This is a genomic window from Streptosporangium sp. NPDC049046 (assembly GCF_040649155.1).
GTDB lineage: Bacteria > Actinomycetota > Actinomycetes > Streptosporangiales > Streptosporangiaceae > Streptosporangium.
This window is the reverse complement of the sequence record NZ_JBEZEZ010000012.1, coordinates 113,189-170,859: the sequence shown is the minus strand read 5'-3', so window position 1 is coordinate 170,859 and position 57,671 is coordinate 113,189. Positions and strand designations below refer to the sequence as shown.

Genomic DNA, 57,671 nt, shown 5'->3' with positions numbered 1-57,671 from the left:
CCCTCGGGCACACGTACGACGGGAGCCGTCTGTCGGTCCGGTCGGGGTCGCTGCGGCGTTCCCAGGCGGTGGTGGAGCAGCGGGCCGTGGTCGGCTGGACCCTGAGGCAGACCTGGTTCCAGCGTCGCGCCGGTCTGCTGACCGTGATCGCGGGCGTGGGGGCGGGCACCGGTGGCTACCCGGCCGTCGACGTCGGCGAGGCGGAGGGACCGGCCTTCGCCGCCGAGGTCACCCCCGCCTGGCTCGCCCCGTTCCTCGTCCCGCACGCGCCCGCGACTCCGGGGACCTCCGGCAGCCCGGAGCCCTCCCCGTCCGGCGGGCGGCTCTCGCCCTGAGGGGGCCTTTCCGAGGCCTTCTCGTTCTTGCGGCGGGCCGGGGTCTCGCGGCGCCGAAACCCGGAAGGCCCGCCTCTCGGGGACCTCTCACCCCCTCGTGTCCACGACCGTCGCCGAGGTCGTGGGGGCGGCCGCACGCATCCGGCGTCCCGGGTCGTCGCCGAGGTGGACGGCCCCTCGGGTCCAGGGCCTGCGACGACGAGGCGGGGGTGACCGGGAACCCCGGTCACCCCCGCCTCGGTGCGGTGCGGTTCAGTCCTGGCGGCGGGCGCCGAACATGATCTCGTCCCAGGTGGGCACGGACGCGCGCCGCCCCCTGGACTTCTTGGCGGGCCGGGCCGGAGCCGGTGCGGGCTTCGGCGGCTCCGCGGGCTTCTCCGCGGCGGGCTTGTCGGCCTTGGTCTCCTGCATCGCCCCCGTGTCCCCCTGTGTCTCCTGCTTGCCAGGCGCGGTCTTGGCCCGCTTGTCCACGCTGACGCGCGCCGCGGGTACGGCTATCGAACCCTCCTGGGCCGTTCCGGTCTCGGGAACGGGTTCGGAGGCGGGGGTCTCCTTCTCCGCTTCCGAGGGGACCTGCTCGGTGGCCCTGCCGGTCGCGGGGGAACGCTGGTCGGCGGGGTCGGACAGGGCGGCGGCCGGAGCGGTCACGGCCGGTTCCGGCGCGGCGGAGGGCGAGGGGTTCGCGCTCTCGGTGCTCTCGGGGGCCTCCGGAGCCTTCGCGACCTCCTCGGGCTCTTCGGCCTTCGTGGCCTCCGGAGCCTTCGCCGCCTCGGGAGGCGGCGTGACCTGCGACTCCTTCGTCGTCTCGGGAGCACGCTCGGTCTCGGCGGCCCTCATCGCGGCGGGCTCGGCCGTACCGTCCTGCCCCGGGATCGCCTCCTCGGGCCCTTGGGGAAGGAGGTCTCCCCGCGCGGCGGCGGATCCGCGTGCGGCGGTCGCCTGCTCCGGCGTGGTCGCCGTGGACGGCTCGGACGCCGTCACGGAGGGCTGCGAGGTGACGGCGGGTGCCGAGGGCTCCGGAGCGGACAGCGGCTCGTACGAAGCCGGCGCGACCGGCTCGTACGGAGCCGGGTACGCGGCGGGAGGTTCGGGCAGCACGGGCTCGGGAGGCTTGACCCGCGTGACGGGACCGGAGTCCTGGGCCACGGGCTCCGGCGCCCTTTCCTGCTGGTATCCGGCGGGGTCGGGGGCGCGTAGCGGCGGCACCGTCACCCTTGGAGCCTCGTACCCGGCGGGGAGCGGGGGCATGGGCGGCTGCTGGTAGGCGGCCGGGGACGCCGGAGACGCAGAGGGCGCAGAGGGCAGGGCAGGGGCCGCGGGCGAGGGGGATGCCTGAGGCGGCTGAGGTGTCGGGGACGCCGGGGACGCCGAAGACGCCGGAGACACTGCGGGGTCGGCCTGCGCGTAGGCGGGCCGGGGCTGGGCCGGGGTCTCGTGCCGCAGAACCGAGGGGAAGGCCACCGGAGGCTGGTTCAGCGGCTCCGGCGCCAGCGACGGCACCGGAGCGAGCTTGGCCACGCGCGGGACGAACGGCGTGACCGTGGTGTCCTCGAACGGCTCGACGTCCTCGCCACTGGACAGCCGCAGCGCCTCGTCGTCGTGGGGCGTTATGTGACGCCGGCGCGGGTCGAAGAGCCACTCGGCGTTGCGCGTGTGACCGTTCCACACGAATCCGAGCTTGATGCGCCACATGTTGTCGTCCCGCTTGGCCGAATCCCATTCGATCTCGTCGGCGGGAACGCCTCGGCGGGTCAGCCGCTCGGCGACCAGGTCGCCGAGGGTGGGACCTGGAGCGGAGTCGCCCGGCAGGCGTACGGCGCAGCGCTGCGCCTGCTGTGCCATGTACTCACGTTCCTGGAGCACGGGGCCCTCGAACCACCGCACGCGCTCGACCGGGATGCCCGCCGTGTTGGCGATCTCCTCCGCGGTCTCGCCGGCACGGATCCGGGCCTGGATCTCCTTGGGGCGCAACGGACTCTCCACTTCGATCTCGTACTGGCCGAGACGGGAGAAGTTGCCGCGGACGGCAGCACGGAGCCGGTCGTCGACGGGCAGCGTGAACCGGGTACCCCGGCCGGCTGTCGCCAGCACGAGATAGGTCCCGTCCTCACTCACCGCGACGAGTCGGAGCTCCTGCATGCGAGTCCCTTCGTCGTCGTGCTCAATCTTCCCCCGGACCCTTGAGTCTCTCGCGTGTGCCGGTTGCCTGCCAGCACCGTACCCGGCATGTCCGAACATCGCCTTCCTGGATGGGGCTCGCAGCGATGTGACGCCGGTCACATTTGCTCCATTCATCTATTACAGGGCACCGGTCTGGAGCAGCGACTTCCGGGCCCTCAGGGGATTCTCACGGATAACTCCGGGAACCGCTGCGGACTTCCACCAAGAACCGGGAGATGGCGGTGAGGCCGGTCCGCCGGTTCGGGTGGGATATGCCGCGATCGCGGTGTTGTGCGGGAGCCGGTCGTCGCGCTCCGTGACGACGGGACGCGGCGGCGGCTGACATGGACGGCGGGAGAAGGTCATCTCCGGCGGACTCCCTCGGGGTCGAGCGGCGCGGGCGTCTGCGAATCTGCCCCTCGTACGCCTCGGGGGAACGACGGGACACGCGGACGCGTCACTCTTCGAGCGAGCCTTTGCGACATCCTTTACCGAAAGCCGGAGAGAAGCGGCCGATTGGGGGGAACGGTGCCCGGCCGACGGCCGTACGGTCACCAGAGGTCCGGGGAAGGTCACCCCAGCACGGTGTCGAGATGGTCGTTGGAAAAGACGCGCCCCGGGTCGAGGGCGTCCCGTACCGCGAGGAAGTCACCGAATCGGGGATAGACCCCGGCCAGGTAGGACGCGTCACGGGTGTGCAGCTTGCCCCAGTGCGGGCGGCCGCCGAGCCCGATCATGATCTCCTCGACGCCCTCGAAGTAGGCGGGGTTCGGCGTCGGCCGGTAGACGTGGCAGGCGATATAGGCCGAGTCCCTGCCGTAGGCGGTGGACAGCCAGGCGTCCGAGGCCGGGGTGACCCGCACCTCGACGGGAAAGCTGATCTTCCAGTCTCGCCGTTCCAGCAGGTCGCGAACCTCGTGGAGGGCCTGGCCGAGGTGCTCGCGCGCGACGGCGTACTCCATCTCCAGAAAGCGCACCTCCCGCACGCTCGTGAAGATCTTGTGTGAGGCGTCGACGCAGGACGAGGCCGAGAGCGTCGCGGCCGAGAGCGCGTTGAGCCGGGGGATGGCGCGCGGGTAGCGTCCGCCGACGCCGCACACCGCGCCGAACAGGGTGTTCTCCATGAGGTGGTTGTCGAGCCAGTACTTCAGCGCGCTCGGCGGCCTGGCCGGTCCGGGGCTGCGGTTGTTGCGCTTGGTCAGGCAGGTGTCGGTGTGCGGCAGCCAGAAGAAGTCGAGATGCTCGTTGCCGGTGACGAGCGTGTCCAGGGAGTCGAGGATCGAGGTCAGCGCCATCGGCTCCCGCACGCTGCGCAGCAGGAAGGCCGGCTCGACCCGGAAGGTCACCGCGGTCACCACGCCGAGCGCGCCCAGGCCCACCCTGGCGGCGTCGAACAGGTCCCGCTCGGCCACCCCCCGGATCCTCCCCTCGCCGTCGCCGCGAACCGTGACGATCTCGCCGTCGGCGAGCACCATCTCCAGCGCCAGCACCTGGTCGGCGAGTCCGCCGACGTCCCTGCCGGTGCCGTGGGTGCCGGTCTGGATCGCCCCGGCCACGGTCTGGGCGTCGATGTCGCCCATGTTGGCCAGGGCGAGGCCCATCCGGTGCAACTCCCGGTTGAGTGCGCCGATCGTCGTCCCGGCCTCGGCCGTCACCCAGCCGTCCCCGGTCTCGCGGATCCCGGTCAGCGCGCCGGGCCGCAGCAGGAGGCCGTCGGTGAGCGCCACCGCGGTGAACGAGTGGCCGCTGCCGGTCATGCGCACCCGGCGGCCCGCCGCGGCCGCCTCCCGCACGGCCCGCGAGACCTCCTCGGCGGAGGAGGGCGCCCGGACCTCCGCGGGGGTGGCGGCCTGGTTGCGGGCCCAGTTGCGGAAGGTCTCGCCCATGTTCACTCCTGCCCGGCGGGCGGCATCCCGCCTGCCGGGGGCGCCGACGCCCCGTTCGCGGGGGAGTCCCGCCCACGCTCAGGTGGGCCGCCGGTTCGTGTTCGCGTGCTTCTCCAGCGAATATGAACGATACTCACGATTGCTGCTGTGCGACAGGGGTTCGCAGCCAGGCGGAGCCGCCGACGCCGACCGCGACGGCGAGCAGGGCGCAGGCGAAGGAGAACCCGTAGGCGTTGGAGGCTCCGAACGTGTCGGTGAGCCTGCCCCCCGCCCAGGCGCCGATCGCCACGCCGAACCCGACCGACGTCGAGATCCACGCCATGCCCTCGGTGAGCAGGGCGGCCGGGACCAGTTGCTCGGTCAGGCTGTAGCCGGTGATGACGGTCGGGGAGATGGCCAGACCGGCCAGGAACAGCGCGCCCGCCATGACCCTGATGTCGCCGATGAGCATGACCGGGGTGATACCGGCCGCGAACGCCGCGAGCGAGCGAACGAACCTGCTGCTCAGCGGGATGCTCCACTGCCGCGCGCCGTACCAGAGGCCGGAGACGAGGCTCCCGCCGGCGAACGAGGCGAGCAGCAGTCCGGCCGCGGCCCGGGAACCCCGCTCCTCGGCGAACGCGACCGTGATCAGGTCGACCGAGCCGAACACCGCACCCATCGCCAGGAAGGCGCACGACATCAGGGCCACGCCGGGAATGGTGATCGGGGTGCCGGAGCGCGCCTCCCTGCGGCGAACGGGCGGCTCCGTGCCGCGCTGCAGGGCGAAGGCGATGGTGCCCACGACCGTGCAGGTCAGAGCCACGACCAGGCCCGCATACGGGTTGATCATGGTGGCCAGGGCGGTGACCAGCGCCGGGCCCGCGACGAAGATGATCTCGTCGGCGACCGACTCGAAGGAGAACGCCGTGTGCAGCCTCCCCGACCCGGCCAGCAGGTGCGACCAGCGGGCGCGCACGAGCGAGCCGAGTGACAGCGCGGTCGCGCCGACCATGACGCCGGTGGCGAAGAGCGTCCAGAGGGGAGCACCGTACTCGGCGCAGAGCATCATCGCGGTCAGCGTGGCGCCGTGCGCGAACGTGAACGGGATGACTATCCTGGCCTGGCCGAACCTGTCCACCAGGCGTCCCGACAGCGGGGCCGCGACGGCGAAGGAGACGCTGACGGTGGCCGCGACCGCGCCCGCCGTCGCGTAGGAGCCGGTGAGTTCTTTGATGAGCAGCACGATGCCGATGCCGAGCATCGACATGGGCATCCGCCCGAAGAACCCGGCGACGACGAACCCCTTGGCGCCGGGCATGCTGAACAACCCTCTGTACGGCCCGACCACCGATAATCCCCTTGCTGATCTTCACGCGTGGAACATGCCGACGATTTCGCACGGAACCGCCGGTCGGCAAGTGATTTTTTCCGTCAACGGCTCACGGAGCGGTCCGTTGGAGCTAACGTGAGCGCGGTGTCACGTCTTCCCGGGTTGCGGCTGTTTGTCCCAGTAGTGGTCGCGATCACCGCCCTCCTCGCCCTCGGCGGCGTCGCCCTCGCGATGATCAACGCCGGTCGCCCCGCCGCTCCCGCCACCTCCGCGGGAGGCGCCGTGGTGGAGTCCCGCGTTCGCGACCTGGCGGCGATCGCGCCGGTGGCGAGCCCTCCCGCGGTCCCGGTGAGCCCGGCGGAACCCGACCCGACGACCCCGGCCGTTCCCGTGGGGGACGGCCAGGCCCCGCGCGACCCCGTCTCCCAGGGGACAGGAGGCGGACAGGGCTCCGCCCCCGAGCCGGGCGCGACGGGCGCCTCCGATCTCACCCTCACCCCGCCCCGGCTGCTGGTCATCTCCCCCTCGACGCTGACCGAGCAGACCAAGGAGGACATCTCCCGGCTCAAGCACGTCCAGAAGATCGACTCCTTCGACGGCGGGGCGGTCAAGGTGTCCGGGGTCGGGCTCAACCTCATCGCCGTCGACCCCGCCCGCTTCCGCACCTGGGCACCCAAAAACATCGCCGACCAGCAGAGGATCTGGGACGCCCTCGCCAAGGGGGAGCTCGTCGCCGACAACTCGGCGGCGCGCCGCCTCGGCCTGGTCCTCGGCTCGGAGTACCAGGTGGACGGCGGTCCCCGGCTGCGGGCCGCGGCCTCCGCCTCGTTCGGCCTGCCCGGCGTGGACGGCATCGTCGGGGAGGAGACCGGCCGCAGGCTGGGGCTGCTGCCCGGCGTGGCGCTGCTCGTGCACGGCCCCGAGAAGGCCTCCACCGTCCTCAGGACACGGGTGGGCAGGCTGCTGAGCCCGGGTTCCCAGGTGGTCGCCGTCGGCGGTGCCAGGAAGAGCGCCCGCGAGCCCGCCGCGAAGACCGCCGGCGCCAAGACGGCGGGAACCGGCAAGGTGCGGCAGGTCACGGTCGGCAGGCCAGGTAGCTACCTGGAGCTCTACCGCAAGGCGGCCGAGGTCTGCCCGGGGCTCTCCTGGACGGTCCTGGCCGCGATCGGCCAGGTGGAGAGCTCACACGGGCGAAACAACGGCCCCTCCTCCGCGGGCGCGCTGGGACCGATGCAGTTCATGCCCGCCACCTGGAAGGCCTACGGCGTGGACGGAGACGGCGACGGCGTCGCCGACATCTGGAACCCGTACGACGCGGTCCCCGGCGCGGCCAACTACCTGTGCGCCAACGGGGCGGGCAAGGGCGGCAAGAAGCTGGAGAAGGCCATCTGGTTCTACAACCACTCCTGGTCGTACGTCGCCAAGGTCATGGGCATCTCCCGCGGCTACGCCGCCGCCTACCCCTGAGGCCCCGGCGAGGCACCCGGGACCGGCCGCGGCCCCGGGGACGTCCACGCCCGTGATCACCGGCCGTCCCGTGGACGCCCGCACCGGTGATCTTCGGGGTTTGGCGGCCGTTCCGTGATCGGCCCGCGCCCTCGTGGCTACCCGCGGCGGCGTGGCGGGGCCGGGCAGCAGGTGGCCGCGCACGCCACCGGCTCCGGCTCGGCGAGCAGCTCTCCGACCATCGAGACGAAGCGCGGGTGGGTCCCGGCCGTGGTGGCCCTGACCAGCGGCAGGCCGATCTTCTTCGCGGTCTCGGCGGCCTCGACGTCGAGGTCGTAGACGACCTCCATGTGGTCGGAGACGAAGCCGATCGGCACCAGCACGACCGCGAGGGCGTCGACCGCGAGCAGATGGTCGCAGACGTCGGGTTCCAGCCACGGGATGTGCGGGGCGCCGCTCCGGCTCTGCCAGACCAGGTCCCACTGCCTGCCGCCGCCCACCTCGGCGGTGACCAGCTCCGCGGCCCGGCGCAGCTGCGCCTCGTACGCGCCGCCGCCGGGACCGGCCGTCGCGGCCATCGAGGTCGGGATGCTGTGGGCGGTGAAGACCAGCCGCGCGCGATCCCTGAGCTCGGCGGGCAGCCGGTCCAGGGCCTCACGGGTGTGGTCGGCCATCGCCGCGACGAACCCGGGATGGTCGAAGTAGTGCCGGAGTTTGACGACCTCCGGGGCACCCTCGACCGCGGCCCTGGCGAGCGCGATGTCGTCGATGTACTGACGGCAGGCCGAGTACGAGCTGTAGGCGGCGGTGACGAAGGCCGCGGCCCTGCGCACCCCGTCCGAGGCCATCTGGCGAAGCGTGTCCTCCAGGTAGGGATGCCAGTTGCGGTTGCCCCAGTAGACCGGGAGGTCGATCGTCGGCTCCACGGCCGCGATCAGGTCACGGCACTGCTGGTTGATCGGGCTGGCGCCGCCGAAGCGCTGGTAGTGCGCCTCGACCTCCAGCAGCCGCTCGCGCGGGATCCCCCGGCCCCTGACCACGTTCTCCAGGAACGGCATGACGTCATCTGGTTTCTCCGGCCCCCCGAACGAGACGACGAGAAGCGCGTCGTAATTCCCCATGGCATTTATCAAACCGCATGCCGGGGTGTCCTCTTGCATGGTCACCTTGAGGACTTCGTTATCAACAAGGTTTGTGGATGCGTGTTCGGAGGCGTGTTCGGAGACGATCGCCGAGGTAAGTTCGAAACCGTGACCCCATTTAACGACATCCGCGATTATGTCGGCGTGCCGCGGGTGACATCCCTGCGGCTATCCCCCGATGGAGTACGCCTGGTCAGCGTGGTGCAGGCGCTTAATCCCGACGGAAGATCCTACGGGACCTCCCTGTGGGAGATCCCTCTCGACGGCCGCCGGCCGTACCGGCTGACCAGATCCGTCAAGGGCGAGACCGGGGCCGAGTTCACGCCGGAGGGCGACCTGCTCTTCGCCTCGCGCCGTCCCGACCCGACCGTGAAGGAGGCGGACGAGGAGGTTCCCGCCCTCTGGCTGCTGCCCGCGACGGGAGGAGAGGCCCGCCAGATCGCCTCCAGGCCAGGAGGCGTCGCCGGGTTCGCGATCGGCGGCGGGACCGTGGTCTTCTGCTCCGACGTGCTCCCCGGTGACGAGGCGGGCGAGGCCGAGCGGCGCAAGACACGTAAGGACGCGGGAATCAGCGCGATCCTGCACGAGAGCTACCCGGTGCGCTACTGGGATCACGACCTCGGCCCCGGAGAGCCTCGGCTGTTCGCCGGCACCCTGGGCGACGGCGAGCGGCTGACCGAGGTGAGGGACCTCACCCCGCAGCCGGGCAAGGCACTGTCGAGCCACAGCGCCTGCGACGTGGCGCCGGACGGCTCCACGGTCGTGACGACCTGGGGCGTGTCGATGCCGCAGGGCGAGCTCCGCTTCGAACTGGTCGCCATCGACACCGCCGACGGCGGCGCCCGGCGGGTCCTGGCCGCCGCCGACGACCACGACTTCGACGGGCCGGTGAGGATCTCTCCGGACGGGCGTCTGGTCGCGTGCGTACGGAACAACCACGCCGACACCGAGCGGATCCCCGAGAGCACCCTGTGGATCGTCGACCTGGCCACCGGGGAGGGCCACTCTGCGGGCGGCGGGCTCTGGCCGTCCGACATGGTCTGGGCGCCCGACTCCCGCTCGCTGTTCGTGGTCGCCGACGACCACGGCCGCCGTCCGATCTTCCGCGTCCCGGCCGACGGGAGCGCGCCGGAGCGGCTCACCCTCGACAACGCCGCCTACAGCTCGCTCAACGTCGCGCCCGACGGCGCCGTCTACGCGCTGCGCGGGGCCGTGGACGCGCCCGCGGCCCCGGTCAGGGTGGCGCGGGACGGGACCGTGGAGAAGCTGACCTCTCCCGTCCCCGACCTGGAGCTGCCGGGCACGCTCACCGAGGTCACCGCGACCGCCGACGACGGCGCGGAGATCAGGGCCTGGCTGGTGGTGCCCGAGGAGGCCTCCGCGAAGAACCCCGCACCGCTCCTGCTGTGGATCCACGGTGGCCCGCTGGGCAGCTGGAACGACTGGTCCTGGCGCTGGAACCCGTGGATCATGGCCCAGCACGGGTACGCCGTGCTGCTGCCCGATCCGTGCCTGTCCACCGGCTACGGGCCGGACATGATCCGGCGCGGCTGGGCCGACTGGGGGCCGCGCACCCACGCCGACCTGATGGCGATCACCGACGCCGCCCTGGAACTCCCCGAGCTCGATCCCACCAGGACCGCGGCGATGGGCGGCTCGTTCGGCGGCTACATGGCCAACTGGGTCGCCGGGCACACCGGCAGGTTCAGGGCGATCGTCACCCACGCCTCGCTGTGGAACCTCGACCAGTTCGCGGGGACCACCGACGCGTCCATGTACTGGCAGCGGGAGTTCGGCTCCCCGGGCACCGGCCTGTACGCGAAGCTCTCCCCGCACCGGTCACTGGAGAACATCTCCACCCCGATGCTGGTCATCCACGGCGACAAGGACTACCGGGTCCCCATCGGGGAGGCGCTTCGCCTGTGGTGGGACCTGCAGCGCTCGGAGGTGGAGTCGAAGTTCCTGTACTTCCCCGACGAGAACCACTGGGTGCTCAAACCGGGCAATGCGGTCGTCTGGTATGAAACGGTTCTGGCCTTTCTCGATCAGCATGTCCTCGGGCGCGAGTGGAAGCGCCCGGAGTCGCTGTCGTGAGCCCGTCTGAGCTCGTCGCGAACCCGTCGTGACCCCGGCACGGCGGGCGATCACCGCCCACCGTGCCGAAAACGACGAGGATGGACCCAGATTTCGGCGGGGCGGCGAGGACTGCCGTACGTCCGGCCGGGCATGTGGGAGGGCGGGTCCCGTCAAGGAGGACCCGCCCGAATGAGCGAGAGTGGTGAGGGGATCGTGGACAGCGCCGTGACCTTCGGGCGGCTGACGGAGGAGATCGCCAGAGAGGCCGGTGAGATGCTGCTGGCCAAGCGGCCGGCCCGGCCCGAGGTGCTGGTCACCAAGTCCAGCCCCACCGACGTGGTGACCGCCCTCGACCGGGCCTCGGAGGAGCTCATCCGCGACAGGATCAAGGCCGTCAGGCCCGACGACGCGATCCTCGGCGAGGAGGGCGGCGCGACCGGCGAGGGCAGGATCCGCTGGATCGTCGACCCGATCGACGGGACGGTCAACTTCCTGTACGGGGTGCCCGAGTGGGCGGTCAGCATCGCGGTCGAGGCGGACGGCGAGGTGATCGCGGGAGCGGTGAACGTCGTGCCCCGCGGCGAGGTGTTCACCGCCGTCAAGGGCGGGGGAGCCTGGCTGGCCGGAGAGCGGCTGAGCTGCAACACCGGGGTGCCGCTGGATCGGGCGCTGATCGCCACCGGGTTCGGCTACGAGAGCGGGCGGCGCGAGGTGCAGGCCGAGGTGCTCCGCCACGTGCTGCCGCGCGTGCGCGACATCCGCAGGGGCGGCTCGGCGGCCTCCGACCTGTGTTCGGTGGCGGCGGGGCGGGTGGACGGCTACTACGAGCGCGGTCCTCAGTACTGGGACTACGGGGCCGGCGGCCTCATCGCCGCGGAGGCCGGGGCGAGGGTCGGCGGGCTTGAGGGCAGGCCGGCCAATCCCGGTCTTCTGCTGTGCGCGGCCCCCGGCCTGTTCGAGGAGCTGCACGACCTGCTGCTCCCGCTCGACCCGGAACGCGACGCCTGACCTTCACGAGGGCCGGTCCCCTCGGATGAGGTGGGCCGGGTGAGGACGTGAAAGAGCCCCCCGGCGGTAGGCCGGAGGGCTCCTTCCCATCAGCGCTGGACGGGGACGCCGTTATCTGTGGCCAGACGGCGGAGATCCTCGATCTCGGCGGTGAAGGTGTCGGCGAGGTAGTCGTCGCCGGAGGACCTGGCCTCCTGCAAGTTCTTGTATGCCTGGTCGAGGCGGTGTTCGATTGTGGCGGTGAACTCGCCCATCTTCACCTTCTTTCTCACGGGCTCATGGGGAACGGAGGATACCGTTATGGAGACTGGAACCGGCTGTACCCAGGGTGAACCAGGCGCTAAACCTGCGTGTTTCCGACATCACATGGAGTGCCCCCTCCTGTGAAGGGCTTACCGTGTGCTTACGGGTGGTGAGGGGAGAATGGGGAGGCCGTCCCAGCGGCTGCTCTGGGAATGTGACGGGAGGTGCCATAGGCCATGCGAGTGCTTGTGGTCGAGGATGAGCGGGTGCTCGCCGACGCGATCGCGACCGGGCTCCGGCGCGAGGCGATGGCCGTGGACGTGGCCTACGACGGTGCGGGGGCGCTGGAGCGGACGGGTTACATCGACTACGACGTGATCGTCCTGGACAGGGATCTGCCCAAGGTCCACGGCGACGAGGTCTGCCGTCGCCTGGTGGCCTCGCGCACCGCCTCCAGGATCCTCATGCTGACCGCCTCCGGCGACGTCGACGACAAGGTGGAGGGGCTGGGGCTGGGGGCCGACGACTATCTGGCCAAGCCCTTCGTGTTCGTCGAGCTGGTGGCGCGGGTGCGGGCGCTCGGCCGTCGTTCCGCCCCGGCGCTGCCGCCGGTGCTCGAGCGCTCCGGGGTGCGTCTGGATCCGGGCAAGCGGCTGGTGACCAGGGACGGCGCGGAGGTCGCGCTCACCAAGAAGGAGTTCGCGGTCCTGGAGGAGCTGATGCGCGCCGAGGGCGCGGTCGTCAGCCAGGAGGACCTGCTGGACAAGGCGTGGGACGAGAACATCGACCCGTTCACCAACGTCGTGCGCGTCACCATGATGACGCTGAGGAAGAAACTGGGCGAGCCCCAGGTGATCGAGACGGTGCCAGGGGTCGGGTACAAGCTGTGAACGCTCCGGCAGGTGGGGGAGAGGAACGCCCGACGTTCGTCCCGGTGGGAGAGAACCGCGACACGGTGCCGACCCATCCGATGATCAGCCCTCACTCCGAGCGGGGCGCCTGGAAGAACGAGCGGCTGGAGTCCGGGCCCGCCGGAGAGCGGAGGCAGGACGAGCAGCCCCCGCCGCCGACCGGCCCGCCGGCCTGGGACGGGCCGCCCCCGGCGGGCGCCGCCCCGATGGAGAGGACGCCGCTGGAGCGGCTGAGGTCGATCATCGACCGGATCAGCATCCGGTGGCGGCTCACCATCACCTACGCCGTGCTGTTCTTCACGGCCGGCGCCCTGCTGCTGGCCGTGATCTACCTCCTGGTGGGCTGGGCGCTCTACGGGGCGTGGCCGCCCTTCCCGTCCGACCTGGACGGGCTTGTGGGGCCGCAGTTGGCGACAGAGATCAAGCGGCAGTGGTACTGGCAGCAGCACGTCGCGATCACCGGGGCGCAGCGGGAGCTGCTGGCCCGCTCGCTGCTCGCCCTGCTGGGGGTCGGCATCCTCGCCGTCATCATCGGCTACATCGTCGCCGACCGGGCGCTCAAGCCCATCCAGCAGATGACCGCCACGGCACGCAAGCTGTCGGGCTCCACGCTCGCCCACGAGCGGATCGACCTCAAGGGTCCCGACGACGAGCTGAAGGAGCTGGCCGACACCTTCGACGCGATGCTCACCAGGCTGAATGTGGCCTTCGACACACAACGAAGATTCGTGGCCAACGCCTCGCACGAGCTGCGCACCCCCCTGACGATCAACCGGACGGTCCTGGAGATCGCCCTGGGCGATCCGGAGGCGTCGGGTGACCTGAAGGCGCTGGGCCGCACGCTCCTGGAGGTGAACGCCCGCAACGAGCGCCTGATCGAGGGCCTGTTGCTGCTCGCCCGCAGCGAGCGCGAGCTGAGCGTGCGCAAGCCGGTGGACATGAAGGACGTGGCCGAGACCGTCGTCGACCAGCTCGCCGCGCGGGCCGACAAGGCCGGGGTCACGGTGATCCCCGACCTTCGGGGCGCCGAGACCGTCGGGGATCCGGTGCTGCTCGAGCGGTGCGTGGCCAACCTGGTGGAGAACGCGATAAAGCACAATCTCCCTGATTCCGGACGCCTGTGGGTGAGGACGGGAATGGTGGAGGGGGCGTTGGTTGTTCAGGTGGCCAACACGGGATCGCATGTGCCCGCGTACGAGGTGAACAGCCTTTTCGAGCCGTTCAGGCGGCTCAATGCCGACCGGGTCGACTCCGACAAGGGGGCGGGGCTCGGGCTCTCCATCGTGCGCGCGGTCGTGCGCGCCCACGGGGGCAACGTGACCGCCGTACCCAGGGACGGAGGGGGTCTCGTGGTCACCGTGCGACTTCAGTCACGTTGATCCGGCGGGGGGCGTCTCGTTCACGCCGTACATGTGGTTGGATGTGCCGTCGAACACGGTGGTGCATGCCGCCGATGCTGTGGTTTACGCCATATTTGGCTAACCGTGGCCATTGGCAGTACGTCCCTCACGTGTAGGGAGGTTCAGTGACCATTCCGGCGGGGTACCGAAGCAGGAATCTCTCTGGCGGATCGGGCACAAGTCGTGCCTCCCAAGCGTTACACACGCGCGAGTCAGCGCAGACAGATAGATGAGGGGGATGGATCAGACCGATGGCTACCGATTACGACAGCCCACGCAAGACCGACGACGACCTCAGTGAGGACAGTCTTCAGGAACTGCAGGCCCGCCGTACCGACAAGTCCTCGGGCAGTATCGACATCGACGAGACCGATCTGGCCGAGTCGCTCGAACTGCCGGGCGCGGACCTGTCGAACGAGGAACTCTCGCTCCGGGTGATTCCTCGTCAGGCCGACGAGTTCACCTGCGCGCGCTGCTTCCTGGTGCACCACCGCAGTCAACTCGCCGTTGAGAAGAACGGCCAGCAGATATGCCGGGAATGCGCGGCTTGAGATGATTCCGATGGCCTGTCCGAGGTGTGCTCTTCCAAGTACGGGTAGGGCCCCAGGACAGCCTTGAGGAGGTTCCGAGACATGACGTCAGAGAACAGGCAGAGCGGTGCCGCGCCGGACGACTCCACGGCCGAGGAGTCGGACGGCGCGCCTGATCACAGAGCGGCCCCCCGCGACGAGGCCGGGCGGGAGGCGACCCCGGAAGGCGGTCCCGATCGCAGGACGACCCCGGAAAGCCGTCCCGATCACGGAGCGGCCGCGGCCGACGGCACCGGCCGATCCGACCAAGAGGTGGCCGAGCTCGTTGGCAGGCTCGCCGAGCCGGGCGACATGGACGCGGCCGAGCGGCGAAAGTTGCTCGGCCGCCTCACGAGATCACTGGCGCGAGGGGCGAAGAGGGCCAAGGCGTCGGGAGAGAACCGGGGTCGCTGGCTGACCGACGTGTTCATGGCCGTGGCGCCCCGCATCCCCATCCGCGACCTGCAGACCCTTTCCGAGCATCACCGCGGCCTCACCTCCGAGGCGCTCGCCGACGACCTGGTACGCACCGCGACCAAGGGAACCATGACGGTCGGGGCGATCGGCGGGGCCGTCGCCGCCGCCGAGTTCGCAGCTCCCCCTCTCCTGCTCTCCGCCCCCGCCCAGCTCGTCGCCGAGACCCTTGTCGTGGCCGCGATCGAGGTCAAGCTCATCGCCGAACTCCACGAGGTGTACGGGATCCAGGTGCCGGGCACCGGCTCCCAGCGCGCCATGGCCTTCGCGATGGCCTGGTCCAAGCAGCGCGGCGTCGACCCCATGGCGCCGGGGACGATGACCGTCGCCCTGGGCACCGCGGCCAAGACGGCCCTGCGCAACAGGCTGATGCGCACCCTCGGACGCCACCTCACCACCTTCGGCCCGTTCCTCACGGGCGCCGTGGCCGGAGGATTCCTCAACCGCGCCGCCACGAAGAAGCTCGGCGAGGTCGTACGGGCCGATCTGAGGGTTCACCGACCCCTTCCACCAGGTAAGCCATAGAAACCTCGCAAACGGGTAGTTAGTTCAGTAAGCCCCCGACTACCTGGAGGAATTTGTGCTGGGCCGCAGCGCATTTGTGATCGTCGCCAACCGCCTGCCCGTCGACCGCGTCGGGGAGGACATGTGGAGGCGTAGCCCCGGCGGCCTCGTCACCGCGATCGCCCCCGTCCTGCAGCGCAGGGAGGGGGCCTGGGTCGGCTGGCACGGCGCTCCCGACGAGACCCTCGAACCCTTCGAGCACGACGGGATGCAGCTCGTCCCCGTCCCGCTGTCCAGGTCCGAGGTCGAGCTCTACTACGAGGGCTTCTCCAACGCCACCCTCTGGCCGCTCTACCACGACGTGGTCGCCACGCCCGTCTACTCCCGGGTCACCTGGGACGCCTACCGCGCCGTCAACGAGCGCTTCGCCGAGGCCGCCGCGCAGGAGGCCGCGGAGAACGCCGTCGTGTGGATCCAGGACTACCAGCTCCAGCTGGTCCCGGCCATGCTGCGCAAGCTCCGCCCGGACCTGCGCATCGGCTTCTTCCTGCACATCCCCTTCCCGCCGGTCGAGCTGTTCTCCCAGATGCCGTGGCGGCGCGAGATCGTCGAAGGGCTGCTCGGCGCGGACATGGTGGGGTTCCAGCGCCCCGGTGGCGCGTCCAACTTCATCCGGCTCTGCCGCCGCCTGCTCGGCCTCCAGCACCACAAGCACGAGATCTACGTGGGGGACCGGGTGGTGCGCGCCGGGGCGTTCCCCATCTCCGTCGACTTCGGCGAGCTCGACTCCCTGGTCAGGGAGCCGCACATCATCTCCAGGGCGAGGGAGATCCGCGCGGAGCTGGGTGATCCCGAGTGCCTGCTGCTCGGCGTGGACAGGCTCGACTACACCAAGGGCATCGGCCAGCGCCTGAAGGCGTTCGGCGAGCTGCTCTCCGAGGGGGCGATCAAGCCGGGCGAGGCGGCGTTCGTACAGATCGCCACGCCGAGCAGGGAACGGGTCGAGGAGTACGTACGGCTGCGCGACTCGATCGAACTCCAGGTCGGCCGGATCAACGGTGAGCAGGGAGAACTCGGCCAGCAACCCGTGCAGTACATGCACCAGTCGTACGGCAGGGACGAGCTCGCCGCGCTCTATCTCGCGGCGGACGTGATGATGGTGACGCCGCTGCGCGACGGGATGAACCTGGTCGCCAAGGAGTACATCGCCTGCCGTAACGACCTGCGCGGCGCGCTGGTGCTCAGCGAGTTCGCCGGGGCGGCCGACGAGCTGCGCCAGGCGTTCATGGTCAACCCCTACGACGTCGACGGTCTCAAGCGGACGATGCTGACCGCGATGCGGGCCACCCCGCACGATCTGTCGCGCAGGATGCGGTCGCTGCGCCGCAGGGTGGCCACCTACGACGTGGACCGCTGGGCCAAGGAGTTTCTCACCTCACTGGAGTCATCCGGCTCCCAGGACTCACCGGAACCCTCCGAAGTCTCGGAGTCCTCCTGACGGCGACCTCGCCGCCCTCGGGCAGGGCGAGCGGCGCGGCGGGTCCTTGACGGCGGCCGGGGGCGACGGGTCCTGAAACACCGGGGCAACGCCGGTGACCCCGGCCGGGGTCACCGGCGGGGCACGGTCTCGCCGTCAGGTGGTGACGTCCTTGGCCGCGTCCTTCATGGCCTTCCAGGCGTTGTAGCGCTTCTTGGCGGTGCGGGCGACCACGATCTGCGTCACCTGCATGCCGACCCCCATCACCACGGCGTAGCCGATCGCCTCGCCGAGGCTGATCTCCAGGGACTCGTTGTCGACGGGAGGCTTCTTACCGGTGGTCTTCTCCCAGGCGAACCCGATGACCTTCTTCGCCCCCCACGCGGTGGCGAGGCCCAGGAGGCCGCCGATCGCCCTCCACGCCATGTCCTGCTTCTCGCTCTTGTCGGCCATAGGGTCCTCCCGTTTCGTGGCTCGCCCCAAGAACACTAGTCTCCCCGAGCGTCGTATCGCGTGAAGCCATACCATAGGGAGGCATGACACATCAGCGCCCGCGCCCTGCGACCATGCCCGAGAAACCGACTCTCGACGGCCTGGAAGTCGTATGGTCGGGCCGTTGGGAGACCGGGGGAACCTACCGTTTCGACAGGTCGCGCACGCGCGAGGAGATCTACTCGATCGACACCCCGCCGCCGACCGTCTCCGGTTCCCTCCACGTCGGCCACGTCTTCTCCTACACCCACACCGACACCGTCGCCCGCTTCCAGCGCATGCGCGGGCGCGAGGTCTTCTACCCCATGGGCTGGGACGACAACGGCCTGCCCACCGAGCGCCGGGTGCAGAACCACTTCGGCGTGCGCTGCGACCCCTCCATCGCCTACGACCCCTCGTTCGAGCCCCCGGCCAGACCCGATCCCAAACGGCAGATCCCGATCTCCCGCGGAAACTTCATCGAGCTGTGCGAGCGGCTCACCGTCGAGGACGAGAAGGTCTTCGAGGAGCTCTGGCGCCGCCTGGGCCTCTCAGTGGACTGGTCGCTGACGTACGCCACCATCGGCGAGGCCGCGCGGGCCGCCTCCCAGCGCGCCTTCCTGCGCAACCTCGCCAGGGGTGAGGCGTACGTGGCGCAGGCGCCCACGCTGTGGGACGTCACCTTCCGCACCGCCGTCGCCCAGGCCGAGCTGGAGGACCGGGAGTGGCCCGGTGCCTTCCACCGGCTGGGCTTCGGCCTGTCGGAGGAGCAGCGGGCCAGGGGGTTCGGTGATCGGGTCTGGATCGAGACGACCCGCCCCGAACTGCTTCCCGCGTGCGTCGCACTCGTCGCCCACCCGGACGACGAGCGTTACCGGCCCCTGTTCGGCACCACGGTCAGGACACCGCTGTTCGGCGTCGAGGTGCCGGTGCTCGCCCACCACCTGGCCGAGCCGGACAAGGGCTCGGGCATCGCGATGATCTGCACCTTCGGCGACGTCACCGACGTCGTCTGGTGGCGCGAGCTCGACCTGCCCACCCGCGCCGTCATCGGCTGGGACGGCAGGCTGCTGCCGGACGCGCCCGAGGGCGTGCCGGAGGAGCCCTACGCGGAGCTGGCGGGCAGGACCGTGCACGGCGCCCGTGAGCGGATCGTGGAGCTGCTGCGCGCCTCGGGTGACATGGAGGGCGAGCCGCGGCCCACCAGGCGCGCGGTGAAGTTCTACGAGAAGGGCGACCGGCCGCTGGAGATCGTCACCACCCGCCAGTGGTACATCCGCAACGGAGGGCGCGACCTCGCCCTGCGCGACGCGCTCCTGGCACGCGGCGCGGAGCTCTCCTGGCACCCGCCGCACATGCGGGTCCGCTACGACAGCTGGGTGCAGGGCCTGGCGGGCGACTGGCTGATCTCCCGGCAGAGGTTCTTCGGCGTGCCCATCCCGGTCTGGTACCCGCTGGACGACGAGGGCGAGCCCGACCGCTCCGCGCCGATCATGCCGCCGGAGTCCGCGCTGCCGATCGACCCGTCCAGCGACGTTCCGCCCGGCTACACCGAGGACCAGCGCGGCAAGGCAGGTGGTTTCATCGGAGACCAGGACGTGATGGACACCTGGGCCACCTCCTCGCTGACGCCGCAGATCGCCGGGGGCTGGGAGCGCGACCAGGACCTGTTCGAGCGGGTCTTCCCGATGAACCTGCGCCCGCAGGCCCACGAGATCATCCGGACCTGGCTGTTCTCCACCGTGGTCCGCGCGCACCTGGAGCAGGGCACCCTGCCCTGGAGCGATGTCGCGATCTCCGGGTGGATCCTCGATCCCGACCGCAAGAAGATGTCCAAGTCCCGGGGCAACGTGGTCACCCCGCTGGGCCTGCTGGAGCAGTACGGCTCCGACGCGGTCCGCTACTGGGCGGCGAACGGCCGCCCCGGCACCGACACGGCGTTCGACACCGGTCAGATCAAGGTCGGCCGCCGCCTGGCCATCAAGATCCTGAACGCCTCCAGGTTCGTCCTCGGCCTGGGCGAGGAGGGCGGGGAGGTCACCGAGCCGATCGACCTGTCGATGCTGGCCCGGCTGTCGGAGGTGGTCCACGAGGCCACCGAGGCGTTCGAGGGCTACGACTACACCCGCGCGCTGGAGCGGACCGAGCGGTTCTTCTGGGAGTTCTGCGACGACTACCTGGAGCTGGTCAAGGCGAGGGCCTACGACGACGCGAACACCGGGACCGGAAACGGCGGGAACGGCGGGAACGGCGGGAACGGCGAGAACACAGCGGCGCGTTCGGCGCACGCGGCGCTGCGCGAGGCGCTCGACGTCATGCTCCGGTTGTTCGCCCCCTTCCTGCCCTTCGTCACCGAGGAGGTCTGGTCCTGGTGGCGTGAGGGTTCGGTGCACCGGGCCGCCTGGCCCGAGGCGGGTGAGCGCGGAGGCGACCCCGAGTTGCTGCCCGTGGTGGCCGCGGTCCTCGGCCGGGTCCGCAAGGCCAAGTCCGACGCGCGCCTCTCCATGCGCGCGGAGGTCTCCCGGCTGACCGTCACCGGTGCGCGGGCCGCCCTCGTGCGCCAGGCGCAGGACGACCTGTGCGGCGCGGGCGTCATCGACGAGTTCGTGCTCCACGAGGGCGAGGGGGATCTGCTCGTGGAGGTCGCTCTCACCTGACAGTGGGCCCGAGGTGCGGAGGTACGCCTCCCGGTGAGGTCCGGCTCCTCGCCCGGCCGAGGGGTCCCGGGCGGGATCCGTGCTCCGGGCGCGCACGCGAATCTGTCCTTCCCGTCGGGGCGTCCTGCCGTACGGTCGAGGCAGGACAGGTGAGAGGAGGACAGGCATGCCGCCAGGATGTGGCAACTGCAGCTGCTACCTCGAAGACAGGGTGATCTCGCGCCCGCCGGATGAGCGCTGACCCCTGCCGGTGAGCGCTCATCCGGTGAGTGGTGACCGGGAGGCGTCGGCTCGGGATCGGTGGGCGTCGGCCCGTGACCAGGGGCGTCGGCTCCCGGTCACGGGCGGAGGCCGATCTCGCCGGGGTGTGTCGCCGACCAGGCAAGGCGGGTGCCCAGCCCGGCGGGATGGGCACCCGCACGCCCGCCGGGTCGGCGCGGGACGGGCGCCGGCACTCGGCGCACGGACGAACCATCGCGTCTCGTGTTCCTGCGATAACCCCCGCGCATTCACCCTCCCGGCGTGACAGTCTTGAACATGTGATATCCGACCGGGAACGCCTCACCAACCTGGTGCCTCGCACGCTGCTGCGCATCGCGATGTGGAGCCTCTGCCTGATCATCATCGGCTGGGCGGTCCTCTACTTCGCGCAGTTCATCGCGACGCTGCGCATCGTGGCGCTGCCGGTGGCCGTCGCGCTCCTGCTGACCGCGCTGCTGTTCCCGCTCACCCGGAGGTTCGGCGCGATGGGCATGCGGCCCATCTACGCCACCTGGCTCACGATGATCATTGCGCTCGCCGTGCTCGGCGGCACCGGATGGATCATCGGGGTGCGTGCCAACGACGAGTTCCCCGGTCTCCTCGACCAGTTGCGCGTGACGGTCAAGAGCGTCGAGAACTGGCTCTACACCGGCCCCCTGCACCTGCAGCCGACCCAGATCTCCAGCTGGGTCGACGAGATCGGGCGGCAGATCACCACCCAGCGCAACCAGATCACCCAGACGGTCCTCACCGGCGCCACGGTGGCACTGGAGGTGCTCGCCTCCATCGTGCTGCTGCTGTTCGTGACGTTCTTCCTGCTCAAGGACGGCGACCAGATCTGGTCGTGGTTCCTGAAGGGCTTCGGTGACGTCGCGCCCCGCGTCGACAGGGCCGGCCGGGCCGCCTGGGTGACGCTCTCGCACTACGTGCAGGGTACGGTCGCGGTGGCCGCCGTGCACGGTGTGGTCATGGGCATCGTGCTCGCGGGGATGGGCGTGCCGCTCTGGGCGCCGCTCGCGGTGCTGATCTTCCTGGCCAGCTTCATCCCCATCGTCGGAATCTTCTTCGCCGGTGCGGTGGCCACCCTGGTCACCCTCGGTGCCAAGGGCCCGATCTACGCTCTGATCTTCCTCGGCATCCTGGTCGTGGAGCAGCAGCTGGAGAACCACGTGCTCCAGCCGCTGATCGTCGGCAGGGTGCTGCACTTCCACCCGCTGGCGATCATTCTGGTGCTCGCGGTGGGCGGCATCCTGGCGGGCATCGCCGGGGCCGCCGTGGCGGTGCCGGTGGCCGCGGTGATCTACCGCGCGCTGCCGGAGCTCCTCGGGGCTGGTTCCCGGCCCGCCCTGCCACCTGCCCCGCCACACCCCGATCCCGGGGAACCTCACGGTCCCGGCGGTCCCGAGGGCTCCGGTGGTCCCGAGGGCTCCGAGGGTCCCGGTGGTCCCGGGGGGCCGAGCAGCGGTTCCGGCGGGCCGGGGGCCGGTGCGGAGGGAAAGCCGGCGAATGAGGAATCACCGCAGCCCAGGCGGTAACGTTCTGCCCCGTGACCCGTTCCGCCCTGACCACCCCTCCGCCGGACGCGACCCGCCCGGCGCCGCATCCCGGCGCCCCCGCTCCCGGCACCCCGCTCGGTTCCCACTACAGCCGCTGCTTCGGCTGCGGTGCCGACCACCCGAACGGCCTGCGCCTGACCGCTCTCACCCCAGACGGGATCACGGTGGTCGCCGAGTTCACCGTGGAGGAGACCCACCAGGGCGCGCCGGGCCTGGCGCACGGCGGTGTGCTCGCCGCGGCGATGGACGAGGTCATCGGTATGTCCGTGTGGCTCTTCCAGCGCCCCTACGTCACCGCCCGGCTGGAGACCGACTATCTCGCGCCGGTTCCGGTGGGCACCGCCCTGCATTTGCGCGCCTGGTGCAACGGCATGTCCGGCAGGAAGGCGTACCTTGAGGCTGAGGGCCGGATCGGTTCCCCGGACGGTCCGGTCGCCGTGCGGGCCGCGGCCCTCTTCGTCGAGGTGGGCATGGAGCATTTCGCCAAGCACGGCGACATTCAGAAGATCGCCGACGAGCACCACGAGTACGAGGTGAACCCGTGACCCACACCGTCGAGGTGTTGATCCACCGGCTCGATCCCGACCTGCCGCCGCCTTCGTACGCCCATCCGGGCGACGCGGGCGCCGACCTGCACGCCGCAGAGGACGTCGAGCTCCTCCCCGGGGAGCGAGCCGTGGTCGGCACCGGGCTGGCGATCGCCCTGCCCGACGGGTACGCCGCGTTCGTCCACCCGCGTTCGGGCCTGGCCTCCAGGTATGGGGTGACGCTCGTCAACGCGCCCGGCACCGTCGACGCGGGATACCGGGGGGAGATCAAGGTGACACTGATCAACACCGACACCAAGAGCGTCGTACGGCTGCGCAGGGGAGACCGGATCGCGCAGCTGGTGATCCAGAAGGTGGAGAAGGCGGCGTTCCACGAGGTGGACCGGCTGCCGGGTTCGGTGCGAGGCGCCGGCGGGTTCGGGTCCACCGGCCACTGACAGGAAGTGACCCCGGCGAGGTGGACGGAACGGCCGGCGATCCGAGGGCGGGGCATCCTCCCGGCCCCGGAGAGCGACCGCCGCCGTCCCCGGCGGGTGACGAGTGACGAGTGAATCTTCAAGGAGCGTGAGAGAAGTGTTCGGACGCAGCCGTCGTGAGAAGTCCCCGGCCGCCAAGGCCGCGGTGGAAGAGGTCGAGAGGGTACCGACGCGGGAGTCGGGGCCGTGGGACGCGGACGAGCCCCACCCCGAGCGCGAACGGGTCGACCTCGGAGGCATGCGCCTGCCGGTGGACGCCGGTTTCGAGGTGCAGCTCAACCTGGCCGGCGACCAGATCGTCGGTGCCGTGGTGCTGTTCGAGGGGAGTGCCCTGCAGGTGCACGCCTTCGCGGCGCCCAAGCGCAGCGGGATCTGGGACGAGGTCAGGGCCGAGCTGGCCGAGGGGGTCAAGGGCGCGGGAGGCACCGCCGAGGAGCGGGAGGGGCCGTTCGGTGTCGAGCTGGCCGCGAGGATCCCCGCGGAGGGTGGCGAGCAGCCGGTCCGCTACATCGGGGTGGACGGGCCGCGCTGGTTCCTGCGCGCGGTGATCAGCGGTAAGGCCGCCGACGAGGCCGGGGCCGCCGAGACGCTGGAGGGTGTCGTCAGGGACATGGTCGTGGTACGCGGCGACGAGCCCATGGCTCCCAAGGAGGCGATCGAGCTCCGGCTGCCGCCCGAGGCTAAGCAGGCCGCGGAGCAGCAGGCCGCCGGGGGAGAGGTGCCCGATCTCAAGCCGTTCGAGCGGGGGCCGGAGATCGCCGAGATTCGCTGACGGGCCGGATCGCGTACGCTGGTTCGACTCGGGTGTGAAGGAGAGGTCCGTGGGTTCTCAGGAGCCGCACAAACAGGGCGGTCTGCGGGGATTCTTCCGTCGGTTGACCGCCGGTCAGGACGAACTGGAGGCCGACGAGCTCCAGCAGGACCTCGATCGTCACGGTGCCACGCCCATCGTCTCCTGCGGTATGCGCCGCCGCTCCTGCGTCACCGGCACGCTGCGGACGGTGACGCTGCGTCCTCGCGGAGGCGCTCCGGCACTGGAGGCCGAGCTTTACGATGGTTCCGATGTGATTGACCTGATATGGCTGGGCCGCAGGAAGATCGCCGGTATCGAGCCGGGGCGCCTGGTGCTGGCGGAAGGGCTCGTCAGCGTGCAGGATGGCCGCAAAGTCATGTTCAATCCGAGATACGAGCTGCGCCCAGCGGGCGGTGCGTGAGTGATTGACGATCCCAAGACGGTGAGCGAGAAGATGACCACCACCGGTGAGACCGCCGCGCACGACACGGTCGAGGCCGCGATCCGCAGCCAGCTTGCCAAGGCCTTCGGCGGAGTGCGAGGCGTGATCGAGGCCGCCGTGCCCACCATCGCCTTCACCGTCATGTGGATCACCACCTCGGAGCTGAGGCCGTCCCTGACCGTGAGCATCTCGGCCGCGGTGCTGCTGCTCGTGGTGCGGCTGGTGCAACGCTCGACGCCGCAGTTCGTGATCAACAGCTTGATCGGCATCGGCATCGGCGCCTTCTTCGCCTCCCGTACCGGCCAGGCGGAGGACGTCTTCCTGCCGGGCATCCTCTACAACGCCGGATACTCCGTGGTCATGCTGCTGTCGATCATCACCCGGTGGCCGGTCGTGGGCTTTCTCATCGGATCCGTCACCGGCGACCCGACCGCGTGGCGCGCGGATCCGGCGGTGGTGAAGTTGTGCATCAGGCTCACCTGGCTGCTGATGATCCCGTGCGTGATCCGGGTGGCGGTGCAGCTCCCCGTCTATCTGATCGGCAGGGACGACGCGGTCGCCCAGCTGGGCATCCTCAAGATCGCGATGGGCTGGCCGCTTCAGGTCGCGGCGCTCGCGGCCATGGTGTGGCTCCTCGCCCGCGGCAGGACCCCGGTGCGGCCCGCGGCCTCCTGACCGCCGCGCCGGCCTTCGCCTTCGCGAAGAGTTTCTCGGTCCGCCGGGCGGCGACCCGTCCGGCCCTCAGGAGGTCACACACGGCTTCCCGGCGCCGATCCCCCGGCACGCGGTGCGGGAGGACCGGCTCGCCCGGTGCGCGGGAGCGTGGGTTCAGCGGGGCGTGCGGTGCGGGGACAGGAGCTCGGCCAGCTCCTCCTCGACCTCCTGGCTGGCCACGAACATCAGCTCGTCGCCGGCCTCCAGCGGGTCGTCGGCGGTGGGCACCAGCACCCGGCCCTCGCGCAGGATCGCGACCAGGGCGGTGTCGTTGGGCCACGGAACCGAGCCGGCGCGCTGGCCGACGACCGGCGCGTCCTCGGGCAGGGTGAGCTCGACCAGGTTGGCCTGGCCCTGGCGGAAGGTCATCAGCCGCACCAGGTCGCCGACGCTCACCGCCTCCTCGACCAGCGCGCTCAGCAGGCGCGGGGTCGAGACGGCCACGTCGACGCCCCACGACTCGTTGAACAGCCACTCGTTCTTGGGGTGGTTGATCCTGGCGACCACGCGAGGCACGCCGTACTCGGTCTTGGCGAGCAGTGACACCACCAGGTTGACCTTGTCGTCACCGCTGGCGGCGATGACCACGTGGCAGTCGGCGAGGCCCGCCTCGTCCAGCGAGGAGATCTCGCAGGCGTCGGCGAGCAGCCACTCCGCCCGCGGCACGGTATCGATCTTGATGGCCTTGGGGTCGATGTCGACGAGCAGGACCTCGTGGCCGTTCTCCAGGAGCTCGGCGGCGATCGACCGGCCGACCGCCCCCGCGCCGGCGATGGTGACGCGCATCAGTGCTCCTTCTCCGGCGCTCCGGACAACACCTTGTTGATGCGGTCCATGTCGGCCTCGACCGCCATGACGTGCAGTATGTCGCCCTCCTGCACCACCGAGTCGTTCCTGGGCAGCAGGGTGTCGCCGATCCGGTTGACGAACGCCAGGCGGGTGCCCGCCGCCGCCTCCAGATCCCTCGTCAGGGTGCCGATCCAGCCGGGGTGGTAGGCCACCTCCGCCAGCACCACGCGCCCGCTGGGGTCGCGCCAGAGCGGCTCGGCGCCCTCGGGCAGGACGCGGCGCAGGATCTGGTCGGCGGTCCAGCGGACCGTGGCCACGGTGGGGATGCCCAGCCGCTGGTAGACCTCGGCGCGCCGGGAGTCGTAGATCCTGGCCACGACGTTGTCCACGCCGAACGTCTCGCGGGCGACCCTGGCGGAGATGATGTTGGAGTTGTCTCCGCTGCTCACCGCCACGTAGGCTGCCGCGGCCTCGATGCCCGCCTCCTCCAGGACGTCCCTGTCGAAGCCGACCCCGGTCACCCGGCGACCCCTGAACCCCGCCCGCAGGCGGCGGAACGCCTGCGGGTCATGGTCGATGATCGCGACCGAGTGGCCGCTGTCCTCAAGAATGTGCGCCAGGGTCGAACCGACCCGCCCACACCCCATGATCACGATATGCATGCTCCCCCGCCGGTCGCTGTGAGGCGGATCTTGTTCCCGATGTATTCAGCCAGTATGGACCGCCCCGGGAGTGCCGCGTGAGTGGGGCCGAGGAATAACGGCTAGCATCTGCAGACGTGTCGAAGGTGACGGACCTTGTCAAACGCCTTTTCATCGGGCGGGCGCTGCGCAGCACGCAGCTACACGAGCAACTGCTCCCCAAGCGCATCGCGCTACCCGTTTTCGCGAGTGACGCCCTCTCCTCCGTCGCGTACGCCCCGCAGGAGATCCTGGTCATCCTCTCCCTCGCGGGACTCTCCTTCTACCACTTCAGCCCCTGGGTGGCCGTCGCCGTCGTCGTGGTGATGCTCACCGTCGTGGCGTCGTACCGGCAGAACGTGCACGCCTACCCCAGCGGGGGCGGCGACTACGAGGTCGCCACCGTCAACCTCGGCCCGAACGCCGGTCTCACCGTCGCCAGCGCCCTGATGGTCGACTACGTGCTCACCGTCGCGGTCTCGGTCGCCAACGGCGTCGACTACGTGGGCGCCACCATCCCGTACGTCGCCGAGCACAAGACGCTGGTCGCGATCGTCATCGTCGTGCTGCTGACCGTGGTCAACCTGCGCGGTATCCGCGAGTCGGGCGCGGCCTTCGCGATCCCCACCTACACCTTCATGTTCGCGGTCCTCGGCCTGATCGCGTGGGGCGGATTCCGGGTGCTGATCCTCGGTGACGAGCTGCACGCGCCCACCTCCGGGTACGAGATCATCGCCGAGCAGACGAACCTCACCTCCTTCGCGGCGGCCTTCCTGATCCTGCGCGCGTTCTCCTCCGGCTGTGCCGCGCTCACCGGCGTCGAGGCGATCAGTAACGGCGTGCCCGCCTTCCGCAAGCCCAAGAGCAAGAACGCCGCGAACACCCTGCTGATGATGGGCCTGATCTCGGTGACGATGTTCGTCGGCATCATCACCCTCGCGCTCGCCTCGGGCGTCAAGGTCGCCGACCCCGCCGTCGCCTACCGCGACATCCTCATCGACGGCCGGCCCGCCGGGCCCGACTACTACCAGCAGCCGATCATCGCCCAGGTGGCGGACGCGGTCTTCGGGAACGGCTCGCTCCCCTTCTTCTTCATCGCCGCCGTCACCGCGCTGATCCTGTTCCTCGCCGCCAACACCGCCTTCAACGGTTTTCCGGTGCTCGGCTCGATCCTGGCCCAGGACCGCTACCTGCCCCGTCAGCTGCACACCAGGGGCGACCGGCTCGCCTTCTCCAACGGCATCGTGATCCTCGCCGCCGGGGCCTGCCTGCTGCTGTGGGGCTTCGACGCCGACGTCAGCCGCCTGCTCAACCTCTACATCGTGGGCGTCTTCGTGTCGTTCACGCTGAGCCAGATCGGCATGGTCAGGCACTGGAGCAGGCATCTGAGAACCGAGACCGACCCCAGGGTCCGCCACCAGATGCACCGCTCGCGGACGATCAACTTCTTCGGCGGCGTCATGACCGGCCTGGTGCTGGTGGTGGTGCTGGTCACCAAGTTCACCCACGGGGCCTGGATCGTCTGCGTGGCCATGCCGGTGCTCTTCCTGATGATGAAGGGCATCCACCGCCACTACGAGAACGTGGCGGCCGAACTCGCCGTCGCCGAGGACTCCCAGGTGGACGAGACGATGCTGCCCGCGCGCAACCACGTCATCGTCCTGGTCTCCAAGATCCACAAGCCGACCCTGCGTGCTCTCGCCTACGCCCGCGCCACCCGTCCCTCCACGCTGGAGGCGATCACCGTGGGCGTGGAGGGGCCGGAGGCCAGGGCGCTGCAGGAGGAGTGGGAGCGGCGCGGCATCCCGGTGCCGCTGAAGATGCTCGACTCGCCCTACCGCGAGATCACCCGGCCGATCCTGGAGTACGTCAAGTCGCTGCGCCGCCGTTCCCCCCGGGACGTGGTGAGCGTCTACATTCCCGAATACGTCGTCGGCCACTGGTGGGAGCACCTCCTGCACAACCAGAGCGCGCTGCGTCTGAAGGGCCGCCTGCTGTTCCAGCCAGGCGTGATGGTGATCAGCGTGCCCTGGCAGCTGCACTCCTCCGACCGGCTCAAGGGCCGCCCCGAGCCCCTCGCGCCGGGCGCCGTACGCCGTCCGCCCCAGGAGGCGGCGCGAGACGAGGACGTCAAGGCATAACCTTTCGTAGGTGCTCCTGACGCGAGGAGGCTCGACCGACGACGATTTACTCTTGGGGGCGACGGCCATGGCGATCGAACTGACGGTTGGACCGGTTGCGCACGGTGGCTGGTGCGTCGCCCGCCATGACGGACGGGTCGTCTTCGTGCGGCACGCGCTGCCCGGCGAGCGCGTCGTCGCCGAGATCACCGAGGAGACCTCCCGGTTCCTGCGGGCCGACGCGGTCGAGATCCTGGAGCCCTCCACCGACCGGGTGACCCCGCCGTGCCCGTTCGCGGGCCCCGGCCGCTGTGGCGGCTGCGACTGGCAGCACGCCTCCCTCGACGCCCAGCGCCGGCTGAAGGCCGATGTGGTGGCCGAGCAGCTCAAGCGGCTGGCCTCGATCGACTGGAAGGGCATCGTCGAGGAGGTCCCCGGAGCCCCCGACGGGCTCGGCTGGCGCACCCGCGTCCAGTTCGCCGTCGAGCGGGACGGGAGCCTGGGCCTGCGCCGCCACCGCTCCCACGACATCGAGCCGGTGGACGCCTGCCTGATCGCCCACCCCGAGGTGGAGAACGTCGGCGCCGAGGTGATGAACTGGCGCAACGCCTCATCGGTGGAGGTCATCGCCTCCAGCGCCGGTGACCAGGCGGTCGTGGTCGCCCCCAAGCCCAGGCGCACGGTGGCGATCCCCGACCTCGACACGAGCGTGGCCGTCTTCGTCGACGAGGGCAAGGGCCGCAGCCGCGTCGTCCACGGCCGCAACCATCTCGTCGAGCGGGTCGCCGGCCGAGACTTCCAGGTCACCGGCAGCGGTTTCTGGCAGGTGCACCCCGGTGCCGCGGCCACCCTCCTCGACGCCGTCATGGAGTTCGCCGCCCCGCGCCCCGGCGAGTGGGCCCTCGACCTCTACTGCGGCGTCGGCCTGTTCGCCGCGGGGCTGGCCGAGGCGGTCGGTCCCGAGGGAGCCGTGTTCGGCGTCGAGTCCGAGTCCGTGGCGGTCCGCGACGCGGAACGCAACCTCCGCGACCTGCCCCAGGCCCGTTTCGCCAGGGGACGCGTGGAGAACGCCCTCGACCGCTTCGGCATCGAGCGCGCGGACCTGGTCGTCGTCGACCCGCCCAGGGCGGGCCTGGGCCGCGACGTCGTCGAGAACGTGACCACCCTCCAGGCGACCCGGATCGTGTACGTCTCCTGCGACCCGGCCACCCTCGCCCGCGACCTGGCCTGGTTCGCCGAGCGAGGCTACCGCCTCGCCGACCTGCGGGCCTTCGACGCCTTCCCGATGACGCATCACGTGGAGTGTGTGGCGCTGCTGGTCAGCGAGTCGATCTAGGCTCTGCCCCGCGGTGATGCAACATGTCATGTGTCAGCGTGAGCCGGCGTTTTCCGAGATCTTCGCGCATGAGATGCGCACGATCACGGTCGCTGCAAACCCTCGCCTCGACTGGACCGATGCGTACCGAGAGGTAGACCGTAACCCTCTGATCACATAGGGACCCAGTACGGTCGCGTAGGAGAGTCGCCCTCGCCGCGCGACCGGGCCGAAGGCATCCGCTCCCTTCCAACGGTCGGGGCCCTTCCGCCCCGGCCGTCGCGGCTGCCGGCCGTGCGTTACGGCCGGCGGCCGCAGGGCTTCGCCGGAACGGTCTCCGGCGAAGCCCGTGATGCGAGTTCCGGTTCCGCTCTGGATCGATCAGGGCGTCTCAGATCACCAGCATCGGTTGGCCACGCAGAGCGGCAGGCCCCCCGGCGGCGGCGGTTGGGGGTCGTTCGGCATGGGGCCGGTCGTGCCGGTCGTGCCGGCGCCGTTGTTGAACCAGGCCTTCACACCGCCCCGGCTGTCGTGGACGAGGTAGTCGGCCCGGCGGTCACCGTTGATCTCGGCCAGGCCGATGTTCGTGCGGGCCACGCCGACGCCGGAGGCGACCTCGCCGGCCGACAGCCAGGCCGACCCGGAGCCGCCCCGGTTGTTGATCCACGCGCGGATCTGGCCGTGGTCGCCGAGGACCAGGTAGTCGTCACGGCGGTCGCCGTTGACGTCGGCGAAGGTCACCGTGGGACCGGTCGCGCCGACGCCGGAGGCGGCCTCGCCCTGACTGACCCAGGAGACGGCATCGCGGGTGCCGGTGTTGCGCCAGAGCCGGACCCTGCCCTGGTCGTCGACCACGAGGTAGTCGTCGCGGTTGTCGCCGTCGATGTCGGCGAACCTGATCTGGTCGCGGGAGGCGGAGCCCGAGGCGAGCCGGCCCTTGCTCGTCCAGGCGACGGCATCACCGGTGCCGCTGTTGAACCAGGCGTCGACCTGGCCCTGGTCGCCGACCACGAGGTAGTCGTCGCGGTTGTCGCCGTTCAGGTCGGCGAAGCGGATGTGGTCGCGCGGACCCGATCCGGACGCGACCACGCCGCGGAAGTTCCAGCCGACGCGATCGGCCTCCCGGACGTTCAGCCAGGCCTCCACCCTGCCGTTGTCCTTCACCAGAAGGTAGTCGTCGCGGCCGTCGCCGTTCAGGTCGGCGAACCTGACCTCCTGGCGGGGCGCGTCGGTGGAGGCGATCTGACCCTGGTAGTCCCAGGGGTCGGCACGGCCCCAGCGTTCGTTCAGCCAGGCCGCGACCTCGCCTGCGGCGTTGACGGTCAGGTAGTCGTCGCGGCCGTTCCCGTCGATGTCCGCTATGACCACATCGTCGCGGGAGGCGCCCACGCCACCGACAACGGCGCCTTGGTAGATCCACGGCCGGTTACCGCCGACGTTGTTCAGCCAGGCCTTGGTATAGCCCGTGTCGTCGAACACCAGGTAGTCGTCGCGGCCGTCACCGTCGAAGTCGTGGAATCGTACCTGGTCACGGGTGGCGCCGACGCCCGAGGCGATCTCGCCCTGGTACGACCACGCCACGCCGCCGCCGGTGAACTGGTTCAGCCAGGCGCGCACCCGGCCCTGGTCGTCGACCACCAGGTAGTCGTCGCGGCCGTCGACGTCGACGTCGGCGAACCGCACCTGGTCACGCGTCGCGCCGACATCCGTGGCGACCACGCCCTGAGCCACCCAGCTGACGGCGTTTCCGGTGCCGGCGTTGCGCCACATCGAGACCTGGCCCCGGTCGCCGACCGAGAGGTAGTCGTCGCGGCCGTCGCCGTTCACGTCCGCGAATCGCACCTGCTGGCGGGGGGCCGCTCCGGTGGCGATCTCGCCGATGTAGTTCCAGCCGCCGCCCTGACCGGCGCGGTTGTTGAGCCAGGCCTTGACCTGGCCCTGCTCGCCGACCAGGAGGTAGTCGTCGCGGCCGTCGCCGTTCAGGTCGGCGAAACGGACCTGCGCACGGCTCGCGTCGGGAACCGAGGCGATCTTGCCGACGTAGTTCCAGCCTGCGGGAGCGGGGCCCGTGGGGGGCGGTGGCGGCGGGTTGGCCGGTGCCGGGGTGCACGGCCGGTTGTCGCCGGGAAGCGCGGGCATGATCAGACCCTCGTTCATCGCGGCCTTGATCGCGTTGTGGTAGGCGTTGGCCATCTTGCGGTAGCCGTCGTTGTTGGGGTGCAGCGAGTCGGCCAGGTCGGCCGTGGTGACCCCGAGAGCGCCGTTGTTGACCAGACGGACTCGCTTGCCCTCGGCGCGGAGGTTGTTGACGATGGTCGGCAGCCTGACGTTGTACCTCGCGATCAGCGTGTTGTCCCACTCGTCCTTCGCCGGCACGAGGCTGGAGACGAGGACCGTGGTGAGCGGCGCGATGTCCGTGATCCTGTCGACCAGCCTGCTGAGGCGGATGTGGGCCGTTTCGGGCTCCTCGTCGTTCGCCAGGTCGTTGGTCCCGATGTGCAACACGACGACGTTGGGCCGGTAGCGGGCGATCACGCACTCGGACGCGAGGCTGTCGAGCCGGCTGATCCGCCAGCTGGGATGGCCTTCGTGATCGGTGTCGGGGATGTTGCCGTGCCCGGAGTCCACGGAGCCGACGAAGTCGATCGCGTTCGCGTCGTCCTGCAACAGGTCCCACAGGCGGCCTCGATAACCGACGCCGCCAGGAGTCCCGCCGACACCGTGGGTGATGGAGTCGCCCAGCGGCATCACCCGCAGGAGCTCGGGGGGCGCGCCGCGCCGCAGGGCGGCGCGCTCGATCGCATCCATGTACCGCGGGACGTTGTGTTGAATGGTTCCGCCCACGTTTTCCATGGCCAGGCCGAGGTTGCCCGCCCACCACCAGGACTTTATGTTCCTGCCGGCATCCCGCACATTTCGCGCCATGTTCGAGAACCACTGCGCTCCGGAGGTGTTGAGGGCGGGCGCGAAGTAGCCCTCCCATACAGCCGCGGCCGCGCCGAGGACGAAAGAGGTGATGAGGAGGTTCCACCAGGCGTCCGGATCGGGGTTGTCCTCGAAGGCGATCGTGAGCGCCCCTCTGGCGAAAACCGAAAGGAACGTCGCTATCCCTGAGCATGCCGCGCTGGCGAGAGGCGCCAGCGGACCCGATTCGGGAAGGAAGAACAACGTGCAGGTAATTAGGATGGAGAAGTAGACCGCCACACCGGCGATGGCGATGCCGAGGGCCCCCCACGGGGACACCTCGCTGAGCGCGATGTCACTCTCCAGCGTGAACGCGAGTTTGGAACCCCTCACCGCGATGGTTCCGTCGAAGTCGACCCAGTCGCCCAGTACCGTAACCGGCAAGGACCCCCTGTTGTTCAGCCATTCCTCTTTGATGGCGTCGCTGAGCAGGCCGTCGCGGTCGTTTATTGTGTCGACCCACTCGTCGATCTCGGTACGCTCGGCCCCCTGGGGGAGGTCGAATTCCATCGACACCGTGGTCGCGGCCTTCGCGGTGGGCTGGAAACCCACCTGGAGCAGCAGTGACAGGGTGACCAGCAGGGTCGTCAGGACCCTGCCTCTTCCTCTTGGTCGGGTGAACATCCTGCCGCGGGATGCGGGCACGGTCCCTCCACCTGTTCATCCGCCGGCGGCTCGCCGAGCGGGTGGGTCGATCAAAGATGCTTGCCGGGATACTGGGCGGTCAGGGCCCGCGCCCGGCGCAGGGCATGTGAGGCTCCGCTTCCGGTCACGTTGGTCGCGGGTGCGGGACGAGGCGCATCGACGACCGCGGCCCCGCCGGCGGTGGACGGGCGGAGACGACCTCCTTCCGCAGCCTCTCCATTTCTCTTGAACCCACACACAACCGTGACAAAAATGCCATTTGATGTACGCCGGGTGAACAATTTATTTTTTAGGGAGTGACAAAGAGCGCCAATGGCTGTGATCTCGCGCCGAGTCGCTGTTCGATCGCACTTGGTGATCATGTTTCCAGTGTGTTGAAAGAGTGTGGCCAGACCGTTTCGGTCGCCAGATGAAATGAATGCCGAGATGGCGTGGGAATTCATTTCACGCGGTGAACGAGCCGCGCGTCCTCTGGGTGTGGCGACCGTTGAACCGACGTCCCGTTATGCAATCCGTTCTCATCGCATGCGGGACATCGGAGCCGGCTTTTCGGTGACTCGCCGGAGCCGTGCAGGTCGACCGGCCTTCGGTGCGGGCATTGTGTTCATGCGAGGGCGAACCGTTGGACGGAGAATCGGCCCAGGCGAACGAACACGGCCGAGGTGGGGTTTCGCCCTTCGGGTGAGCCGGGGCGACGTGAATTCGATGTGGTCCCGATGATCCACCACGTGGAGTGTGTGGCGCTGCTGGTCGGCGAGTCGATCCAGGCTCTGACCGGCGGCGGTCTCACAGGTGCTCCGACGCGCCCGCGTCGTGGACCAGGAGGGCGATCTGGACCCGGTTGTTGAGATCCAGCCGGGTCAGGATCCGCGACACGTGCGTCTTCACCGTCGGCAGCGCCAGATGCAGCTCCCGCGCGATCTCGGCGTTGGAGCGGCCGCGTCCGACCGCGAGGGCCACCTGTCGCTCCCGTTCGGCCAGCAGCGCCAGCCGGGCACGGGCGGCGGCGGCCCGGTCGCCCTGCCCCGAGCCGTCCGCCACCTGCTCGATGAGCCGGCGGGTGACGGCGGGGGAGAGCACCGGATCTCCGGCGGACACCGTCCGGATGGCCGTCACGATGTCCTGCGGCGGGGTGTCCTTGAGGAGGAACCCGGCCGCGCCGGCGCGTAGTGCCCGCAGCACGTGCGCGTCGGTGTGGAAGGTGGTCAGGACCAGCACCTCCGGGGCGCCGGGCCCGGCCCGGAGCCTCTCGGTGGCGGCCAGCCCGTCGACGCCCGGCATCCGGATGTCCATCAGCACCAGGTCGGGACCGTGCGCGGCGACCAGGGCGGGCACCTCGGACCCGTCGGCGGCCTCCGCGACGATCTCGATGTCCGGGGCGCCACCCAGCATCAGGCGCAGCCCGGCCCGTACGATCGCGTCGTCGTCGACGAGCAGGACGCGGATCACCTCATTCCCCCTTCCCGCTCGCGGAACTCCGGTACGCGGGGGACGCGACGCCCGTCGTGGACCAGGGCAGCCAGGCGTGGACCAGGAACCCGCCGTCGGCGGGGCCGGCCGTCAGCTCGCCGCCCGCCAGCCTGGCCCGTTCGGCGAGCCCGATCAACCCCTGCCCGCCCGCGCTTCCGCCCCTGTTGCTCCCGTCTCCGCCTGCGCTCCCGTCCCCGCCCTCACCCAGGCCACGGACCGAAGCCGGTCCCGGTGGCGGTGCGTTGCGGACCTCCACCGTGAGCCGGCCGTCAGGGGACCCGCTCACCTCCACCGCCACCGCCGCGCCGGGCGCGTGCTTGCGCGCGTTGGTCAGCGCCTCCTGCACGATCCGGTACGCCGTGCGCCCCACCACGGGCGGCGGTATCCGCCCGTCCGGCGGCCCGGTCAGCTCGATCCGGCCGCCCGTCGCCCGTGCCTCCGCCACCAGCCGGGCCAGGTCCGCGAGTTCCGGCTGCGGTCGCTCGCCCTCGTCCGGCCCGGCCCGCAGTATCCCGATCACCTCGCGCAGGTCGCGCAGGGCGAGGTGGGCGCTCTCCCGGATCACCCCGGCGGCCCGCGCGATCTCCTCCCGGGGCGCGCCCGGGTTGAACTCCAGCGCTCCGGCGTGCACGCTCAGCAGTGACAGCCGGTGGCCGAGCACGTCGTGCATCTCGCGGGCGATCTCCTCCCGCGTCTCCCGCCGTGCCCATTCGGCCCGCAACTCCGCGTCCGCCTCGGCCAGCTCCGCGCGCTCTCGCAGCGAGGCGATCAGCTGCTGCCGGGAGCGCCGGAACAGTCCCCACCCGATCGCCCCGGCGATCAGCGCGAAGTACGTCAGCGCCGATCCCGTACGTTCCCCGGACAGCTCCGCCATCTGCCACAGGAAGACGGGCAGCGGTGCGAAGGCCAGCGCCGCCACCCACGCGGTGACCCGCCACGGACGGGTCGCGGCCACCGTGAACACCGCCACCATCGCCGGACCGGTCAGGTAGTGCGCCCAGGTGCCCGCCACCAGCAGCACCACCGCGAGCGGTACCGGCCATCTCCGCCGCAACAGCGTCGCGGCGCACCCCAGTCCGCCGACCACCTGGTCGACGTCCCGCCACACGGGGTCGAGGGTCTCGGGGACCGGTATGGACTGCGAGCTGACGGCGGCGAAACAGGCGGCGAAGAGGAACAGCGCCACGTCGGTGACCCAGTCGCGGCGGGTGCGGTGGATGCGGCGCATACTCCAGGAATTTACGCGGCCCTCGCCCGCGCCCTCGCGTTCGCGCCGCGACCGGATACTTAAGTACCACCGAAGGGCCCGCCGACGGCCATCCTTGGTCACCGCCCGGCCATCCTCGGCCCGATCCCGAGCCGGGCACCGCGCGCCTACCGTCGGGGTCATGACCTCCACCACCCCGCCGAAGTCCCCCCTGGCGGCACTGTCCGGCCTGATCTGCTTCGTCCTCGTCGTCGGCGGCGCGAGCGGCCTTCTGCACGAGTGGTTCGGCTGGATTCATCTCATGGGATTCGTCCGGTTCCTCGCCCCCGGCGGTTACGAGATCTACAGCTACGTCATCATGATCGTCCTCGGCCTCGCGGTGGGCGCGGCCGGTGACGCGGTCACCCGGCGAGGCCGCGGATGACCGCGCGGAGCGGGGAGACGACGGCCCCCGGCCCTCCGAGGCGGCTCGTCGCGCCCTCGGCGGGTGGGGTTTCCTGCCGGCCCGAAAATCCGGGTGGCGCAGGGGTCGCGCGAACCCCGGGGTAGAGCACCGCTCGAGAAACGGTCTAACCTAGGACGACGAGGGGAGTACTTCCCAAGAGCCGACCCGGTCAATACGGACGTTTCATAACGGCCCCGGGCGGCCGCCTGCGAAAACAGGCGAAGGAGACCTCGAACAGCCGAGCGCGCGTTCGAGGAGGGTCATGTCCGCTGAGACAGTCCTGTCGGTAGCCAGTCTTGAAACCATCGGTTCGCCGCAACTGTGGGCGATCACCGTAGCCGCCCTGATATTGCTGCTGGCCGTGGACTTCATGATCACCCGGCGTCCGCACGAGGTGCGGATGCGCGAGGCGGTGGGCTGGTCGGTCTTCTACCTGGTGTTGCCTCTGATCTTCGGCTTCTACGTGTGGGGGGCCTTCGGGTCCGGGGTGGCGGTGGAGTTCTTCACCGGATACGTGGTGGAGAAGTCGCTGTCGGTGGACAACCTGTTCGTGTTCATGCTGCTGCTGTCCGCCTTCGCGGTCCCGCCCGCGCTGGCCCAGCGAGTCCTGCTGTACGGCATCGTCGGGGCGCTGGTGCTGCGCGCGATCTTCATCGCGCTGGGGGCGGCCGTCCTGCAGAGCGGCACGTGGGCTTTCCTGCTCTTCGGCGGGATCCTGCTCTTCACCGCATGGAAGATCTTCAAGGACGCGCTGAGCGGGGAGGAGCACAAGGTCGACGTCTCATCCATGCGCTCGGTGCGGCTGCTGCGGCGCTTCATGCCGGTCACCAACGACTACCACGGCTCCCACCTGGTTGTTCGCCAGGACGGCCGCCGGGCCCTGACTCCGCTGGCGTTGGCCATCGTGGCCGTCTTCGCCACCGACATCGTCTTCGCGGTCGACTCGGTGCCCGCCGTGTACGGCGTGACCGAGGACCCGTTCATCGTCTTCGCCACCAACGCCTTCGCCCTGATGGGCCTGCGGGCGCTCTACTTCGTGCTCCAGGGCGTCCTGGCGAAGCTGCGGCACCTGAACCACGGGCTCAGCATCATCCTGGCCTTCATCGGGATCAAGCTCGTCCTGCACTGGGCGCACGGTGTCTGGTCGTGGGTCCCGGAGATTCCCACCCCGCTCTCGCTGGGGGTCATCATCGGGGTCCTGGCCATCGTCACGATCACGAGCATGTACGCCAACCGCCGCGACCCGAAGCCCGTCCCCTCACCTGCCGAACGAGAACCCCAGCCGGGGCCGAAACCCTAGGCGTACCGCCCGGTCCGTCTCCACGACGGCCACGCTCGGACCTCGGTCCGAGCGTGGCCGTCGTGGGTTTTTCGGGGACGGCGACCGTGTCTTCCCGTCCGCTCCGTTCTCTTGATTCACAGTTTGCGCCTCCTTGCCCGGTGGTCGCCGCTTCCTCACGCGGCACGCGTTTAGCGTGATCGTCAGGGATGGAGGACGGTGAACATGCGGCGCGACTGGTCCGTGCGGGCCCGGATGACGGTGCTGGCCGCTGTCGTGATGGCACTGATGTGCGCGACCTTCTGCGCGTTGATCCTGGTGGGCGCCCACCAGGACGCGACGGAGGACCGTGCCGACCGAATCCTTCGGGTGAAGCTGCGCGTGCTTCCTCTCCTCCTGCGCGACCGGCTGCCCCCGGTGCTCCCCGACCTGGGCATCGTGGCCCTCCAGGTGGTGGGACCGACCGGCCGGGTCGTGGCGGCGAACTCCCGGATGACCGGCAAGCCGCGGATGGCCTCCTTCGTCCCCCCGGAGGAGTTCTCGCCGAAGGGCGGGGTCGTCTGTGGCACGCCGAACCCCGACGCGTGCGTGATCGTCGTGGGCCTGCGGGTCCACGCGCACGGAGGCCACTGGATCATCTACGGCGCCGAGCCCGTCGTCCCGCCGTACGTTCACCATTTCCTGCTGGCCGCGCTGCTGGGCGGATCCGCGCTGCTGGTCGGAGTCACGGCGGTCGGCACCTACCGCACGGTCGGCAAGACCCTCGTCCCCATCGAGGCGATGCGCACCGAGCTGGCCGAGATCACCTCGACCGACCTGGGCCGCCGAGTGCCGGTGCCCGAGCACCACGACGAGATCCGGCAGCTGGCCGAGATCGTGAACCAGACCCTGGATCGGCTGGAGGCGGCGCTTCAGCGGGAACGGCGTTTCGCCTACGACGCCTCCCACGATCTGCGCAGTCCCATCACCGCGATGCGCGCCCAGGTGGAGGAGGCGCTGCTGCATCCGGAGGAGGCCGACTGGCCCGCCACGGCGGACGCCCTCCTGGACAGCCTCCACCGGCTGCAGGCGATCGTCACGAACCTGCTCGAACTCGCCCGGGTCGACGCCGGCGGCGTCGACTTGGGGGAACGGGTGGACCTGAGTGAACTGGCCGATTCCGAACTCGCCCGCCGTGTCCGCCGGGCGAGGGTCGTGACCGACCCCCAACCGGACGTGGTGGTCACCGCGGACCGGCTCCAGCTCGCCCGGCTGATCGCCAACCTCCTGGACAACGCCGAGCGGCACGCCACCTCCACGGTCACGGTCTCGGTCCGCCGGGAGGGGGACGACGCCGTGCTGGAGGTCGGCGACGACGGGCCCGGGATCTCTCCCGACCAGCGGGAGTACGTGTTCCAGCGCTTCGCGCGGCTGGAGGCCGCCCGCACCAAGGACCAGGGAGGCACCGGACTCGGCCTCGCGATCGCCAGAGGGATCGCCGAGCGCCACGGCGGGACGCTGACCATCGAGGACTCCGAACGCGGCGCGCGCTTCGTGGCCAGGATCCCCATCCGCGACCCCGAGGAGAGCGGGTAGCGATCCCGGGGCACCGATGATCCTTCGCCCCGCTCCGGGCAACGGCCCTTCGACGGTGTCACTCCGTTGGCTCGTGGGAGGACGGGTGTGGAGTCGCGAGCATCCCGCCAGGTGTGAGCAGGTGTGAGCGATGTCGGTCGGCCGGTCATCGAAGGGATCTTCGGTGCCGTGCCCTCTCCGCGTACGGGAGGCGCACGAGCATGCCCGCGATCATGCCCGCCGGCACCCCGGCGAGCACGCCGGAACCCATCCCCACGAGCACGCCGACGGTCACCCCCGTGACCAGCCGTGCGATCACGCCCGCGGCCAGGCAGAGGACCGGGTGCACGGCACGGGGGGTGGCCGCGGACGGAGACACGGACGGAGACGCGGTCGCGTGGGTGGGCGTGTCCACGACTACGCCTCGTCCGCCGGGCCGAGGCGCTCCTCCAGTCGTTCGAGCCTGAGCAGGACGGGGCGCAGCTCCTCGCGTACGGCCGCCGACAGGGCGCTCGCCGCGTCGGCGGGCAGGACCGGGGGAGTGACCGGGGGAGCGGTGGTGGCCCGGGTCTGTGCTCTCAGGTGGACGTATCCGGCGAGTGCGGCCGAGACCGCGTGGCGGGTCAGCCGGTGCTCGGCGCCCAGTTCCCGCAGGATGCGCCCGGCCGCACCGTCCGGTTCCGCGACCAGCCCGAGGAGCAGGTGCTCGCAGCCGACGTAGTTGTGGCCGAGCGAGGTGGCCTCGGTGACGGTCATCTCCAGGGCCGCCGCCGCGGGCCCGCCGAAGGCGAGGGTCTCGGAGGAGCCGGAGGAGGTGGTCTCGGCGACAGGGGCCGGGGCGTCGAGGCCGAGCCGGTCCAGGCGCCGCCGCACCTCCTCGGGGTCGATCTCCAGGGCACCGAGAACCTGGAGCGCTAGATTGCCTCCTTCGGCGAGCATGCCGCCCAGCAGGTGCTCGGTGCCGACCTCCGTCGCGCCCAGTGCCCTCGCCTGCTCCACCGAGAGCTTCACCACCTCCCGGGCCCGCGGGGTGAAGTGGGTGAGGCGCGCCGTCAGGTCGTCGAGGCCGGAGGCGCCGAGCGCCGTCTCGCGGATGGCGGTCACTCGCCGTACCGCCTGTTCCAGAGCCCGCTGGCAGACGGCGGAGACCGGCACCCCCGCCTTCTTCACCGCCTCGGCCAGCTCGTCCGGCAGGTAGACATTGATCTTCGGCATCAGGTCGCCCCTTTGGGGTTAGAGAAGGGTTATAACCCATTCATAACCCCAAAGGGGGCGCCTGTCTAGCGCGTCGCGCCGATGAGGAACCTGGCGATGCCGGGGGAGAGGGCCGCGCCCCTGGCGGAGAGCCACGCCAGATGGTTGCGGCTGCTGAAGGCGGCGAGCCTGCGGGCCTCCAGCCGGGTGAGGTCGCCGGACCTGGCGAGCACGGGCGTGAGGGCGATCCGATGCCAGGCGGTGCTCTCGCCCAGGGAACGGGCTATCTGCGGATGCGCGGCACGGACGGCCGAGGCGATCGGGCGCAGGCGGCTCTCGGTGACCGGGGCGGTGCCGAGGGGTGCCAGGAGGTTGACGGCGGCGATCTCGGCGCCCGCCGACCGGGTGGCCCGGAGCATCTCCTGGTCGCCAGGGGACAGGCCCGCTCTCGTGATCGGGAGGGTGAAGCTCACTGTGAGGGAACGGCCCTCGCGGGCGGCCTCGCGCTGCAGGGCCGCGATCGCCCTGGCCCGCCGCAGCACGACGGCGTCATCCCCGGGGCCGGAGACCTCGAAGTCGATGTAGGTGGCACCGAAGACGCCGATCGCCCGGCGGTAGGCGGCGGTGAGCCTGGCCGGATCGGAGCAGGCCGCGGCGAGCTCGCGCCCCTCGGGGCCGCCGAAGGCGATTCCCGCGTTCCCGCCCGCGGCGCGCAGCGGGGCGAGCCGATCGGCGAGCGGGTCGCCGACCCGCGCCCCGAGCCCTCCCCACCTGGGCACGCAGCCTTTCTGCCCGGCGGTGAGGTGGCCCAGCGTGAACCAGCGCACGTGGCCCCTCCGCACCTCCCTCGACAGGTTGAAACGCGGCCCGCGGGCCGCGTCCACGAAGGTCACGAAGCCCGACGGGCGGACGACGGCAGGTGCGGGCGACGGCGTGGCCGTCGGCCGCGAGACCGGCCCCGAGGACGTCGCACTCGGCCCGGCCTGCCCGACGACGGCCCACTCGCCGTGCGCTCTGGAGGGCAGCAGCCAGACCGCGGCCCCGGTGCCCGCGGCGAGCGCGATCGAGGCGAGCACCACGAGGGGCCGGGGTGGAGTGCCGGGCTCGCGGGTCCTGCGGGTGCCGGGGCGTTCGGTCGCCACAGACATGTGATCCCCTCCTCGACGGCCAGGGGGACGATCGCTGTGAGTCGTCGGCCCGCTACCCGTTGCGTCAGAGGCCAGAACGTTAGCAAGCGTTCCCGCCACGGCGCGGGCTTTCAACGGATGCCGTCCGGAGTGCCCGGATAATGGCTCTCATGAAGTTGAGGATCTTCACTGAACCGCAGCAGGGTGCCACCTACGACGAGTTGCTGGCGGTAGCGCTGGCCGCGGAGCGGCTGGGGTTCGACGCCTTCTTCCGCTCCGACCACTACATGCGGATCGGCCCCGGCGAGGCGGGGGCCGGCTCCACCGACGCCTGGACGACCCTGGCGGGCCTGGCCAGGGACACCTCCACGATCCGTCTCGGCACCATGGTCACGCCGGTCACCTTCCGGCTGCCGGGCCCGCTCGCGATCAGTGTGGCCCAGGTCGACCAGATGAGCCGCGGGCGGGTCGAGCTGGGCCTGGGCACCGGCTGGTACGACGCCGAGCACATCGCGTACGGCATCCCGTTCCCGCCGGTCGGCGAGCGGTTCGGGCGGTTCGAGGAGCAGCTGGAGATACTGGTCGGGCTCTGGACCACGCCGGTGGGCGAGACCTTCTCCTTCGAGGGCGCCCACTACAGGCTGGCCGACTCGCCCGCGCTGCCCAAGCCCGCGCAGAGCCCGAAGCCGCCGATCATCATCGGCGGCACCGGCGCCAGGCGCACCCCACGTCTGGTCGCCCGGTTCGCCGACGAGTACAACGTGCCGTTCCGCACTCCCGAGGACACCTCGGAGGCCTTCGACCGGGTCAGGAAGGCGTGTGAGGCGGAGGGCAGGGAGCCGGTGCTCCTGTCCGTGGCGCAGACCGTCTGCGTCGGCTCCGACGACGCGGAGATCGAACGGCGGGCCGCGGCGACCGGGCAGGACCTCGCCGCGCTGCGGGCGGCGGGCCTGGCGGGCACCCCCGCCGAGGTCATCGAGAAGATCGGCCGGTTCGCCGAGCTGGGCGCCGAGCGGATCTACCTGCAGGTGCTGGACCTGGACGATCTCGACCACCTTGAACTCATCGCGGACGAGATCCTGTTCCGCGTGTAGGTCACCGGCCTTCGCGTCGTCCACATCCACGTCACCGCCCGTGGACGGGGTCCCCCTTTCCCGTTCCTTCCTGTCGCCAGAGGTCACCGCGTCACCGGCGGACCGGCCGGAGCGGGGCGGGGCACGGCTCACAGGAGATGGGGTGCGCGCCGTTCACGGGCGGGTCGGCCCGCCGTTAACCGATGGCCGTCCAGGAGGGCGTGCGGCACACTGGGCCGGGTGTTACTGACGATCTCCACCACCGTGCGGCCCGCCACGGACCTCGGCTTCCTGCTGCACAAGCATCCCGGCCGGGTCCAGGAGTTCGGGCAGTCGTACGGCGTGGCACGTGTCCTCTACCCCGAGGCGGGCGAGGAGCGTTGCACGGCCGCGCTGATGCTCGACGTCGACCCGATCCGCCTGGTGCGCTCGCGCGACCGCGCCACGCCCGACTACACGCTGGGTCAGTACGTCAACGACCGGCCCTACGCCGCCTCGTCGCTGCTCGCCGTGGCGCTGGCCGACGTGTTCCGCACGGCGCGCACCGGGCGCTGTGCGAGCCGTCCCGAGCTGGCCGCCGGGCCGATCCCACTGGAGATCACCTTGCCCGTGCTGCCGTGCAGGGGCGGTCCCGGGCTCGCGCACCGGTTGTTCGAGCCGCTGGGCTGGCGGGTCGAGGCGACCGCACTCCCGCTCGACGAGGAGTTTCCCGAGTGGGGCGACTCGCGCTACGTGCGGCTGGTGCTGCGCGGTGAGGTCCGCCTGGCCGACGCGCTCAACCAGCTCTACGTGCTGCTTCCCGTGCTCGACGACGCCAAGCACTACTGGGTGGCCCCCGACGAGGTGGACAAGCTGATCAGGGCGGGCGGGTCGTGGCTGGCCTCCCACCCCGACCGGGGTCTGATCACCCGCCGCTACCTCGGCCGCCGCTGGGCCCTCACCCGTACGGCCTTCGCCCGCCTCGCCGAGATCGGCGACGACGTGGAGGAGGACCTCGAACCCCCGGTCGAGGAGGACCCCGCGGCCGAGCTCGCCACAGAGGATCACGCCGGGAAAGACGGGAAAGACGGGGAGGACAGGGAGGACGGGGAGGACGGGGAGGACAGGGAGGACGGGGAGGACAGGGAGGACGGGGAGGACACTGCCGAGGAGAGGGCCGTCGAGGAGGGCTCCGCTGCGGAACGTTCCTCGGGGGAGGACCCCGCCGCGAAGGAGTACGCCGGGCGGAGCGGTCCCGCGCGTGGGGCCTCACAGGAAGGTTCCGCGCCCGCCGACGCCGTCAGGCGCCCGTTGAACACCCTGCGTCTGGAGGCCGTGCTCGCCACCCTGGAAAGGCTGGACGCGGGCACCGTCATCGATCTCGGCTGCGGTTCCGGCCGGCTGGTCGGGGCGCTGCTCGAACGGCCCCGCTTCACCAGGGTGACCGGGGTGGACGTGTCCTCCCGGGCGCTGGCGTTCGCGGCCAGGCGGCTGAAACTCGACCGGATGCCGGAGCGACGGCGAGAGCGGCTGGAACTGTTCCAGGGAGCGCTCACCTACACCGACGCCCGGTTCGCCGGATACGACGCCGCGGTGCTGATGGAGGTCGTCGAGCACGTCGATCCACCGCGCCTGGACGCGCTGGAGCGGGTGGTCTTCGGAGCGGCGCGGCCGGGGCACGTGATCGTCACGACCCCCAACGTCGAGCACAACGTCCGCTACGAGTCCCTGGACGGCATGCGCCACCCCGACCACCGCTTCGAATGGACTCGCGCCGAGTTCCGCGCGTGGGCGGCGAAGGTGTGCGGCGAGTACGGCTACCGCGTCGACTTCCTGCCGATCGGCGACGACGACCCCGAGGTGGGCCCACCCACCCAGATGGCCCTGTTCGGCCTCGCGGGCGCGTCGGGCGGTTCCGGAGGCACCGAAGGTTCCGCGGGCACGGACGGGTTCGTGAGCGTCGGAGGCGCTGCGGGCCATACGAGCGTGAGAGGTCCCGTGAGCGCGGACACGGATGGGCGCGCGGGCACGGGAGACGCGGGAGACGCGGGAGGTGGAGATGACTGAGATCGCCGTACCGGAGATGTCGCTGGTCGTGCTCGTGGGGGTGTCCGGCAGCGGCAAGTCGACCTTCGCCGCCAGGCACTTCGCGCCGACCCAGGTGATCTCCTCCGACTTCTGCCGGGGCCTGGTCGCCGACGACGAGAACGACCAGGCCGCCACCCCCGACGCCTTCGACGTGCTCCACTACATCGTCGGCACCCGGCTGCGGCGCGGGCTGCTCACGGTCGTGGACGCCACGAACGTCCAGTGGGAGGCGCGCAAGCAGCTGGTCGAGCTCGCGAAGTCGCACAACGTGCTGGTCGACGCGATCGTCCTGGACGTGCCGGAGGATCTGGCGGTCGCGCGCAACGAGACCAGGCCCGACAGGGACTTCGGGGCGCGCGTGGTCGTCAGGCAGCGCAAGGAGCTGCGCCGGTCCATGAGCAGGATCTCGCGCGACGGCTTCCGCCGGGTCCACGTGCTGCGCGGGGCCGAGGAGATCGAGGCCGCCACGGTCGTCACCGAGAAGGCGTGGACCGACAGGCGTGAGCTGACCGGCCCGTTCGACATCATCGGCGACGTGCACGGCTGCCGCGCCGAATTGGAGGCGCTGCTGCGCGACCTCGGCTGGAAGATCGAGCCCGGCGGCGCGGGGGCCGTGCACCCCGAGGGCAGGACGGCGGTGTTCGTCGGCGACCTGGTGGACCGGGGGCCCGACTCGCCGGGCGTGCTCCGGCTGGTCATGGGCATGGTCGCGGCCGGGACCGCGCTGTGCGTGTCGGGCAACCACGAGCAGAAGCTGGCCCGCGCGCTCAACGGCCGCAAGGTCAGGGTGGCCCACGGCCTTCAGGAGTCGCTGGACCAGCTGGCCGCCGAGCCGGAGGAGTTCAGGCGCGAGGCGCTCGCCTTCATGGACGGGCTGATCAGCCACTACCAGCTCGACGGGGGCAGGCTCGTCGTCGCCCACGCCGGGCTCAAGGAGGCCTACCACGGCCGAGCCTCGGGCAGGGTCCGCTCCTTCGCGCTGTACGGCGACACCACCGGTGAGACCGACGAGTACGGCCTGCCGGTGCGCTACCCCTGGGCACGCGAGTACCGGGGCCTGGCCATGGTCGTCTACGGTCACACGCCGGTTCCCGAGCCCGAGTGGATCAACAACACGCTCTGCCTGGACACCGGGGTGGTCTTCGGCGGGAGGCTGACCGCGCTGCGCTACCCGGAGCGGGAGATCGTCTCGGTACCCGCCGAGCGCGTCTGGTACGAGCCGGTCAAACCGCTCACCGCCCCCGGCCACCGCGACCCCGGCCTGCTCTCCGTCGACGACGTGCGGGGCACCCACCACATCGAGGTGCGCCACGGCGGTGGCCGGGTCAAGATCCGGGAGGAGAACTCGGCCGCGGCCCTGGAGATCATGAGCCGGTTCGCGGTCGATCCGCGCTGGCTGGTCTACCTGCCGCCGACGATGGCGCCCCCGGAGACCTCCCGCCTGGACGGCTACCTGGAGCACCCGGCCGAGGCGTTCGCCGAGTTCGCCGCGGCCGGGGTGACCCGGGTGGTGTGCGAGGAGAAGCACATGGGCTCGCGGGCGGTGGCCGTGCTGGCCGCCGACCCCGAGGTGGCGGCGGCGCGGTTCGGGATCACCGACGGCACCGCCGGAACGGTCTACACCCGTACGGGAAGGCCGTTCTTCGCCGACACCACCGAACTGGTCGACAGGCTCAGGCGGGTGTGCGCGCCGCTGATGGAGGAGCTGGGGTCGAACTGGCTCGCCCTCGACTGCGAGCTGCTGCCCTGGTCGGCCAAGGCCGAAGGGCTGATCCGCGGCCAGTACGCGTCGGTGGGTGCCGCGGCCCGTGCGGTGCTGCCCGAGGCGGTCACCGTGCTGGAAGCGGCGGCCGGGCGCGGTTTGGATGTGGGCGATCTGTTGGACCGCACCCGACGCCGTTCCAGCAACGCTGCCCGTTTCAGGCAGGCATATGCGCGTTACTGCTGGCCTGTCTCCGGGGTGGAGGACCTTCGCCTGGCACCGTTCCAGATCCTCGCCTGCGAGGGCCGGGCGACCGCGGTCCAGGAGCCGCACTCCTGGCACCTGGACCTGCTGTCCCGGCTCGACGACCCGCTGATCGCGCCCACCAGGCACGTGTTCGTGGATCTGACCTCGCCGGAGTCGATGGAGGCGGCCACGGCGTGGTGGTCGGCGCTGACCGCCGAGGGCGGCGAGGGGATGGTCGTCAAGCCGGTGGACCTACCGGACGGGCGCAGCCGGGTGCAACCCGGGATCAAGGTGCGCGGGCGGGAGTACCTGCGGATCATCTACGGTCCCGACTACACCGAGAGCCTGGACGTCCTGCGCCGCCGCTTCCTGGGCCGCAAGCGCTCGCTCGCCCTGCGCGAGCACGCGCTGGGGCTTGAGGCGCTCTCCCGGCTGGTCGAGGGGGAGCCGCTGTGGAGGGTGCACGAGGCGGTCTTCGCCGTCCTGGCGCTGGAGTCCGAACCGGTCGACCCTCGTCTTTGATCTCCCTGTCCGGGGTGAAGGCCGAGGTTCTCCCGTCACGGGTGAGCGGGGCGGGGGTGACGCTTCACGGACCGGGTACCCCCGAGGTCTCCCCGCCCCTGCCCCCCGCGTTCCGGTAGCCCTCCTCCTCCGGAGAAGGACGAAGCGCTCGGCTTTTCCGCCGGGGCGGGGGAGGAGATGGGTTAGGTTCGCATCGTGCCGTCCAGGAAACAGCGGAGTGCCCCGCCCGCGAGACGCCCGCCCTCCGAAGGGCGGGCCGTCGCGCGGCCGAGCCGTGCCGAGCTTGAGGCGGCGGGGGAGGCGACGATCGAGGACGTCCTCGGGCCTTCGCTGGAGGTGCTGTTCTGCGGGATCAATCCCGGCCTGTACTCCGCCGCCACCGGCCACCACTTCGCCCGGCCGGGCAATCGTTTCTGGCCCGCGCTGTACCGCTCGGGCTTCACCCCCAGGCTGCTGTCCCCGGCCGAGCAGGACCTGCTTCCCTCCTACGGGCTGGGCATCACCAACGTGGTGCGGCGGTCCTCCGCGCGGGCGGCGGAGCTGTCCGCCGAGGAGTTTCGCGCGGGCGGGGAGCGGCTGGCGAGGCTGGTCGCCGAGGTCCGGCCGAAGGTGCTGGCGGTGGCGGGGGTGACCGCCTACCGGCAGGCGTTCGGCGTTCCCAAGGCGGTGATCGGGCCGCAGGAGTCCGGGATCGGCGGCGCGGCGGTGTGGGTGCTGCCCAACCCGAGCGGTCTGAACGCGCACTGGACGCTGGACGGGATCGCGCAGGAGATGCGGCGGCTGCGGGAGTCTCTCACCTGACGGGCCGGGGCCCCTCGTACCGGTCGTTACGAGTCGAGACGTTTGGCCGGCTGCGCGGCGGCTTCTTCCTGTCGGGCTGTCGGGGCCCCTCGTACCGACCGGTACGAGGGGCCCCGAGGAACGGCGGGCCGCCCGCTCGCCCGGAGCCGATCGGGGCAAGGGCGGAAGCGCCCGGGAGGAGATCAGAACGAGGCAGGGGGGCCGATCCGGTCGTGGCGCCTCCCGGAGCGTCCCCGTCCGCGGCGGAGCATTCCCAGCACGGCGATCACCAGCCAGGCGAGGAAGACGAACTTGAGCACCCCGAATCCACCGATCAGCACCCCGGCCACCAGCACCAGGAACATGAGGGGGAAGAGCGGAGGCCCGCCACGGTGGCCCAGGTGGTGGCCCATGCGGTGGTGGCTCCAGCCGGGGTGGTGACGGCGGCCCCCGTGCCGGGGAGGGCCCCAGGAGTGGGCATGCCCGCGGCGCCCGTCCGGCCCCCACGGCCCTCCGCCCGGCCCCCAGGGCGATCCGGGGCCCCAGGGGGCTCCCGCGCCCCAGGGACCCCGGGAGTCTTCGGGCTCCTCCTGCCGCCAGGCGTGCGGGCCGGGAAGGTCCGCGCTCACCCGGGCCAGCTCGCCGCCGGTCCGCGCGGCCAGGGTCAGTTCGAGGCGTTCGTCGAGCTCATCACGGGTCAGGCGGCCCTGCGCGTAGTGCTCGCGCAGGGCCTCCATCGCCACGTCGCGCTCGGCGTCTCCGATGCGGAGGTCGTCTCGGGGGATCATGGTCAGGTCACTCCTCGCCGGTGTCGCCGTCGGCCAAGATCTGGTAGAGCTTGCGGCGCGTCTCGATCAGGGTCTGCTTCGCCTGCCGGATCTGCGCGTCACTGCCGGTCTGCAGGATCTGGAGCATGGCGAACCCCGACTGGCGGGTGATGTCCATCAGCTCCCAGGTGCTGTCGTCGACCTCGGGCGTCATCTCCTCCCACGGGGCGCGCACCTCCTCGGAGTGCTCGGCCACGTAGGCGCGTCCGGCGTCGGTGAGGCTGAAGGTCTTGCGGCCCTCGTTCTCCTCGGCCAGGACCAGGCCCTCGTCGGTGAGCTGCTGCAGGGCCGGGTAGACCGCTCCGGGGCTCGGCTTCCAGCCGCCCTCGCTGCGCCGTTCGATCTCCTGGATGATCTGGTAGCCGTTGCGGGGGGACTCGGTGAGCAGGGCGAGGATCGCGGCGCGGACGTCGCCGCGCTTCGCCTTGCGTCCGCGTCCGAACGGCGGCCCGCCGCCGAAGGGCCCCCCGCCGAACGGGCCTCTGCCCCCCCTGCCACCCCGGCCGAGGTCCCAGGGGAACCCGGGGCCGAAGGGGAAGGGGCCGCCGCGGTGGCCGCGGTGCCGGTGCTCGCGCGGCCCGCCCTCGTGGTGTCCGTGGTGTGGCGTGCGGGGGCCGTGCTCCGGGCCGCCCTCGTGCCATCCGGCGGCCATCTGCCGCCATGCCTCCCTGGCCGCGCGCTTCATCTCGCGCCTGACCTCGTGGGATCCGAATCCGGCCCAGGGGCCGCCCATCGCGCTCGACGATGTCATGTCGTACCTCCGTACCGCGATCGTCTTTTGATCGCTCTCGATGCTTCAAAGATATATCGCGAACATTCTGACGACAACCCCATGTCGCGAAATAGGGGATTTGTCCGATGATTACACAGAGTAATTTTTGATTACCCTAAGTAGAAGTGAGGCAGATCACGTAATTCTTGCCGGATTCTGGAACAAGTCCTGAGACCTGCACGTTACAAAGGACGTAGACGGGATCCGTTCCGTACCGGAAGGGCTGGGGGGTGCTTTCGGTACGGAACGGTCCCGTCTGTCGTTTTCGCATGTCCGTACTTGATCGCGACCCTCCCGGGTGCGTGTTCCGCCCTCCGGTGAAGACTCCCCGGAGGGCTTCTCGCGTGAGACCCGCCTCATGGGAACGACCACTCCGCCGCGAGGCTTTCCGATTGCCGTTCCAGGCACTGTTCGCCCGTTCCATCCGTTCCCCATTCGTAGGAAGATGCGAATGGCGGTCATCTTTCGTGGAGGGGCGGAGAGATCGAAACGGGCCATCGTCGCCTTCGGGCGACCCTGGAGTCGACGGAAAACGATCAGTGTTCGCGTGCCGGGGCCGTTCCGCCCCTGCGACACGCCGATGGTGTGCAATGGCACGGTCCTCCATCTGGGGGAGGCTTTGACGTACAGTCTCCCAGGGTGATCTTGATGGGGGTGTTTGACCGATGATGGGGCATACGCATGCGCTGACGGGTGCGATCGCCTGGCTGGGTGTGGCGCCCGCGCTGGCCGCGCTGCCCTTGCTGACCGAGACGTCCAGGTTCATCGAGACCGGCGTCATGGTGAACGCGCTCAATCCGGCCGAGTTCGTCGCCGGAGCCATCGTCTGCGCCGGTGCCGCGATGCTGCCGGACCTCGACCATCCGAGCGCGACGATCGCGCAGACGTTCGGGCCGGTCACCTGGGGGCTGAGCAAGGCGGTCTCGTGGCTCGCCGGTGGCCATCGCAACGCCACCCACTCGCTGGTCTTCGCGATCGCCGCGGGTTTCGGTGCCCACTACCTGGCCAACACCTATCCGATCGGCCGCGACATCCTGGTGGTGCTGCTCATCGGCCTCGCGCTGCGGGCGATCGGCATCGGCATCCCGGGCAAGAAGTTCGCCTCGGCGATGCTCAACATCGGTATGACGGCCGGGCTGTTCGTGGTGTTCCGCAGCGACAACGTGGGATACGCCTGGCTGGGGCTGGCGGTCGCGATCGGATGTCTCACCCACGTCGTGGGTGACTGCTGTACGGAGAAGGGATGTCCGGTCCTCTGGCCGATGCGGCAGAAGTGGCTGCTGCCATGGAAGATCGGCATCAAGACGGGGCGCGCCTTCGAGCAGAAGTTTCTCGCCCCGGTGCTTTCCGTCGTCGTTCTCGGGCTGCTGTACCTCCGGCTCGCTCCGCAGTGATCATACTGGGGGTAATTTGATGTCGAGATACCCGGAGGGATATCTTGATATCGAGACATTTGTCGCGGCCTGTCGGTGACCTGGAAGTTAGGCAGACCTAACAGTTCGGGGCACTCGGGCGGTGCGGCAGGATTCAAGCGCGCCCTATGTGCCGGCGCGGCAGACATCAGGTGATGAGGGAGGCGAACCGTGTCCGCGAACAGCTTTGGCAGCCGTGACACGCTCCGCGTCGGTGACGCGGAATACGAGATCTACCGGCTGGACGCCGTGGAGGGCTCGGGGCGTCTCCCGTACAGCCTGAAGATCCTTCTGGAGAACCTTCTCCGCACGGAGGACGGCGCGAACATCACCGCCGACCACATCCGCGCGATCGGCCAGTGGGACCCGAAGGCGAACCCGAACGTGGAGATCCAGTTCACGCCGGCCCGCGTGATCATGCAGGACTTCACCGGCGTCCCGTGCGTCGTCGACCTGGCCACCATGCGCGAGGCCGTCCGCGACCTGGGCGGCGACCCGGCCAGGATCAACCCGCTCGCCCCGGCCGAGATGGTCATCGACCACTCGGTCATCGTCGACTTCTTCGGCGGGGCCGACTCCTTCCAGCGCAACGTCGAACGGGAGTACGAGCGCAACCGCGAGCGCTACCAGTTCCTGCGCTGGGGCCAGACCGCCTTCGACGAGTTCAAGGTCGTCCCGCCGGGCACCGGCATCGTGCACCAGGTCAACATCGAGCACCTCGCCCGGGTCGTGATGACGCGAAGCGTCGAGATCGACGGCGAGACCGTGCTGGCCGCGTACCCCGACACCTGCGTCGGCACCGACTCCCACACCACGATGGAGAACGGCATCGGCGTCCTGGGCTGGGGCGTGGGCGGCATCGAGGCCGAGGCCGCGATGCTCGGCCAGCCGATCTCCATGCTCATCCCGCGCGTGGTCGGTTTCAAGCTGACCGGCAGGCTCCCCGCCGGAGCCACCGCCACTGACCTGGTCCTCACGATCACCGAGATGCTCCGCAAGCACGGTGTCGTCGGCAAGTTCGTGGAGTTCTACGGTGACGGAGTCTCCAGCGTGCCGCTGGCCAACCGGGCCACGATCGGCAACATGAGCCCCGAGTTCGGCTCGACCTGCGCGATCTTCCCGATCGACGGTCAGACGACCGAGTACCTCACGCTGACCGGCCGCTCCGCCGAGCAGGTCGCCCTCGTCGAGGCCTACGCCAAGGCCCAGGGCATGTGGCTCGACCCCGAGGCCGCCGAGCCGGTCTTCTCCGAGTACATCGAGCTCGACCTGTCCACGGTCGTCCCGTCGATCGCCGGCCCCAAGCGTCCCCAGGACCGCATCGCGCTGTCGGACGCCAAGAGCGCCTGGCGCGCGGCCGTCAAGGACTACGTCTCGAGCGTCCAGGGCCCGCTCGACGAGGCGACCGGCGAGTCGTTCCCCGCCTCCGACCCCCCGGCCGTCTCCCGCCAGGACAACGGCGACAAGCCGAACCCGGCCGGCCACGACGGCGACCGGCCGCACAAGGTGGTGCGGGTCACCCTCGCCGACGGCACCGACTTCGAGATCGACCACGGCGTGGTGACGATCGCCGCGATCACCAGCTGCACCAACACCTCCAACCCGTACGTCATGATGGGCGCCGCGCTGCTCGCCAGGAACGCGGTCGAGAAGGGCCTGACCCGCAAGCCGTGGGTCAAGACCTCCCTCGCCCCCGGCTCGCAGGTCGTCACCGGCTACTTCGAGCGCTCCGGCCTGCAGCCGTACCTCGACAAGATCGGTTTCAACCTGGTCGGCTACGGCTGCACCACCTGCATCGGCAACTCGGGCCCGCTGCAGGAGGAGATCTCCGCCGCGATCCAGGACAACGACCTCGCGGTCACCGCCGTGCTGTCGGGCAACCGCAACTTCGAGGGCCGGATCAACCCCGACGTCAAGATGAACTACCTGGCCTCGCCGCCGCTGGTCGTCGCCTACGCCCTCGCGGGCACCATGGATCTCGACCTGAACAACGAGCCGCTGGGTGTGGGCTCGGACGGTGAGCCGGTGTTCCTCGCCGACATCTGGCCCGCGCCCGAGGAGATCGCGGCGGTCGTCGCCTCCTCGATCGACCAGGAGATGTTCCTGCACGACTACGCCGACGTGTTCAAGGGCGACGAGACCTGGCGCTCGCTGCCGATCCCGACCGGCAACACCTTCGAGTGGGACCCGGACTCGACCTACGTCCGCAAGGCCCCCTACTTCGAGGGCATGCCTCCCAAGCCGGAGCCGGTGACCGACATCTCCGCCGCCCGGGTGCTCGCGAAGCTGGGCGACTCGGTCACCACCGACCACATCTCCCCGGCGGGCGCGATCAAGGTCGGCACCCCCGCCGCCGACTACCTGAAGGAACACGGCGTCGAGGTCAAGGACTTCAACTCCTACGGCTCGCGCCGCGGCAACCACGAGGTCATGATCCGCGGCACCTTCGCGAACATCCGGCTGAAGAACCTGCTGCTCGACGGCGTGGAGGGCGGCTACACCCGCGACTTCACCGCCCCGGGTGGTCCGCAGTCCTTCATCTACGACGCCTCGGCCAACTACCAGGCCGCGGGCATCCCGCTCGTCGTCCTCGCGGGCAAGGAGTACGGCTCGGGCTCCTCGCGCGACTGGGCGGCGAAGGGCACCGCCCTGCTCGGCGTTCGCGCCGTCATCGCGGAGTCCTACGAGCGCATCCACCGCTCCAACCTGATCGGCATGGGCGTGCTGCCGCTGCAGTTCCCCGAAGGGGAGACGGCGAGCTCGCTGGGCCTGACCGGTGAGGAGACCTTCGACGTCATCGGCGTCGAGGCACTCAACGAGGGTGGCGTCCCGCAGACCGTGACGGTGCGGGCCGACGACAAGGAGTTCCAGGCGATCGTGCGCATCGACACCCCCGGAGAGGCCGACTACTACCGGCACGGGGGCATCATGCAGTACGTCCTGCGCTCCCTGCTCGCCAAGAGCTGAGCAGGGGGGGCGGGGCCGCACGCCGGCCTCGCCCACTCGGGGGCACACCCCGGACGAGAACCGCTCGGCGGGACACCATCCCGCCGGGCGGTTCCGTGCTTTCAGAGCTTCCACCGCTGAGCGGGGCCGGTCACGCCGTTTCCGCGCTGAGCGCCCGCGCCACGGGACGGCGGGCAGCCAGGCGTGCGGGCAGGGCGGTGAGTGCCGCCGTCGCCAGGAGAGTCGCGAGTGTGGCACCGAGCAGCCAGGAGAAGGGGGGGTCCACCGCGTTCCCGGCGGCGAAGAGCGAGAGCAGGCCGATGCCCGCGGGGACGCCGACGACGGCACCGCCCAGCGCGGGCAGGAGCTGGGCGGTGGACAACCCCGAGGCGACCTGGCCGGGGGTGGCGCCGAGCGCACGTGCGACGGCCATGTTCGCCCGGGCCTCCATGGCGGTGGTCCAGGTGAACGTGACGGTGTTCACGACGGTGAGGGCGATCACCAGGATGGTGACGGCGAGCATCAGCCGGCGGTCGTGCTCGCCGCGCAGGTTGGGCAGGATGGAGGAGCCGTCCAGACCGTAGCCTCTCTCCGGCTGGGCGTAGAGGGTCAGCAGGGCCACGATCGCGATCACCGCGGTGGCGGTGGAGCACGCCTGCAGCACGGCGCGGCCCGGCCGGCGGGCGGTCAGCCGCAGCCCGAGCAGCAGCGGCGTGGGCAGCAGCGCGGACAGCGCGGTGAGCCAGGGGCGGTGACGGGGTTGGTGCGCGGTGGCGGACAGCGCCATGACGGTCGCCGTGCGACTGGCCCGCAGCGTGGGACGCAGCGTGGACAACACCGCCACCGCCACGGCGAGGACGGTCGTCGCTGCGACGGTGGCGCCGCCGGGCCCGGCCACGTCGCCGATCCGGCCGGCGGTGGGGCCGGCGACGGCGGGCACGGCCAGGCGGGCGATCACCAGCCCCAGCGCGTCGCCGGCCAGCGCCAGTGCCAGATACTCGGTGAACAGGACGGTGGCGATCAGAGCCGGGGCGGCGCCCACAGCCTTGAGCAGCCCGGCCCGGCGCGTCTGCTCGACGGCGCGTCCCGCGGCCAGCGCCGCCACTCCGGTGACGGCCAGGAAACCGAGTAACCAGCTGCCGACGACCAGGATCGGCCGGCTGTTCCTGAGGACGACCATGTCGTGCTCGGCCGTGAACTGCCAGGAGTGGATGTTCACCCCGAGGGCGGCGACACGGGAGGCCTCCAGGAATGCCTCGGTGGCGGCCGGGTCGCGCAGCTTGAGGTCCAGGGCCGTGGTCACCGGGAGATCCTGGGACGACGCCAGGGCCCGGGCATCCGACCGGGTCATCCAGGCCAGGCCGCTGTGGTCGCTGGGACCACCGTACGGGCCGATCTGCGCAGCCCCGGGGTATATGGAGGTGGCCGCGGTGACAGCGATCCCGACGACGGGGTACGACCGGCCGGCGATGACGACGCGGTCGCCGACGCCGACGTCCAGCGCGGTGGCGAAGCCGCGTTCGAGGACCGCGCCGCCGGAGCGCACCCACTGCCCCGAGGTCACCAGCGGCCGGTTGAGCGTGCCGGGCCTCTCGGCGAAGCCGTGCACCACGACGGGGGACGAGGTGGAGGAGCGCGCGGTGAGAGTGGCGTAGACGATGCGGTAGGGGCCGTGGTGGGCGACCACTTCGGGATCGTTCTTCAGCGAGGTCAGGGCCGAGGTCACTGCGGGGCCCGTGTCACCGGAGAGCGCCACCACGTCCGGCCCTGCGGTGGCCGCCCGGGTCTGTTCGTACAGCGTGTCGCTCGCGCCGCGCAGGGACAGGCCCAGGGCCATCGTGGCGGTGGCCACGGTGACCGCGAGCAGGAGCATCAAGGCCTGGACCTTGTGCCGGCGCACGTCGGCCGGCACCAGGCGCGCGACGAGCATGATGTGGCCCATGACGCTCAGCCTTCCAGCCCGATCAGTCCGCCGAGCCCGCGCGGGTGGGAGCCGGCCAGCCGGGTGTCGTCGACGAACATCCCGTCGCGCATCGAGATCAGCCGGTCCGCGGTGGCCGCGACCCGTTCGTCGTGCGTGACGACCACGAGGGTCTGCCCCCCGGCACGCAGATCTTCGAAGATCCTCAGCACATCGAGGGTCGCCGCGGTGTCGAGGTTGCCGGTCGGCTCGTCGGCCAGGACGACCAGCGGGTCGTTGACCAGCGCACGGGCGACGGCGATCCGCTGGCGCTGACCGCCGGACAGTCGTGAGGGCAGGTGGCGGGCGCGGTCGGCGAGCCCGACCCGTTCCAGCAGCAGGCTCGCGCGCCGTCTGGCCTGGCGGCGCGAGTGCCCGGCCAGCAGCGCGGGCAGCTCCACGTTCTCGGCCGCCGACAGTTCCTCCACCAGGTGGAAGGCCTGGAAGACGAACCCCACCGACCGGCGCCTCATGCGTGCCAGAGTTCGTTCGCTCAGCGTGTCGATGCGCCGCCCGGCCACCCACACCTCTCCATCGGTAGGCCGCTCCAGGCCACCCAGCAGGTGCAGCAGGGTCGACTTCCCGCAGCCGCTGGGCCCCATGACGGCCAGTGTCTGTCCCTGCGGCACCTCCAGGTCGACATCGTCCACCGCGCGGACCCGGCTCTGCCCCCGACCATGCGTCTTCACCAGGGCGCAGGTCCGGACCGCGGCACTTGACACGTTCATCCACCCTCGATCTCGTCATCGGCCCTGGACCAGGCCCGTTCACAGGCATCCAGCCAGCGCAGGTCCGCCTGCAACCGCAGTACGACCCCTTCCAGCAGCAGGCCGGCGCCCGACCCCGCAGGCTGGGCCAGCGCCGCCTGCTGCGCCTCACGCAAGCGGCGCAGCAGCTCACGGCGCTGCGCCGCCACCAGTTCCACCGGGTCGGCCAGCCGGGCAGCGGCGGCGGCGGCGAGCTTGAGATGAAACTCCGCCAGGTCTGGTTTCGGCCAGCCCACCTCGGCCAGCCAGGCGGCCACCCGTTGCTGCCCGTCCGGCGTCAACGCGTAGACCTTGCGCTCCGGCCGCTCGGGCAGGCCGTCCGTCCGCTCGCAGACAACGAGCCCTGCTCGCTCCAACCGGGCCAGCGTCACATAGATCTGGCCACGGTTCATCGACTCGCCCAGCGGGCCAAGACTGCGCCGCAGTCGAGCGTGCAAGTGATATCCGTGCGACGGCTCCTTGGCGAGCATCGCCAGCACTGCGTCCTGCATGTCACCCCTAACGGTTGGCTAATAGATAGCGGTTATCCATGCGGGGTGTCAAAACGGGTACCCGGCGATCTTCTGGACCGGCTCGCCGTCGGCTTCGGCCGAGAAATGAAGGGAAAGGCCGATCGGACCAACGGGCGATCCTCGGCGATCACGGACGAACAGGTGCACTCGCGGCTGTCACGCGTGAACCGTGGGGGCGTCCTCCGTCGCGGGCCACGGCGCGACCCGGTGCCGGTTTGACGGCGACGATCGTGGTCAGGGGACATCTGGCCTGGCGGGTCGCACACGGTCCCGAGACGGTTAAGGGTGCGTTTCTGGATTGTTACCGGCCACAACAAACTTTACCTCTGGAGGGTCTGGCGCTCCAGGCCAACGGCGGAATACGTTGCCGCAAACAACATTCAACGGAATGGTGAGCCGAGACCCGGCACAGCCGTACCCGCGAATTCGGCATGC

The 57,671-nt window shown here is 70.6% G+C and carries 46 protein-coding genes (1 of these 46 cut by a window edge); 27 read left to right on the top strand and 19 right to left on the bottom strand.

The window, feature by feature from the left end:
- On the top strand, positions 1 to 335 hold the 3' portion of the coding sequence (locus AB0B96_RS19320; RefSeq protein ID WP_362900320.1) for a PH domain-containing protein. Its footprint begins 1,348 nt before the window's first position; 335 of the gene's 1,683 nt are visible here — the last part of the coding sequence; its start codon lies off the left edge, out of view; it ends in the stop codon at positions 333 to 335.
- 252 nt (positions 336 to 587) lie between these two features.
- Here the strand turns inward: AB0B96_RS19320 and sepH are convergent, their stop codons facing one another.
- The 3 genes from sepH to AB0B96_RS19305 form a co-directional block, all read right to left on the bottom strand.
- Positions 588 to 2,474: a septation protein SepH gene (gene sepH / locus AB0B96_RS19315; protein ID WP_362900318.1), complete on the bottom strand. Its 1,887-nt coding sequence runs from the start codon at positions 2,472 to 2,474 to the stop codon at positions 588 to 590.
- Between the two features lie 593 nt (positions 2,475 to 3,067).
- Positions 3,068 to 4,381, bottom strand: a complete 1,314-nt coding sequence (locus tag AB0B96_RS19310; RefSeq protein ID WP_362900316.1) for a D-arabinono-1,4-lactone oxidase — start codon at positions 4,379 to 4,381, stop codon at positions 3,068 to 3,070.
- 133 nt (positions 4,382 to 4,514) lie between these two features.
- Positions 4,515 to 5,711 (bottom strand): MFS transporter, encoded by a 1,197-nt coding sequence (locus AB0B96_RS19305; RefSeq protein ID WP_362900314.1) that lies wholly within the window; start codon positions 5,709 to 5,711, stop codon positions 4,515 to 4,517.
- Between the two features lie 126 nt (positions 5,712 to 5,837).
- Between AB0B96_RS19305 and AB0B96_RS19300 the strand changes: the two genes are divergently transcribed.
- Entirely contained in the window at positions 5,838 to 7,160 is a 1,323-nt protein-coding gene (locus tag AB0B96_RS19300; protein WP_362900312.1) for a lytic murein transglycosylase, read from the top strand.
- 137 nt (positions 7,161 to 7,297) lie between these two features.
- Here AB0B96_RS19300 and AB0B96_RS19295 read toward each other — a convergent pair whose 3' ends face one another.
- Positions 7,298 to 8,260, bottom strand: a complete 963-nt coding sequence (locus tag AB0B96_RS19295; protein WP_362900310.1) for a ferrochelatase — start codon at positions 8,258 to 8,260, stop codon at positions 7,298 to 7,300.
- Between the two features lie 129 nt (positions 8,261 to 8,389).
- On the opposite strand from AB0B96_RS19295, the gene AB0B96_RS19290 reads away from it, so the two are divergent.
- Positions 8,390 to 10,375 carry a S9 family peptidase gene (locus AB0B96_RS19290; RefSeq protein WP_362900308.1) on the top strand — a complete coding sequence of 662 codons (1,986 nt, stop codon included), beginning with the start codon at positions 8,390 to 8,392 and terminating at the stop codon, positions 10,373 to 10,375.
- 171 nt (positions 10,376 to 10,546) lie between these two features.
- Complete coding sequence (locus AB0B96_RS19285) at positions 10,547 to 11,365, top strand: inositol monophosphatase family protein (RefSeq protein WP_362900306.1); 819 nt, start codon at positions 10,547 to 10,549, stop codon at positions 11,363 to 11,365.
- An 89-nt stretch (positions 11,366 to 11,454) separates the two neighbouring features.
- On the opposite strand, the gene AB0B96_RS19280 is transcribed toward AB0B96_RS19285, so the two are convergent.
- On the bottom strand, positions 11,455 to 11,637 hold the full coding sequence (locus tag AB0B96_RS19280; RefSeq protein ID WP_350946858.1) for a hypothetical protein: 183 nt from the start codon (positions 11,635 to 11,637) through the stop codon (positions 11,455 to 11,457).
- A 207-nt stretch (positions 11,638 to 11,844) separates the two neighbouring features.
- On the opposite strand from AB0B96_RS19280, the gene AB0B96_RS19275 reads away from it, so the two are divergent.
- From AB0B96_RS19275 to AB0B96_RS19255, 5 genes are all read left to right on the top strand, one after another.
- Complete coding sequence (locus AB0B96_RS19275) at positions 11,845 to 12,498, top strand: response regulator transcription factor (protein WP_350946642.1); 654 nt, start codon at positions 11,845 to 11,847, stop codon at positions 12,496 to 12,498.
- Positions 12,495 to 13,898, top strand: coding sequence for a HAMP domain-containing sensor histidine kinase (locus tag AB0B96_RS19270; RefSeq protein WP_362900304.1), 1,404 nt, complete (start codon positions 12,495 to 12,497; stop codon positions 13,896 to 13,898). Before AB0B96_RS19275 ends, AB0B96_RS19270 begins: the two co-directional genes overlap by 4 nt.
- Positions 13,899 to 14,170: 272 nt before the next feature.
- Entirely contained in the window at positions 14,171 to 14,470 is a 300-nt protein-coding gene (locus AB0B96_RS19265; RefSeq protein ID WP_030914836.1) for a DUF4193 domain-containing protein, read from the top strand.
- 81 nt (positions 14,471 to 14,551) lie between these two features.
- Positions 14,552 to 15,487, top strand: coding sequence for a hypothetical protein (locus tag AB0B96_RS19260; RefSeq protein WP_362900302.1), 936 nt, complete (start codon positions 14,552 to 14,554; stop codon positions 15,485 to 15,487).
- Between the two features lie 55 nt (positions 15,488 to 15,542).
- Positions 15,543 to 16,964, top strand: coding sequence for a trehalose-6-phosphate synthase (locus AB0B96_RS19255; protein WP_362900300.1), 1,422 nt, complete (start codon positions 15,543 to 15,545; stop codon positions 16,962 to 16,964).
- Positions 16,965 to 17,099: 135 nt separating this feature from the next.
- Here the strand turns inward: AB0B96_RS19255 and AB0B96_RS19250 are convergent, their stop codons facing one another.
- A complete protein-coding gene (locus AB0B96_RS19250; RefSeq protein ID WP_362508873.1) occupies positions 17,100 to 17,396 on the bottom strand; it encodes a DUF4235 domain-containing protein in 297 nt (98 codons plus the stop codon).
- An 83-nt stretch (positions 17,397 to 17,479) separates the two neighbouring features.
- Between AB0B96_RS19250 and valS the strand changes: the two genes are divergently transcribed.
- The 7 genes from valS (at position 17,480) to AB0B96_RS19215 (ending at position 24,822) form a co-directional block, all read left to right on the top strand.
- The gene (gene valS / locus AB0B96_RS19245; RefSeq protein ID WP_362900298.1) at positions 17,480 to 20,071 is read left to right on the top strand and encodes a valine--tRNA ligase; all 2,592 of its coding nucleotides are present in this window, start codon (positions 17,480 to 17,482) and stop codon (positions 20,069 to 20,071) included.
- 539 nt (positions 20,072 to 20,610) lie between these two features.
- Complete coding sequence (locus AB0B96_RS19240) at positions 20,611 to 21,867, top strand: AI-2E family transporter (RefSeq protein WP_362900296.1); 1,257 nt, start codon at positions 20,611 to 20,613, stop codon at positions 21,865 to 21,867.
- 11 nt (positions 21,868 to 21,878) lie between these two features.
- Complete coding sequence (locus AB0B96_RS19235) at positions 21,879 to 22,433, top strand: PaaI family thioesterase (protein WP_362900294.1); 555 nt, start codon at positions 21,879 to 21,881, stop codon at positions 22,431 to 22,433.
- On the top strand, positions 22,430 to 22,873 hold the full coding sequence (gene dut / locus AB0B96_RS19230) for a dUTP diphosphatase (RefSeq protein WP_362900292.1): 444 nt from the start codon (positions 22,430 to 22,432) through the stop codon (positions 22,871 to 22,873). The genes AB0B96_RS19235 and dut overlap by 4 nt, the downstream gene beginning before the upstream one ends.
- Positions 22,874 to 23,000: 127 nt before the next feature.
- Positions 23,001 to 23,684, top strand: coding sequence for a DUF3710 domain-containing protein (locus AB0B96_RS19225; protein ID WP_362900290.1), 684 nt, complete (start codon positions 23,001 to 23,003; stop codon positions 23,682 to 23,684).
- Positions 23,685 to 23,733: 49 nt separating this feature from the next.
- On the top strand, positions 23,734 to 24,126 hold the full coding sequence (locus tag AB0B96_RS19220; RefSeq protein WP_350946652.1) for an OB-fold nucleic acid binding domain-containing protein: 393 nt from the start codon (positions 23,734 to 23,736) through the stop codon (positions 24,124 to 24,126).
- 33 nt (positions 24,127 to 24,159) lie between these two features.
- Positions 24,160 to 24,822, top strand: a complete 663-nt coding sequence (locus tag AB0B96_RS19215; protein ID WP_350946850.1) for a DUF3159 domain-containing protein — start codon at positions 24,160 to 24,162, stop codon at positions 24,820 to 24,822.
- A 153-nt stretch (positions 24,823 to 24,975) separates the two neighbouring features.
- On the opposite strand, the gene AB0B96_RS19210 is transcribed toward AB0B96_RS19215, so the two are convergent.
- Positions 24,976 to 25,647, bottom strand: coding sequence for a TrkA family potassium uptake protein (locus AB0B96_RS19210; RefSeq protein ID WP_350946653.1), 672 nt, complete (start codon positions 25,645 to 25,647; stop codon positions 24,976 to 24,978).
- Positions 25,647 to 26,312, bottom strand: coding sequence for a TrkA family potassium uptake protein (locus AB0B96_RS19205; RefSeq protein WP_362900287.1), 666 nt, complete (start codon positions 26,310 to 26,312; stop codon positions 25,647 to 25,649). The genes AB0B96_RS19210 and AB0B96_RS19205 overlap by 1 nt, the downstream gene beginning before the upstream one ends.
- Before the next feature lie 116 nt (positions 26,313 to 26,428).
- On the opposite strand from AB0B96_RS19205, the gene AB0B96_RS19200 reads away from it, so the two are divergent.
- Both AB0B96_RS19200 and AB0B96_RS19195 read left to right on the top strand, forming a co-directional pair.
- On the top strand, positions 26,429 to 28,471 hold the full coding sequence (locus AB0B96_RS19200) for an APC family permease (RefSeq protein ID WP_362900285.1): 2,043 nt from the start codon (positions 26,429 to 26,431) through the stop codon (positions 28,469 to 28,471).
- Between the two features lie 67 nt (positions 28,472 to 28,538).
- Positions 28,539 to 29,786: a class I SAM-dependent RNA methyltransferase gene (locus AB0B96_RS19195; RefSeq protein ID WP_350946656.1), complete on the top strand. Its 1,248-nt coding sequence runs from the start codon at positions 28,539 to 28,541 to the stop codon at positions 29,784 to 29,786.
- A gap of 375 nt (positions 29,787 to 30,161) precedes the next feature.
- Here AB0B96_RS19195 and AB0B96_RS19190 read toward each other — a convergent pair whose 3' ends face one another.
- From AB0B96_RS19190 to AB0B96_RS19180, 3 genes are all read right to left on the bottom strand, one after another.
- Positions 30,162 to 33,374 carry an FG-GAP-like repeat-containing protein gene (locus AB0B96_RS19190; protein ID WP_362900283.1) on the bottom strand — a complete coding sequence of 1,071 codons (3,213 nt, stop codon included), beginning with the start codon at positions 33,372 to 33,374 and terminating at the stop codon, positions 30,162 to 30,164.
- Positions 33,375 to 34,160: 786 nt separating this feature from the next.
- Complete coding sequence (locus tag AB0B96_RS19185) at positions 34,161 to 34,823, bottom strand: response regulator transcription factor (RefSeq protein ID WP_350946658.1); 663 nt, start codon at positions 34,821 to 34,823, stop codon at positions 34,161 to 34,163.
- Position 34,824: 1 nt separating this feature from the next.
- Positions 34,825 to 36,072, bottom strand: coding sequence for a histidine kinase (locus AB0B96_RS19180; RefSeq protein WP_362900280.1), 1,248 nt, complete (start codon positions 36,070 to 36,072; stop codon positions 34,825 to 34,827).
- Positions 36,073 to 36,232: 160 nt separating this feature from the next.
- Here AB0B96_RS19180 and AB0B96_RS19175 point away from each other — a divergent pair, with 160 nt between their 5' ends.
- The 3 genes from AB0B96_RS19175 (at position 36,233) to AB0B96_RS19165 (ending at position 39,350) form a co-directional block, all read left to right on the top strand.
- The gene (locus tag AB0B96_RS19175) at positions 36,233 to 36,475 is read left to right on the top strand and encodes a hypothetical protein (RefSeq protein ID WP_362900278.1); all 243 of its coding nucleotides are present in this window, start codon (positions 36,233 to 36,235) and stop codon (positions 36,473 to 36,475) included.
- A 283-nt stretch (positions 36,476 to 36,758) separates the two neighbouring features.
- On the top strand, positions 36,759 to 37,796 hold the full coding sequence (locus AB0B96_RS19170) for a TerC family protein (RefSeq protein ID WP_350946661.1): 1,038 nt from the start codon (positions 36,759 to 36,761) through the stop codon (positions 37,794 to 37,796).
- Positions 37,797 to 38,000: 204 nt separating this feature from the next.
- Complete coding sequence (locus AB0B96_RS19165) at positions 38,001 to 39,350, top strand: HAMP domain-containing sensor histidine kinase (protein ID WP_362900460.1); 1,350 nt, start codon at positions 38,001 to 38,003, stop codon at positions 39,348 to 39,350.
- 145 nt (positions 39,351 to 39,495) lie between these two features.
- Here the strand turns inward: AB0B96_RS19165 and AB0B96_RS19160 are convergent, their stop codons facing one another.
- From AB0B96_RS19160 to AB0B96_RS19150, 3 genes are all read right to left on the bottom strand, one after another.
- Positions 39,496 to 39,744: a hypothetical protein gene (locus AB0B96_RS19160; protein WP_362900276.1), complete on the bottom strand. Its 249-nt coding sequence runs from the start codon at positions 39,742 to 39,744 to the stop codon at positions 39,496 to 39,498.
- A 2-nt stretch (positions 39,745 to 39,746) separates the two neighbouring features.
- Complete coding sequence (locus AB0B96_RS19155; protein ID WP_362900274.1) at positions 39,747 to 40,544, bottom strand: Clp protease N-terminal domain-containing protein; 798 nt, start codon at positions 40,542 to 40,544, stop codon at positions 39,747 to 39,749.
- A gap of 65 nt (positions 40,545 to 40,609) precedes the next feature.
- Positions 40,610 to 41,671: a hypothetical protein gene (locus tag AB0B96_RS19150; RefSeq protein WP_362900272.1), complete on the bottom strand. Its 1,062-nt coding sequence runs from the start codon at positions 41,669 to 41,671 to the stop codon at positions 40,610 to 40,612.
- Between the two features lie 149 nt (positions 41,672 to 41,820).
- On the opposite strand from AB0B96_RS19150, the gene AB0B96_RS19145 reads away from it, so the two are divergent.
- The 4 genes from AB0B96_RS19145 (at position 41,821) to mug (ending at position 48,061) form a co-directional block, all read left to right on the top strand.
- The gene (locus tag AB0B96_RS19145) at positions 41,821 to 42,744 is read left to right on the top strand and encodes an LLM class F420-dependent oxidoreductase (RefSeq protein ID WP_350946665.1); all 924 of its coding nucleotides are present in this window, start codon (positions 41,821 to 41,823) and stop codon (positions 42,742 to 42,744) included.
- A gap of 219 nt (positions 42,745 to 42,963) precedes the next feature.
- Positions 42,964 to 44,769, top strand: a complete 1,806-nt coding sequence (locus AB0B96_RS19140) for a 3' terminal RNA ribose 2'-O-methyltransferase Hen1 (RefSeq protein ID WP_362900270.1) — start codon at positions 42,964 to 42,966, stop codon at positions 44,767 to 44,769.
- Positions 44,762 to 47,260, top strand: coding sequence for a polynucleotide kinase-phosphatase (locus AB0B96_RS19135; protein ID WP_362900268.1), 2,499 nt, complete (start codon positions 44,762 to 44,764; stop codon positions 47,258 to 47,260). Before AB0B96_RS19140 ends, AB0B96_RS19135 begins: the two co-directional genes overlap by 8 nt.
- A 306-nt stretch (positions 47,261 to 47,566) precedes the next feature.
- Positions 47,567 to 48,061, top strand: coding sequence for a G/U mismatch-specific DNA glycosylase (mug, locus tag AB0B96_RS19130; protein WP_362900458.1), 495 nt, complete (start codon positions 47,567 to 47,569; stop codon positions 48,059 to 48,061).
- A 182-nt stretch (positions 48,062 to 48,243) separates the two neighbouring features.
- Here the strand turns inward: mug and AB0B96_RS19125 are convergent, their stop codons facing one another.
- On the bottom strand, positions 48,244 to 48,828 hold the full coding sequence (locus AB0B96_RS19125; protein ID WP_362900266.1) for a DUF1707 domain-containing protein: 585 nt from the start codon (positions 48,826 to 48,828) through the stop codon (positions 48,244 to 48,246).
- 7 nt (positions 48,829 to 48,835) lie between these two features.
- Positions 48,836 to 49,618: a PadR family transcriptional regulator gene (locus AB0B96_RS19120; RefSeq protein WP_362900264.1), complete on the bottom strand. Its 783-nt coding sequence runs from the start codon at positions 49,616 to 49,618 to the stop codon at positions 48,836 to 48,838.
- 689 nt (positions 49,619 to 50,307) lie between these two features.
- Between AB0B96_RS19120 and AB0B96_RS19115 the strand changes: the two genes are divergently transcribed.
- Positions 50,308 to 51,033 carry a metal-dependent hydrolase gene (locus AB0B96_RS19115; protein WP_362900262.1) on the top strand — a complete coding sequence of 242 codons (726 nt, stop codon included), beginning with the start codon at positions 50,308 to 50,310 and terminating at the stop codon, positions 51,031 to 51,033.
- Positions 51,034 to 51,222: 189 nt separating this feature from the next.
- Positions 51,223 to 54,018 (top strand): aconitate hydratase AcnA, encoded by a 2,796-nt coding sequence (gene acnA, locus AB0B96_RS19110; protein ID WP_362900260.1) that lies wholly within the window; start codon positions 51,223 to 51,225, stop codon positions 54,016 to 54,018.
- Between the two features lie 130 nt (positions 54,019 to 54,148).
- Here acnA and AB0B96_RS19105 read toward each other — a convergent pair whose 3' ends face one another.
- Genes AB0B96_RS19105 through AB0B96_RS19095 form a run of 3 tightly spaced genes read right to left on the bottom strand, consistent with a single transcriptional unit; the run spans position 54,149 to position 57,215 of the window.
- The gene (locus AB0B96_RS19105; protein ID WP_362900258.1) at positions 54,149 to 55,939 is read right to left on the bottom strand and encodes an FtsX-like permease family protein; all 1,791 of its coding nucleotides are present in this window, start codon (positions 55,937 to 55,939) and stop codon (positions 54,149 to 54,151) included.
- A 5-nt stretch (positions 55,940 to 55,944) separates the two neighbouring features.
- Entirely contained in the window at positions 55,945 to 56,685 is a 741-nt protein-coding gene (locus AB0B96_RS19100; RefSeq protein WP_362900256.1) for an ABC transporter ATP-binding protein, read from the bottom strand.
- Positions 56,682 to 57,215 carry a PadR family transcriptional regulator gene (locus tag AB0B96_RS19095; RefSeq protein WP_362900254.1) on the bottom strand — a complete coding sequence of 178 codons (534 nt, stop codon included), beginning with the start codon at positions 57,213 to 57,215 and terminating at the stop codon, positions 56,682 to 56,684. Before AB0B96_RS19095 ends, AB0B96_RS19100 begins: the two co-directional genes overlap by 4 nt.
- Positions 57,216 to 57,671: the final 456 nt, after the last annotated feature.

What these genes read in the sequence shown, in the direction of transcription:
- sepH (WP_362900318.1), bottom strand. Translation starts at nt 2,474, where the DNA reads ATGCAGGAGCTCCGACTCGTCGCGGTGAGTGAGGACGGGACCTATCTC.
- AB0B96_RS19310 (WP_362900316.1), bottom strand. Translation starts at nt 4,381, where the DNA reads ATGGGCGAGACCTTCCGCAACTGGGCCCGCAACCAGGCCGCCACCCCC.
- AB0B96_RS19295 (WP_362900310.1), bottom strand. Translation starts at nt 8,260, where the DNA reads ATGGGGAATTACGACGCGCTTCTCGTCGTCTCGTTCGGGGGGCCGGAG.
- AB0B96_RS19285 (WP_362900306.1), top strand. Translation starts at nt 10,547, where the DNA reads ATGAGCGAGAGTGGTGAGGGGATCGTGGACAGCGCCGTGACCTTCGGG.
- AB0B96_RS19275 (WP_350946642.1), top strand. Translation starts at nt 11,845, where the DNA reads ATGCGAGTGCTTGTGGTCGAGGATGAGCGGGTGCTCGCCGACGCGATC.
- AB0B96_RS19265 (WP_030914836.1), top strand. Translation starts at nt 14,171, where the DNA reads ATGGCTACCGATTACGACAGCCCACGCAAGACCGACGACGACCTCAGT.
- AB0B96_RS19260 (WP_362900302.1), top strand. Translation starts at nt 14,552, where the DNA reads ATGACGTCAGAGAACAGGCAGAGCGGTGCCGCGCCGGACGACTCCACG.
- AB0B96_RS19250 (WP_362508873.1), bottom strand. Translation starts at nt 17,396, where the DNA reads ATGGCCGACAAGAGCGAGAAGCAGGACATGGCGTGGAGGGCGATCGGC.
- valS (WP_362900298.1), top strand. Translation starts at nt 17,480, where the DNA reads ATGACACATCAGCGCCCGCGCCCTGCGACCATGCCCGAGAAACCGACT.
- AB0B96_RS19215 (WP_350946850.1), top strand. Translation starts at nt 24,160, where the DNA reads ATGACCACCACCGGTGAGACCGCCGCGCACGACACGGTCGAGGCCGCG.
- AB0B96_RS19210 (WP_350946653.1), bottom strand. Translation starts at nt 25,647, where the DNA reads ATGCGCGTCACCATCGCCGGCGCGGGGGCGGTCGGCCGGTCGATCGCC.
- AB0B96_RS19205 (WP_362900287.1), bottom strand. Translation starts at nt 26,312, where the DNA reads ATGCATATCGTGATCATGGGGTGTGGGCGGGTCGGTTCGACCCTGGCG.
- AB0B96_RS19195 (WP_350946656.1), top strand. Translation starts at nt 28,539, where the DNA reads ATGGCGATCGAACTGACGGTTGGACCGGTTGCGCACGGTGGCTGGTGC.
- AB0B96_RS19180 (WP_362900280.1), bottom strand. Translation starts at nt 36,072, where the DNA reads ATGCGCCGCATCCACCGCACCCGCCGCGACTGGGTCACCGACGTGGCG.
- AB0B96_RS19175 (WP_362900278.1), top strand. Translation starts at nt 36,233, where the DNA reads ATGACCTCCACCACCCCGCCGAAGTCCCCCCTGGCGGCACTGTCCGGC.
- AB0B96_RS19170 (WP_350946661.1), top strand. Translation starts at nt 36,759, where the DNA reads ATGTCCGCTGAGACAGTCCTGTCGGTAGCCAGTCTTGAAACCATCGGT.
- AB0B96_RS19165 (WP_362900460.1), top strand. Translation starts at nt 38,001, where the DNA reads ATGCGGCGCGACTGGTCCGTGCGGGCCCGGATGACGGTGCTGGCCGCT.
- AB0B96_RS19155 (WP_362900274.1), bottom strand. Translation starts at nt 40,544, where the DNA reads ATGCCGAAGATCAATGTCTACCTGCCGGACGAGCTGGCCGAGGCGGTG.
- AB0B96_RS19150 (WP_362900272.1), bottom strand. Translation starts at nt 41,671, where the DNA reads ATGTCTGTGGCGACCGAACGCCCCGGCACCCGCAGGACCCGCGAGCCC.
- AB0B96_RS19145 (WP_350946665.1), top strand. Translation starts at nt 41,821, where the DNA reads ATGAAGTTGAGGATCTTCACTGAACCGCAGCAGGGTGCCACCTACGAC.
- AB0B96_RS19135 (WP_362900268.1), top strand. Translation starts at nt 44,762, where the DNA reads ATGACTGAGATCGCCGTACCGGAGATGTCGCTGGTCGTGCTCGTGGGG.
- AB0B96_RS19125 (WP_362900266.1), bottom strand. Translation starts at nt 48,828, where the DNA reads ATGATCCCCCGAGACGACCTCCGCATCGGAGACGCCGAGCGCGACGTG.
- AB0B96_RS19120 (WP_362900264.1), bottom strand. Translation starts at nt 49,618, where the DNA reads ATGACATCGTCGAGCGCGATGGGCGGCCCCTGGGCCGGATTCGGATCC.
- AB0B96_RS19115 (WP_362900262.1), top strand. Translation starts at nt 50,308, where the DNA reads ATGGGGCATACGCATGCGCTGACGGGTGCGATCGCCTGGCTGGGTGTG.
- AB0B96_RS19105 (WP_362900258.1), bottom strand. Translation starts at nt 55,939, where the DNA reads ATGGGCCACATCATGCTCGTCGCGCGCCTGGTGCCGGCCGACGTGCGC.
- AB0B96_RS19100 (WP_362900256.1), bottom strand. Translation starts at nt 56,685, where the DNA reads ATGAACGTGTCAAGTGCCGCGGTCCGGACCTGCGCCCTGGTGAAGACG.
- AB0B96_RS19095 (WP_362900254.1), bottom strand. Translation starts at nt 57,215, where the DNA reads ATGCAGGACGCAGTGCTGGCGATGCTCGCCAAGGAGCCGTCGCACGGA.